Raw genomic sequence first — 57671 nt, 5'->3', positions numbered from 1 at the left:
TTCACCAGGACCTGGCAGACCAGCTGATGCGGGCGTATACGAAGACCTATTGCGCGAATGCAAAGGTGAATTCCCAATCCTCGGCGTATGCCTCGGTCACCAAGCCATCGGCGAAGTATTCGGCGGTACCGTTTCCTACGCTAAGCAAGTTATGCACGGCAAACAAAGCGTAGCCAAACAAGTACACCCGTCCAAAATCCTTAAAGATGTACCTGAACAATTCGAAGTAGCACGCTACCACTCCTTGGCAATCATTGACGAAACCATGCCAAGCGAACTCATCGTTACATCCATTACAGACGACGGCGAAGTAATGAGCGTAGAACACAAAGACTACCCAATCTACGGCGTGCAATTCCATCCGGAATCTATCATGACACCGAACGGGGAACAAATGATTCGCAATTTCTTAGAAAAATAACCACTGTTTAATTTAGGTATTCGAGGGGCCATTCTTAGGCTCTAGAACGATAGGGCAGAAATAAGGTCTCTCGGAACTCCAAGTGGCCACCGCCCCACTACGTGGGGCCGCCAAGTCGTTCCTTAAGACCTTATTTCCTGCCAACTCAACCTTGGCATTACCTACTTAATAGCCCCTCTACAATATATATATCGAACAGTAACTATATTTTCTAAAGAAATATGCGAATCAGAACCCCTAATATAAGAGAAAGTGGTGCGTAGCACCACCATTCCCACTCTCCCTATAAAGGGATGACCTGTGCGTTACTCCATATAATGCGCAGGATCATTTAAGAGATATTGAATTGTTGTTCATTTTATTGTGTGTGTGACAGTGAGTAGGGCATAAAAAAGATTAAGTGTCCTAGTGTTTATGTGAGTTCACGGGGTTCTAGGCCCGACTTTGGCCCTGCGAAGGCCGCAGGCCGTAGTCAGACCCGGCCAGTGGAGGGCATAGGTCCACGTGAATCACATGTAGCATTAAAGTAGGTATATGCCCTATTAACGTTGAACCAAAGAAAATGAACAACAAGTAAGGAGCTATAAAATGATTAAAGACGCATTATATGCAGTAACGCACGGTCAGAATTTATCCTACGACCTTGCTAAAGATACAATGAACAAAATTATGAGCGGCGATGTAGCCGAGGTTCCTATGGCTGGTTTCTTATGCGCCCTTGCAGCGAAAGGCCCAACTGTAGATGAGGTTACGGCGTTTGCTGAGGTTATGCGCGAGAAGGCTGGCTCCGTGCCTCATAATGGCACTGTTGTGGAAATCGTAGGTACTGGTGGTGACGAGGCTAATACATTCAACATTTCTACTACATCTGGTTTCATCATTTCTGCAGCAGGTATTCCTGTAGCAAAGCATGGTAACCGCAGTGTATCTAGTAAATGTGGCGCTGCAGATTTGATCGAAGCGTTGGGTGCTAAATTAGAGCTTAACGGCGAGCAAAACGAAGCGGTTCTTAACAGAGCGAATATGTGCTTCATGTTTGCTCCTGTGTATCACCAAGCTATGAAATATGCAGGCCCTGTACGTAAGGCTTTGGGCGTTCGTACTGTGTTCAACATCCTTGGCCCTTTGGCAAATCCAGCGGGCGCTACGGTAGAGTTGATGGGTGTTTACGATAAATCTTTAGTAGAACCATTGGCTCGCGTATTGGCTAATCTTGGCGTAAAACGCGGAGCCGTGGTACATGGCTTCGACGGTCTTGATGAGATTACAGCTACCAACAAAACGTACGTATGCGAAATTAATAATGGTACTTTCACAAATTACGAATTCGATCCTAAGGAATATGGTTTCGAATACGCTGATAAAACTGAGCTTGAAGGTGGCGACGCAACAGTAAATGCTGAGATTACACGCCGCGTTCTTGGGGGGGAGCAAGGCGGTAAACGTACCGCAGTTCTTCTCAATGCTGGCATGGCGATTTACCTTGCAAAAGATGGCATTACATTAGCAGAGGGCATTGAAGAGGCGAAACATATGATCGACTCTGGCAAGGCGCTTGCTACAATGGAACAGTTTGTGAAAGCAACCCAAGAGGTGTAACCATTGATTTTAGATAAGATTATAGAGGCGACCAAAATTCGGGTAGCCCAAGAAAAACAGGTGGAATCTCCAGAGTCTGTGAAAGCAGCGGCTTTAGCATTACCATCTGATACAGGATTTCCTTTTGAAGCAGCCCTTCGTCAGCAAGATTTTAACTTCATTTGCGAAGTAAAGAAGGCATCTCCATCAAAAGGCATCATAGCAGAGCACTTCCCGTATTTAGAAATCGCCAAAGAATATGAAGTGGCTGGTGCGGCTGCTATTTCTGTTTTGACGGAGCCAGATTTCTTTAAGGGTGATAAAAAATACTTACAAGAGATTGCTAGTACCGTAAAAATCCCCGTGCTTCGCAAGGACTTCATCATCGATGAATACCAAATCTACCAAGCAAAGGTATGGGGTGCTAGTGCCATCCTCTTGATTTGCGCGTGCTTAGATGTGCCTACGTTAACAAAGTTCCGTGAGCTAGCTGACTCGCTTGGCTTATCCTCCTTAGTAGAGGCTCATGATGAGCATGAGGTACAAATGGCTATCGATTGCGGTGCCTGCATTATTGGCGTTAACAATCGTAACCTCAAGGACTTCACTGTAGATGTACAAAATAGTGTGCGCTTGCGCAATCTCGTTGAAGACGATGTAATCTTTGTATCTGAAAGTGGCCTTGAAACGCCGGAGGATATTCAAGTATTGCGGGATAACAATATCGGTGTAGCCTTGATGGGTGAAACCTTCATGCGTTCTCCTAATAAGGTTGAAAAATTAGCCTATCTTTATGGACCGACATACTATACACCTAAGATTAAGATGTGCGGTATCTCTAAGGTGGAGACTATCCCTGCTGTAGTAGAGGCAAAGCCTGATTATATGGGCCTTGTATTTGCACCAAGCAAACGTCAAGTCACTGTTGACCAAGCAAAAACCTTAGTTGAAGAACTACATAAACAGTACGCAAATCGATATAACAGAAACGCAGAACAATACAGTAATGATGTAGTACAAGATGGAACAATAATTAACGCATTGCAAGAAGAAACAGCAACTGGTGATGCGCATGAAGGGACACTGACTAGTACAGAAAATATAAGTCCGACACTTATACATCAAGAATTTATTAAAACAGTAGGCGTTTTCGTCAATGAAACGCTAGATAATCTCGTTAGCATTGCTACAGAAGCCAATCTTGATGTGGTGCAATTGCACGGTGATGAAGATGAAGCTTTCATCCAATCCTTAAAAGGACGTACTAATGTAGAAGTTTGGAAGGCTGTTCAAATCCGTATTGCTGCAGATGCAGAGGCGTGGATTGATAGCAGTGCGGATATGCTATTATTTGATGCGTACCACAAAGACGAGCGCGGCGGTACAGGTGAAGTATTTGATTGGTCTTGCTTAGATGAGTTTGAACGACCGTTTATGCTGGCTGGTGGTATCGATAGCACCAATGTGGCGCGTGCCATTCGTACGGTTCGACCGTATGGCATTGATATTAGTAGCGGTATTGAAACAGATGGCGTGAAGGACGATGAGAAGATTACAGCTTTCACCAACATTGTGAGAACAATAGCAATGCCATAATATGGCGTGCTAGCAGAAATGGTATATAGAAAGGTAAGTTATATGAGTGAACAAAGACATGGCTATTTTGGCTCCTTTGGTGGCCAATTTATGCCAGAAACATTGATGAATGCAGTCATCGAATTGGAAGAGGCGTACAACAAGTACAAAGATGATCCTGATTTCGTACACGAACTTGAGGATTTACATAAAAAATATACAGGTCGCCCATCCCTTTTATACTATGCAGAACGCATGTCAAAGGACCTTGGAGGTGCCAAAATCTATTTAAAACGTGAGGACTTAAATCATACGGGTTCTCACAAGTTGAATAACGTTATCGGCCAAATGCTATTGGCAAAACGGATGGGTAAAACACGCGTTATTGCTGAAACTGGCGCAGGTCAACACGGCGTGGCAACGGCTACTATCGCTGCATTGATGGGCATGGAATGCGAAGTATACATGGGTGCAGAGGACTGTGAACGTCAAGCACTTAACGTATATCGTATGGAATTGCTAGGCGCTAAGGTGCATCCAGTAACAACAGGGACTAGTACATTGAAAGATGCGGTTTCCGAAGCGTTGCGCGAATGGACAAACCGCATGTCTGATACACACTATGTATTGGGCTCCGTTATGGGGGCTCATCCATTCCCTATGATCGTACGCGATTTCCAATCCATTATCAGCCGTGAAGCGCGTGAACAAATCCTTGAAGCAGAAGGCAAATTGCCAACAGCTATTATGGCTTGTGTAGGTGGCGGCTCCAATGCGATGGGAATGTTCTATCACTTCATTCCAGATGAAGGTGTTCGTCTCATCGGTTGTGAAGCAGCAGGTCGCGGCATCGATACAGAGGAACATGCTGCGACAATCGCAAAAGGTTCTGTTGGTATCTTCCATGGCATGAAATCCTACTTCTGCCAAGACGAAGATGGACAAATCGCTCCAGTATACTCTATCTCTGCAGGCCTCGATTACCCTGGTATCGGCCCTGAACATGCGTACTTGCACGATAGCGGTCGTGCTGAATACGTGCCTGTTACAGATGACGAAGCAGTCGATGCCTTTGAATATTTATCTCGTTTGGAAGGTATTATTCCAGCCATTGAAAGTGCTCATGCGGTGGCACATGCACGTAAAATTGCTCCTACTATGAGCAAGGACGACATTATTATTATTTGTTTATCCGGTCGTGGCGACAAAGACGTGGCGGCTATGGCGAAATACAGAGGGGTGGATCTTCATGAGTAAAATTAAAGACGCTTTCATAAAGGGCAAGGCATTCATCCCATTCATTAGTGCTGGTGACCACGGTATTGAGAATACAGAACGTTATATTCGTATTATGGTGAAAGCCGGTGCGGACATGGTAGAAATTGGTATTCCTTTCTCTGACCCAACCGCGGAAGGCCCAGTTATTCAAGAGGCGAGCACGCGTGCTCTCTCCACAGGCGTAAAAATCAATGATATCTTTGATATGATGCGTCGTTTACGTACTGGTGATGATGCAGTGACTATACCGCTCGTATTCATGACTTATTTGAATCCTATTTACGTATTCGGTCGTGAAAAATTCTTTACCCTCTGTGAAGAGGTGGGAATCTCTGGTGTTATCGTGCCAGATATGCCGTTTGAAGAAAAAGGCGAGCTCGCTAGTGTGGCTCATAAGCATGATGTTGAAGTGGTATCCTTAATTGCGCCAACATCTGAAAACCGCATTGAAATGATCGCCAAAGACGCTGAAGGCTTTGTGTACTGTGTATCTTCCCTTGGCGTTACAGGCATGCGCAGTGAAATTAAGACGGATATTAAATCCATCGTTGAAACGATTCGCAAATATACAGATATCCCTGTCGCTGTTGGTTTCGGTATTTCCAAGCCAGAACAAGCAGAAGCTATGGCGCGCGTATCCGATGGAGCCATCGTAGGCTCTGCTATCGTTAAAATCGTGGCAGAACACGGTGAGCATGCGGATCAAGCGTTGTTTGATTACGTACAATCCATGAAACAAGCTGTTCTAAAGGCTGGCGCATAACATAATAACTCATATAGTCTTGGGAAAAAGTATATAGGGGATAACACAAAAGGACGTTATACAATGTATAACGTCCTTTTCATTGGTTGGTTAATTTAGTTTTGTGTTTTTAGGGCCAGTAATATGTATTATGCGCAAGGCTTAGTCATTAGAGGATTCAGAACGTTGATGGCGTTCACTGCGTTTTGCTGTTGCATTTTTATCATGCTTTTCACGTTCAGATATTCTATGCTTTCTGTGCTTTTTCTTTTTATCATTTACTTTGTACCATGGATGAGCGCTACTATCTACCGTGCCATCATCATTTTTTACCATGCGATGATTTTCACCAATTTTGAAGTGGTAATCTTTGGCTTGGGCTACATTGGCACCAATACCAACTGTTAAGAAGGCACCTAAGCTGGCCAAGGCTATTGCTTTCATTAATTTAGCTTTCATAATTATCTCCTGTATAATTGATTGTACGAATTTTAGTTGTAAGAAATATATCTGTAGTATAGGAAAATTTCATGAACAAAAAATGAATCAACTAAGTTGATAAATCATAGTATAATAGGAATATCTATATATGTTTATTATTTAATATTATCTAAGATTATAGTAGGAGCTTTATGAAACAGAGAGTATACGAAATCCTCTATCGTGAGTTAGTGGAAAACTATGCGAACAGTAAGGGACGTACAAATACAGCCGATTTTTGGCTCACCATAAGCGCTATATCCTTTGTATATGGCTTAATTATATGTATTACAGGTCTTGCAACCTATATACCGTACGGATTTCTTTATGTTGTCTCTATCGGTGGCGGCGTATTATTTGTACTGTCCATCCTGTTATGCTTGCCGAAGATTATGTTAATGGCAAGACGGTTACGAGACTCTAATAATGATCCAATGTTGATGATTTTACTATTGGTTCCTTTTTTAGGCTGGCTTGCATTATTGTATCTGTTCTGTAAGCGCACATCGCCTATATCTAATGAATCAGAGGAAAAACGTTCCGTATCGGGCCTCTTTATTGTGGCCATATTAGTATTAGGATGCCTAGCCACTAGTGTAGGTAGTACAATGATTAATCATAATTTTATGGTAGAAGAGACTGCTTATGGCAATTTGGAACCTAGTTCGTTAACGAAACAAGCTAATCGTCTTTTACAAAGTGAAACGGCTACAACAGAGGGGCGTACTGTGGTAAGTAATTATTATGAAGCCCTCAACAAAAAGGATTATCATGGTGCATATCGTTATTTGAGTGCTCGCGCTATGGAACGATATGGTACCTTTGAACTATGGGAACAAGCCATGGCTAAGGAAGAGGTTCCTAAGGTAAAAGCGATACAGCTTGACTATGTTTCTCAAGACCAAGATGATGATATTGTTGTAAATTATATGGGCTTTACCGTTACCTTTGAAGATAATCTAGAGCCTCTATTAGTTCGTTTGCATAATGAAGGCAAAGGCTGGGGCATTGTTGCTATTGAAGCTGCGGAGGAGGATTAGGTTATGTCAACCATAAATATATATGATTTGAATTATACCGATGCCTTCAAATTAGGTATTAAGAATTATGCTAATTTTAACGGTCGTGCTAGCCGTAGTGAATATTGGCGATTCGTGGCAGGCGTTACGCTGATTCAAGGGGTACTTGGGATTTTGGCTTTACTATGTAGTAACTTGGGCTTCCCTAATTATGAAACGCTTATCGATAATGTTGCTGTAGGGGTATCCCTTTTCTTTATAGTTCCCAATATAGCTATCACAGCGCGGCGTATGCATGATATTGGCCGGAGTGGTTGGACGCAGCTAATCTCATTTATTCCTGTTATAGGATTCTTTATATTTCTCATTTACGAATTGCGTCGTGGCGATCAAAGAGAGAATTCATATGGTGAAAGAACCGGATATACACCTATTACTCCTGAGGTTAGCAAAGCTACTGGTCTAGAAGAAACTCCATCCCGTCGCCAAGATTGGGCGATGGGGATTGCTATCTTTATTATCCAATCTATTATTATTGCCGATATCATTAGAGAGATATTATGGTATGGTATTAATGGGAATGGATATATGTAATAAAGATCTGCATTTATTAACAATCTCATTATTTTATTTTATAAAAGTTTAACATCTCCTTTATAGACAATATAACACTTTGTAGTAAAATGAATTTCAGATGAATTCAAAAATATAGATATTAATAAATAAAAAATATCTAAGTTGTTATATGTGTTAAGTACAGCAGGACTTCGTAATCTTTGCTGATTCCTGTTTGTAACTAGAAGGAGTTTATTATGAAATCTTGTCCCTACTGTGGACATGAAGTGTTAAAAACAGATTGTTACTGTCCAGAATGTGGGCATGTTAGTAGGCCACAAATCTCGTTAGATAAATACAATCTAGGCTTGATTGAAAACTTTAAACAATGTTTGGTTTATAAATATGCTGACTTTGATGGTCGTGCAAGTCGTAGTGAATATTGGCATTTCTTTTTAGTCTATCAATTGTTGTTTGTGGCCATTCTGTTTACCTGTGCTTTTTTGAGCTATATTAGCCCACTGTCTAGTGTAGTAGGCGTAGGTTTTGGCTTGGTCATTCTTGTTCTTTTGTCCGTGATTATGGTTATTCCTGGCGTGGCCGTTTCAGTACGACGCTTACACGATCAAGGCCGATCAGGCGGACTCGTATTTATTGGATTCATTCCGGTGGTAGGGACCATTATCCTGTTGATCCTTATGGCTCTGCCTGGTGAAAGCCAATCAAATCGCTTTGGCTCCCCTACAGGTCAAGTAGTTGTAACAAAACAAATGGCCCGTGAATTAGGTCTTATTGATACTACACCATCTATGGGACTAACTGCAGGACTATTCTGCGCTATCTTTGTACTCTGGTTCTTGGTAGATAAACTACTTATGACCAGTGCGATGTAGTTTATGATGTATCCTATAATGAAATATAAAGCATAAGTTATTCCCAAAACATATAGACATTCATTTTCAAAATCGTCAACAGTAATGATATAATATTTTCAAGAAGAATTTATTTGTTATTTCTAGAGGAGAGAAGATTATGACTGATTTGTCTATCAAAAATCTTTCGTATGTAGATAATTTTAAACATACGATTATGGGTAATTATGCTAATTTCAAAGGTCGTGCAAGCCGCAGTGAATATTGGCGTTTCTATGGTATCACAATTGTTATTGCTGGTATCTTCAATGTATTAAGTGCCCTTGTAATGGATACTGCGCTAGCAAGTGTTGTAGGGCTTATTTCTGTAGTATATAATCTAGCAATTTTATTACCTTCCATTGGTCTTGCTGCTCGTCGTCTACATGACATTGGTAAAAGTGGTTGGATGCTTTTGATTAGCCTGATTCCATTTGGTATTATCTATGTTATTTATCTACTTGCTCAAAAGGGTGATGAAGGTGATAATCAATACGGATCTCCAATGAGCTATGAAGTTGTCACTGCTGAAGAAGCTGCTCGCACTGGTCTTAAAGAAACTCCAACTGATGACATGGATCGTAAATTCATGTACGTGTGCATTGCAATTATTATTCTTGAATTAATTCTCATGAGTGCAATCTAATAATTGTATCTACAATAAAGCCTACATAAGTAGGCTTTTTCTTTTGCTTAATGGGGAAAAAAGTTTTGTTAAACTTAGAAATAAAGTATTTGACAATTCTCCCTCGTGAGTCCTATAATTATCTATTATATGAATATTGCGTTGAAAAAGACGGCATGTCTCAGACGGATTTAGTAGAGACCAAACTCATGGGCTGAAAGGTTTGGAAATCTAGAGATGTGCGGATCACTTTGGAGCAAGCGGCAACGCCGCCGGTGAACACCGTTATATGTCTAAGTGGCTTTCACAATATGAGAGATGAGTTGCGTCTTATGTGTTACAATCATGTGCTAGCATGGTGTGACAATCGCAGTTGCGATGGCGTTAGCTTTCACAAGTAACGAGAGTCAGTAGGGTGGTACCACGGATATGACGTCCGTCCCTTCGGGGGGCGGGCGATTTTTTTTATGTAAAAGGAGCACATCATGGATTACGGTAAGACGTTACATTTGCCTGAAACAGAATTCCCAATGCGCGGCAATTTGCCTAAGCGCGAACCAGAAATCTTAAAATTTTGGGAAGATAACAAGATTTATCAAAAACGTTTGGAATTGCGTAAAGACGCAAAGCCATTCATTTTGCATGATGGCCCTCCATATGCGAACGGTAAATTGCACATTGGTCATGCCCTCAACAAAACGTTGAAGGACATCATCATGAAATACAAGACTATGACCGGTCACTATACGCGTTATATCCCAGGTTGGGATACGCATGGTTTGCCAATCGAGCATGCGGTTATCAAAAACACAGGTCTTAACCGTCATGAAATGGCTCCATTGGACTTGCGCAATAAATGTAAGGAATATGCATTGGAGTGTGTAGAAACACAAAAACAAGACTTCATTCGTTTTGGTGTATTAGGCGAATGGGATCGTCCGTATTTGACATTGCGCCCTGAGTTCGAAGTAAAACAACTTGGTATCTTCGGCGAAATGGCAAAACGCGGCCACATCTATAAAGGCCTTAAAACTGTATACTGGTGTACACACTGCGAAACTGCATTGGCAGAAGCAGAAATCGAATACGCTGAGAAAAAATCCTTCTCCATTTACGTAAAATTCCCTTACGTATCCGAGAAAAAGGTAACATTGCCAGCTGGCGTAGATCCAAAACAAGCATACTCCGTTATCTGGACAACTACTCCTTGGACAATGCCTGCCAACGTAGCAATCTCCGTTAACCCTGAGCTTGAATATGGCTGGGTAAAAGTAGGCGAAGAATACTACTTGATGGCTACTGAACTCGTTGATGCAGCTATGAAAGATATCGGCATCGAAGATTATGAAATCGTAAATCGCTTCTCTGGGGCAGACTTAGAATTGGCTGAATTTAAACATCCATTCGTAGAACGTAAATCTACTGTTTTATGTGGCGACCATGTAACGCTTGAAGCAGGTACTGGTTGCGTACATACAGCTCCTGCACACGGTGAAGATGACTTTAACATCGTTATGCGTTATAACAAGGAAGGCAAAACTGAACTTCCTATCGTATCTCTTGTTAATGAAACTGGTAACTACACAAAACAAGTAGACGACAACCGTTATGGCGATACCGAATTCCCATTGGCTGGTGTAGAAATCCACGATGCAGAGGTGCCTGTAATCAAAATCTTGGCGCACAATAATGCATTGCTTCACAAATCTAGCTTGCGTCACCAATACGCTCACTGCTGGCGTTGTAAAAATCCTGTAATCTACCGTGCTACAGAACAATGGTTCTCCTCTGTAGATGGATATCGTCAACAAGCACTTGATGCAATCGACAATCAAGTGCAATGGATTCCTAAATGGGGCCACGACCGAATTTTCAACATGGTTCGCGACCGCGGTGACTGGGTAATTTCCCGTCAACGTATTTGGGGCGTACCAATTCCTATTTACTATTGTGAAAGCTGTGGCGAGCACATCATCAACGATGATACTATCAAAGCATTACAAGAAAAAGTAGCCCTAGAAGGCTCCGATGCATGGTGGGCTCACAGTGCAAAAGAATTGTTACCAGAGGGTTTCAAATGTCCTCATTGCGGTCATGATGAGTTCAAAAAAGAAACTGACATCATGGACGTATGGTTTGACTCTGGTTCCTCTTGGGCTGGTGTACTTGAAGTTAACGATCTTGAAGTACCATGCGCTATGTACCTTGAAGGTTCCGACCAACATCGCGGCTGGTTCAACTCTTCCTTGTTAACTGCAGTGGCAACAACTGGTAAAGCACCATACAATTCCGTATTGACTCACGGCTTCGTTGTGGACGGCGAAGGTCGCAAGATGTCCAAATCTGTAGGTAATACAGTGGCACCTAGCGACATCATCGACGTATACGGCGCTGATGTTATGCGTTTGTGGGTATCCTCTGCGGATTACCAAGCAGACGTACGTTTGTCCAAAGACATCGTAAAACAATTATCTGAAGTATATCGTAAGATCCGTAATACATTCCGCTTCTTGCTCGGCAACTTGGATGACTTCAATCCAAATACTGATAAAGTGGCTTACGCAGCTATGTCCGAATTCGATAAATGGGCATTGTTGCGCTTAGAAGAAGTGCGTCAAAAGGTTACTGATGCGTACGAAAATTATGAATTCCACATGTTATACCATGCAATTCATAACTTCTGCACCGTAGACTTGAGCTCCATCTATCTTGATGTAATGAAAGATACTATGTATGCTGAAAGCAAAAACAACGTAGCTCGTCGTTCTGCTCAAACAGCGATGTATGAAATCTTGAAAACATTGGTAGCTATGGTATCTCCAGTGCTTTCCTTTACAGCAGAAGAAGTTTGGAAATACATGCCTAAAGAAGAGGGTATGCGCGAATCCGTTATGCTTCAAGATTGGCCACAAGGTCATCCAGAACACTTCAATCAAGAATTGGCTGACAAATGGAACCAATTGTTAGACTTGCGTACATCCGTACAAAAAGCTTTGGAACTTGCGCGTCAAGACAAAACAATTGGTCACCCATTGGATGCATCCGTTACGGTATACGCTGAAGGCGCTGCATTTGATGCATTGAATGCTCTTGGTGAAGAAGGCTTGGCTAAACTCGTTATCGTATCCGAAGCTCACATCGTGAACGGCGCTGCACCGGCAGAGGCTGTAAAAGACGAAGAAACAGGCGTAGCGACAGTTGTTGTTGCATCTAATCTCGAAAAATGTGAACGCTGCTGGATCCACCGCGATACAGTAGGCCAAAATAGCGAACATCCTACACTTTGTGCACGCTGTGCCGATGTTGTAAAAACACTATAATAAAAAAAGACCATCCTCCTGAGCTTTACTTCCAAAAATTGTGTCCAATTTTTGGGGTGCAGTTCACTGGGGATGGTCTTTTTATGTTTGTAAATCCTTTGGCACCGTTAATTGTTTCCAATTATCTAGCTCAGGTATTTCCAAGGTATTTATTGTTTTTTGAATCCAATAGTTTAAGGACACTTCATTTCCTACATATTGTTCGAATAAGTAGGTCTTACCAGGCGTGTCTCGTTGGTTTCCATCGTCATCGATGGTGTGACGGGCCGACTCTTTCAGATAGAGCTGCACTCTAAATGGGGTCGACTGATTGCCTTTAAAAATAAAATAGGATGGGCCCACAAAGTCATGGGTGCGAATATTAATTTGTTCGTATTTTTTCTCTTTCAACCCTTGCAAGGCAGTCTGAATCATAGCGTTCGCATCGTCGTATTCCTCTAACAAGAATGGCTGTTGATCAACATCGAGCACATAGTGCCAGGTCGGCTTTTCTTCATTCTTTTCGATGGACCAGTTCTCTTCGAGGCTAGGCAAGTGACGATTATGGTAAAGCTCTTTTAATAGGCTTAAGGTATTTTCTTTGTTGAATAGGGCCTTATAGACGATTTCCTGTCCTTCTGTTGGATCATAACCGTGCAGTCTTACTTGATAATGATTTCGTAGCATCCGCGTTACATCGAGCTTAAAGATATTGCGCAATACATCTGGAATGGATAGGAAACGATTGTAAAAGCTGAGCTTCATTTCTTCCTGTGACTCTAAGGCGGTTTCAATGGTTTGCCAGTCGTACAAAGTCGTATCCCACAGGAAGTCGTCCATGGTCACAGATAAACGGGCCGCATCTTGAGGCCAGGCGGCAGGTGCAGGGCGCACCGTAGTAGTGGATTCGGCAATGCCTTCTTTGTATTGCCAGTGACCATCAACCTCTTCAAAGGCCGCTAATCGTTCTTCTGCTTCGTCATCGATGGGAATATCTTTTATCTCTGGATCCAAATTGGCTTTGTGAGACAAGATATATTGATGGGATTGCTCGTAATAGGATACGGCTTGATCTAAATCTGGTTTGCCTGTTACATAGCCTTTTTCGTAGGCATAGCCCAAGGCAACACGTGTTAAAGCGCGCGTAATATCGTAGAAAAGAACGCGATTCTCCTCTTCAAAGGCTCGTTGCTCCTCATCTAAGACACGCAGTAACGATTGTACACCGAAGCGAATGTTTTTCGTCACCCCTAAACCGTGGATTCGCATGTAACCGATATAGGGCAAGGCGAACATAAAGCGATCTTTTGTGGCCGCCATATGCGTTAAGTCTGCAATGAGACCCCAGTCGAGAGGGAGGTGGCCTATGTGAAAGATATATCCAAAGGCCGCTTGCAAGGCGGTGTACCCCGCATCACTAAACTCTTTCGTTGCAGCGCGGCGGTAGAGACCAATAGCCTTTACCGGATCGTAAGGGATAGTACAACGTAAATTTTTGGCATCATAGAAATGATAGTAATAATCCGCTAATTCTGCGATGCTTTCAGATTGACCTAAGGCGGCACCTTTAGTGAACCACGTGAAAGCATCCTCGAATTTACCGTTTTCATGGCAGTCGAGGCCTGTATATAGCATCATGGCCGGGTTGCCAAGCTCGGCCGCAGTCTTGGCGACGCGGCGCGCATTGGAAAAGTCAGCTTCGTCGATATAGATATTGCGCAAGTTTCCTTGGAACATGGCAAGATCGTTGTCGAGAGCCTTATTAAACCATTCTTTCGCCAGGTTAGATGCATTTTTTTGCAATTTTTCGTCTGGCACGGTGCCTTGTAAGGCGGCGATACGATCCTGTACAGAGTTTGCTGTAAGGCTTCTTTGAATGCGTTTAGTCCAGCTCATGGGCGGAGGTGTTAGCATAGCTTCAGCGGAGTCGATGCGATTATCATCGCGCCAGAAAAAGATATTGCCTATAACATATTGGCAATAGGCATCGCCTCGATTCGCATGGTCATAGACAATGCGGAAAGCATCGTCGAAGGAGATTTGCATATCCTTTTCAACGGTAGGCGTGATGGAGCCTTTGATACGCAAGGCTTGTAATGTACCGATAGGGCTACAACGGCGAATGCTATCGTGTAAGCACTGATAAGTACGCATATTGTCCTCTGGGAAGTTAGACTCTTCCCAGGTAAAGCGAGGCCCTGCATAGACACGTGCCAAGAGGGCATAGGCATCACCTAGCTCTCTAGCCTCTGGATCGTTGGCTATTTTGAGAGCATCTTCTTTAGTATCTATATCACTTTCAAGAAGGGTGGTCATATCGTTTCGCAAGGCACGATGATCAGTTTGTACTGTCCCTTGCTGATTATTGATGATGAGTTCTAACTGACGCAAGCCTTCTTGAGCCATTTTTTGATTATAGGATGTAAAAATCATGTGGAAAACCTTTTGCAGGCGTTCCGTAAAGTACTGTGCCATTAGGCCTCCTTTTATACGATAGAATACATATTTATTATATAACGAACGCTAGGTACCGTAAAAGAGGCAATGCTAGTATAACTGTATATCATCTATTGATATTATATTGATATTGTTTAACTATTCTCACAATATACTAGTTTATTTCTAATATGCCCGTATGTAATACAATTTAATACGGAAGCTTTAGTATGTGTTGTATTAAAGCGCAAAAAATCCCCTCTGAAGAAGATCTGTTGTCACAAATTTTATGTGATGGTGAAATCTTTCAGAGGGGTTATATGTATCCTAGTTCGTAGGAATACATATTATTTTTTGTTGTAATCGCCAAACCATTTGTTGTAGATTTTTTGGTAAGTGCCGTCTTCTTTAAGTTCTTTAAGAGCTTTGTTAACAGCTTCTTGTAAAGCTTTGTTGCCTTTTTTCACGCCAAGCACTGTGCCAGGAGATTGTGTAGGTTCGCCTACGAGTTTAAGGTCTTGATCAGCACCTTGTTTGAGGTAGTACATAGCTACAGCGTTATCGATGATAGCGCCATCAATTGTACCGGCTTTCAATTCCATGAAGATATTAGCGTTGGAATCGATTTGTTTTACTGTTGTGCCAGGGATTTTTTGAGCCATTTCAACAGGGATTGTGCCGATTTGAACACCTACAGTTTTACCTGCTAACTCGTCCATGTTGTGGATGGTAGTGTTGTCTTTACGCACAACTGTGATGAAACCGCCTTGATCAAAGTACACATCGGAGAAGTCCAATACTTTTTCACGTTCTGGAGTAGCGTTGATGCCTGCAGCAATCATATCGATATCGCCAGATTGAACAGCTGGAATCAAAGCGTCGAAGCCCATGGATTTGAATTCCATTTTTAGGCCGATTTTTTTAGAAATTGCTTCAGACAAATCAACGTCGAAGCCAACGTATTTGTCGCCTTCAGTGAATTCGAACGGTGGGAATGTAGTTTCAGAACCTACACGCAATACGCCTTCTTGTTGTGTCATTTTAGGTTTGTCGTTGCCACAACCAGCCAATAAACCCATTGCTGCTACCGCTACGAGGGCGATGGCTGTCAATTTTTTGAACTTAAACATAGTATCCTCCTCAAACATCCATATACATGGTTTATACATTTCTGTTTATATTGTACGGAATTTTACACCAATAGGCAATAACATTGTATAATTAAGAGTACATGAGTTTCATATTTAAAAATGGATTTCATTTAACATTGTTTAAATCCATCGATTTGCACACATTTTTGATTATATCTATTGGAGGCGCTATGAACCTTATGCATACATTTTCCGATCTTTGTAAAAGCTTCGCACCAGATGCTTTTGCGGTGAATTATACATTAGCTAAAAACCCTGAGATTTCCAGTCAAGAATTCGAGTCTGTCAAAACTATTGGTGCTGTTCTCGAAAAACACGGCATGGATGTAACCTATGAATTCTGTAATTTGCCAACTGCCTTCAAGGCATCTGTCGTGAAAGTAGACAATCCAAAGGGCCGATTAGCCATACTTTGTGAATATGATGCACTGCCAGAGGTAGGCCATGCGTGCGGTCACTCCGCCAGTGGTTCTATAAGCGTGTTGGCTGCATTGACACTGCATAAAATGCAAGAAGAGGGCGTAGCTTTCAACATGGATATAGATATTATCGGCACACCAGACGAAGAAGCGATGGGGTGTAAGGTAGATATGTGTAATGCAGGGGTGTTTAAAGAATACGATTTTGCCATCATGGTTCATCTCGACGGCGAGGAGACACGGCCTAATTCACAATTTTTGGCACTCGATTGCTTCCGCGCTAAGTATCACGGTAAGCCAGCTCATGCAGCCGGCGAGCCTTGGAATGGTGTCAATGCGGTAAACGGCGTACAACTCGCTATCCATGCTATGGATATGATGCGTCAACAAGTACGCCCTGAAACGCGCATCGGCACATGGATCATTGCTGGAGGTACCGCATCCAATGTAATTCCTGCCTTCGGTGAATTAGAAGTTACCGTGCGTCACACAGAGCGGGATTACTTAAATGGCTTATCTGAGCAGATTAAAAACATCTTTGAAGGGGCGGCCCTTTGTACAGGTACAACTGTGGATGTAGCGTTTTATGGCAATCCGTATGATGATATGAACCAAAACCACCGTGGCACAAAGCTTATCGAAGAGGTAATGGCCGACATGGGCCTCAATTTTGAACCTGGTCCGGCAGCTCTCGGAGGTAGTTCAGATATTGGCAATGTAAGCTATCAATGTGCAGCACTCCATCCTAAATTGCGCCTCGCTGGCGATCCGAAGGTGTGCCATTCTAAAGAATTTGCCGGTGCCATGTTAGAGCCTACCATTGAACAAACTATCATCGACGGTGCTAATATTATTGGTGGCGCTTTACTACGACTCGTAGAAAACCCAACAACCTTAGAAGAAATCGTTGCTGAATTTAATAGTACTAAATAGCTCATTTTTGTATCTACCTGAGTAACTGTAATATCAACATACGATTCATTAGTTAAAAGGAGTGTATATGTCCTTAACTGAAAGATTAGAAATAAAAAATTATATAGGCCTCACGGGGGATAAGCCGATTCGATTCATCGCATCTGATGTAGATGGCACCTTGGTAAACGATGCAAAGGCGATTCCTGAGGATGCCATTGAGGCGATTCGTGCAGCTCGTGAAAGCGGCATTCGCGTAGCCATTGCTTCTGGCCGCGCTTGGAATGAGATGAATGATGTCATCGAAAAACTTCCATGCTTACGTTATTTCATGTGCACCAATGGTGCCTATGTGATGGACAAGGATGAAAACCGCAGTCTATTCCACGTAAATTTTGATAAGGAACAAGCTCTACACTTGTTACGCAAACTATTAACCTATGGCGTATATGTAGAGGCCTATGTGAAAGACCAAATCTTTGGCATGTATCCGCCATCTAGATGTATTACACCTGAACGCTTAGGAGTATGCGCTAGCGAGCGCAATGAAGGAGATAAAAAGGGTTCGCATGGCATAATGGATAATCATCTGCCCAATACTAAAAATCAGATTTCTGGTATAGGAGACACTCGTCTACCAGGGGCAACTTATGCTCACTATGCATTAGCGGAAGGCAACGAAGCAGTAAAAATAAACATGTCTGAATGTGAAATAGAGCAGTCTAATTTCTTCTTTAGACCTAATATTCGTCCATTTATCTTGGCTACGCGGACAATGGTATGTGATTTGTTAGCTCATATGGAAGCCTTAAATGAAGGTCCAGAGAAAATTCAAATCTTCTACGGTGATGAGCCGATGCGTCAGCGTATCTTGCAAGACTTACGAGATGAATACCAAGGTCTGTCCCACGATGGCACAGGTCGTGAACGTTTTTATGATGTATTGCTCTCTAGTGAAGGCAATCTAGAATTCGTGTTGCCCCACACTACAAAGGGCACTGCTGTAGAAGCCTTGGCAAAACATTGGGGCTTAAGTCCCGATGAGGTGATGACACTGGGGGATAGCGAAAATGATCTATCTATGTTACGCTTTGCGGGTGCAGGCGTAGCGATGGGCAATAGTAAACCGAACATTAAAGAAGCGGCACGATACGAAACGACAGATAATAACCACCAAGGCGTGGCAAAGGCTATTTACTCGGCTATTGCGTATAATAGTGAAGTAAATAAGAAAAAATAATTATAATAGCTGTTGTTGTATTGAAATATTATGAATATATTTTTGAGCTAGCGTGATGTTTGTGATCTTATATATTTAAAATATGAATCCTACTACTTAAAAATAGATAATATTAAGTTTGGCACAGATAAACAGTACATAGGAGGTGATGTATAATGGGAAATCTAAAGTTTAATATTGACGATACTTGCGTTAAATGTGGCGCTTGTGCTGAGGATTGTCCTGTTCAATGCATCACCGAAGGTAAGACTCGATTTATCATCGGGAAAGGCTGTATCGGTTGCGGCGACTGCTATTCCATCTGTCCTGTGGGGGCCGTAAAAATGTATAAACGAGAGGCTCCTAAAAAGTGATAGCCAGATATCTTTCGGTATTGTTAGCAAATTGACTTATATACGGAAAGCTCCTAAAGCGTGATAGATAGAAATCCGAACATTATAAAGTTATTTATAATTTACATACGGAATATATGGAGTCGTTATACTTCCTATGGTATAATAAAATGTAATGAAAAATTAGCGTTTAGCTCGGAAAAACGCGCCCCAGTACAGAAATGTATGGGCATAAAAAATAGTGAATATACTTTCACAAATAGATGCATATGGAGGAAGGCATGGAAAACAAGGAATTTGTAATTGTTGTTGACTTTGGTGGTCAATATAATCAATTGATCGCGCGCCGTGTTCGTGAAAATCACGTATACTGCGAAGTATATCCATACAACAAAGCGCTGGAAAAAATTAAGGAATTAAAACCGCAAGGTATTATCTTCACAGGCGGTCCTAACAGCGTGTATGAAGAAAACTCTCCAAAAATTGAGAAAGAGATTTTTGAACTTGGTATTCCTATTCTTGGCATGTGCTATGGTATGCAATTTATGGCGCATACATTGGGTGGCGCAGTTAAATCTGCGGACAACCGTGAATTCGGTAAAACACCTACTAAAGTGAACACTACATCTCCATTGTTCAAAGGCTTGGAAGAAGACCAAGTTGTTTGGATGTCTCACGTTGACTATGTAGCAAAGGTTCCTGAAGGTTTTGAAATCGTAGCACATACGAAGGATTGTCCTGTTGCATCCATGCAAAATAAAGAACGTAAACTATATGCTATGCAATACCATGCAGAAGTGTTGCACACTGAACATGGCAAAGAAATGCTTCACAACTTCTTGTACGAAGTATGTGGTTTCACAGGTACATGGACAATGGCAAACTATGCAAAAACTGCTATTGAAGACATCCGTAAAACCGTTGGTGACGGCAAAGTATTGTTAGCATTGTCTGGCGGTGTAGATAGCTCCGTTGCAGCAGCTCTTATTTCTAAAGCTGTAGGTGACCAATTGACTTGTATCTTCGTTGACCACGGTTTGATGCGTAAAAACGAAGGTGACGAAGTTGAAGCAGCTTTCAATGATTCCGGTATGCATTTCATCCGCGTCGATGCGGAAAAACGTTTCTTAGATAAATTGGCTGGTCTTGAAGATCCTGAAGCGAAACGTAAAGCTATCGGTGAAGAATTCATCCGCGTATTCGAAGACGAAGGCCGTAAAATCGGTTCCGTTGACTACTTAGCGCAAGGTACAATCTACCCTGACGTTATCGAGTCCGGTACCGGTGAAGCAGAAGTTATCAAATCTCACCACAACGTAGGCGGCTTGCCTGCAGTAGTAGACTTCAAAGGTCTTATCGAACCATTGCGCAACCTCTTCAAAGACGAAGTACGTGAACTTGGTTCCGAATTAGGTTTGGCTGATTACCTCGTATGGCGTCAACCATTCCCAGGTCCTGGTCTTGCTATTCGCGTAATGGGCGAAATCACTAAAGAGAAACTCGACATCTTGCGTGATGCGGACTACATCTTCCGTGACGAAATTGCAAAAGCTGGCCTTGATCGTAGCATCAACCAATACTTTGCAGTATTAACATCTACACGTACTGTAGGCGTTATGGGTGACTTCCGTACATACGATTACACATTGGCATTGCGTGGCGTAACAACAACAGACTTCATGACTGCTGACTGGGCCCGCATCCCTTACGACGTATTGGACACAATCTCCCGTCGTATCGTAAACGAAGTACAACACATCAACCGTATCGTGTACGATATTACATCTAAACCACCTGCTACAATTGAGTGGGAATAATAAGAACAAATAATTCAGGCTATAAATTTGCTAAAATATGGCCTCCCATCATACCCCCTTTACTGGACAACCACTAAAGGGGGTATTTTCATTAGAGATAGTTATGAATATAAAAGGAAAGCAATTGAACTATTATAAAAGTAACAAAGAGGGCTTATACTCGTTTGGTTTCAATTTTAGTCTCAGATAGATTTTGTAGGTTATAAATAGAGTAGGAGTAACAATATCCTATAATAATTAATAGACGATTTAATTTGCTCATATATTGAGTTCATAGGACAGATAGCTAAATATTTTTAAAGAATATACAATAGTAATAATATAATATATTATAATATATAAAATAACTTCATAAACTTATAAAAAAGGAGTGAGAATGTGAAAGCTAATTACAATGGATTGTGGAAAATTTTAATAGATAAGAATATGAATAAAAAAGAGCTAACCGAAGTTTGTGAATTATCTCCTGCAACAGTAGCTAAAATGGGCAGAGGCGAGTTTGTTAGTATGGAGGTTTTATATCGTATTGGAACGAAACTAGATGTCGATTTTGGAGATATGGTTTCGATTTTAAAGCAGGACAAATAAATAAATCCTGAGGTGAAGTAAAGATGCTTCGAAAATAATTGTGAATTATATATTTACACTTCAAAATGATTGAACTTTATGCAAGGTGAATAAAAATCAACTTGTTGTACAGTATAACTAGAATAAGGAAAAAATAGAAAGTTTTATACCAGAAGATAGAGGATAAAACTTTACTTATGCGTCTATTAAATAAAGTGAGGTAGAAAGGGATGTCAGACTTAACTAAGGGTAATAATGAAATAATACAAAGATCAGAGTTGCATAGAAAAATTTGGGCTATTGCTGATGATGTTCGTGGTGCAGTAGATGGTTGGGATTTTAAACAATATATTTTAGGAATTTTGTTTTATAGATTTATTTCTGAAAATATTACTGAATTTTTTAATTCTGCCGAGCATGAAGCTGGTGATTTAGAATTTGATTACGCTGAAATTTCTGATGAAGAAGCAGAGCAGGATTTTAGACCAAATACAGTTGAGGATAAAGGCTTTTTTATATTACCAAGCCAACTATTTAAAAATGTTGTTAAAACAGCTAAGAATAATGAAAATTTAAATACAGATTTAGCTAATATATTTAAAGCAATTGAAGAAAGTGCAGTAGGATTTGCATCGGAAGATGATATTAAAGGTCTATTTGAAGATGTGGATACAACTAGTAACCGTTTAGGAGGAACGGTAGCAGAAAAAAATAAAAGATTGGCAGATATACTAACAGGTATAGCTGGAATTAATTTTGGGAATTTTCAGGATAATGAGATAGATGCCTTTGGCGATGCGTATGAGTATTTGATTTCAAAGTATGCGAGTAATGCAGGAAAATCCGGTGGAGAGTTTTTTACCCCACAAACAGTTTCGAAACTTTTGTCAAGACTTGTTATGGATGGAAAAACTAATATTAATAAGGTATATGACCCTACATGTGGCAGTGGAAGTTTATTGCTTCAGATGAAAAAGCAATTTGATGAACATATTATTGAGGAAGGATTCTTTGGACAGGAAATTAATATGACTAACTTTAACTTAGCTCGTATGAATATGTTTCTTCACAATGTGAATTATAATAATTTTTCAATTAAAAGGGGCGATACTCTAATCAATCCTTTACATAAAGAAGAAAAACCGTTTGATGCTATTGTTTCAAATCCTCCTTATTCAATTAAATGGGTGGGAGATACTGATCCAACTTTAATAAATGATGAAAGGTTTGCACCAGCAGGGAAACTAGCGCCAAAGTCGTATGCTGACTATGCTTTTATCATGCATTCATTATCGTATCTTTCGAGTAAAGGTAGGGCGGCAATTGTTTGTTTTCCAGGGATTTTTTATAGAAAAGGTGCTGAAAAAACTATTAGGCAATATCTTGTAGATAATAATTTTATTGATTGTATTATCCAACTCCCAGAAAATCTTTTCTTTGGAACAACAATAGCTACTTGCATTTTAATTATGGCAAAGAACAAGATAGAAAATAAAATATTGTTTATTGATGCGAGCAAAGAATTTAAAAAGGAAGCCAATAATAATATTTTAGATGAAACAAATATTGAGGTAATCATTGATGCGTTCAAAAATAGAACAGAGAAAGAATACTTTTCTAGATATGTTGATAAGGAGGATATTCAAGAGCGTGATTATAATCTTTCTGTTTCAACCTACGTGGAAAAAGAAGATACCAAAGAAGTTATCGATATAAAAGTACTAAATAAAGAAATTGAAGAAACCGTTAAGAAAATAGATAAACTAAGAAGCTCAATAGACGAAATTGTAAAGGAGCTTGAAAATGAGTAAAATAGATGAGCTATTAAAAAATGAAAAGGTTGAATGGAAAAAAATAGGGGAGATAAAAGAAGTAAAAGTAATCTCACCAAAAAGGAAAATTAAAAAAAATGAGTATTTAGAAGAAGGTCTTTATCCAATAATAGATCAAGGTCAAAAATTTATTGTTGGATATACCAATGATATTAATGCTATTTTTGAAAGGTATTCGTATGTGATATTTGGAGATCACACAGAGACTTTAAAATATGTTGATTTTCAATTTGCCCAAGGGGCAGATGGGATTAAAGTATTAAAAACAGATGAAACTTATTTATATTCTAGATATTTATATTATGCAATTTTAAATTTTTATGAAAAGATGGGGGAATATAAAAGACACTTTTCTTTTTTGAAAGAAACCCTAATACCGATTCCATCTATAGAAACACAGAAAAAAATTGTAAAAATACTTGACAAATTTACGAATTGTGTTTCTGAATTACAGGCTGAATTACAGGCTGAATTACAGGCTAGAACTAAACAATATGAGTACTATAGAGATATGCTTTTAAGTGAAGAGTATCTTAATAAACTTTCGGAAGAGTTGGAGTGTTTATCCCAAAAAGAATATGTATTTAAAACCGTTTTCATTGAGGAAGTTGCAAAAATTAAGAATGGGAAAGACTGGAAATCTTTAGGAGAAGGAAATATTCCTGTATACGGTAGTGGTGGTAAAATGGGTGTTTATGTAGATCAACATGCATATGATAAACCTTCTGTTTTGATACCCAGAAAAGGCTCAATAGAAAATGTGTTTTACGTAGATGAACCATTTTGGAATGTAGATACTATTTTCTATACAGAAATAAACGATAAAAAAATTATACCTAAGTATTTTTATTACTTTATAGAAAATTACGATATTAGTAAATTAAGTACAGACTCTACAAGACCAAGTCTTACACAATCCATTTTAAATAAGGTAAAAATAGATTTACCACCATTGGAAATACAAAATAAAGTGATCCAGATTCTTGATAGTTTTCAATCCTTACTTTCTGATACAAAAGGTTTGTTGCCACAGGAAATTGAACAAAGACAAAAACAATATGAATATTATCGTGAAAACCTCTTGACATTTGATATTGTAGGCGGAACAATTTCTAGACAGACAGACAGACAGACAGACAGACAGATAATTTCTAATAGTTATTTTGTATTATTAAAAGAAGCGGCAGATATAGTTGGTATTAAGCTATTTGACGTTGAATGGAAGGCATTGGGGCGGTTAGGAGTATTTGAAAATGGAACAGGAATGCCTAAAAGCTTATTCACTGATAATGGAACTGTTGGAGCAATTCATTATGGACATATTTATACAAAATATAATCTGTTTGTAGAAAATCCAATCGTACGTATTGATAAAAATGATATGAAAAAACTTAAAAAAGTTAATTATGGTGATTTGGTTATTGCAAAAACTTCTGAAAATATAGAAGATGTAATGAAAACTGTGGCATACTTAGGTAATGAAACTGTCGTCACTGGTGGTCATGCAGCAATATTTAGACATAATGAAAATCCCAAATATCTTTCATATGTTTTTAATGGAGCAAATTATTTATTAAGTCAAAAGAATAAGTTAGCAAAAGGTGTCAAAGTTATTGAAATATCAATAATGGATATGGAAAAGATAAAAGTACCACTACCTTCTCTACAAGTTCAAGAATATATCGTTTCAATTCTTGATAAGTTTAATGATTTAATAAATGATGTTTCTATAGGTATACCAAAAGAAATAGAATTACGGCAAAAACAGTATGAATACTATAGAGATAAGTTGTTAGACTTTAAGAGCAGTAATTAAGAGGTGAGAGGAAAGTATGGAAGAGTATAGTTCTTTAGCAGAAATAGCTCAAAAAATTAAAGATTCTAATAAGAAAGTTACTTTATTGTACGCTTTCAATGCAACTGGAAAGACAAGATTATCAATGGAATTTAAAAGTTTAGTTAATAATCTGGAGGATGATGAAGATATAAAGCATATAGTTTATTATAATGCTTTTACGGAAGATTTATTTTCTTGGGATAATGATTTAGAAAATGACAATGAGAGGAAGCTTAAAATCAATAAAAACTCCAGTTTTATTGATTTGGTAGAACGACAAGGAAAAGAAAAAGAGATCGCAGAGAGATTCAAAGAATTCACTTCTTCAAAGATTGAACCTAACATCGATACAAGTATAGGAGAAATTACCTTTAGTTTACCTACCGGAGACGAGGAAGCAGTTGAAAATATTAAAATATCTAAAGGTGAGGAAAGTATCTTTATTTGGACTGTATTTTTTGTTCTAATGGAAACAATTATAGCAGAGTTAAATATTGATGAAATCAGTGATAGAAGTACAGATGAATTTAATGCTATACAATATATTTTTATAGATGATCCAGTTACCTCTTTAGATGATAATCACCTTATTCAGTTGGCTATTTCTTTGAGGGAACTAATAGCTAATTCAAAGTCTGCTGATTTAAGATTCATAATTACAACTCACCATGCGTTATTCTATAATGTTTTATTCAATGAATTTAAAAGTGAGAGACGTATAAACGATAATAAAAAAGAGTATCGTTTATTACAAAGAAATGAAAATAGTTACTCAATGGATAAACAAAATGATACACCATTTGGATATCATTTATTTATTAAAAGAATAATTCAGAAGGCAATAGATGATAATGTTGTTGAGAGATATCATTTCATGTTATTTAGAAATTTGCTGGATAAAACGGCATCTTTTCTTGGCTATAATAATTGGGGAGATCTACTTTTAGTAGAGGGTATGTCTGATGAGGATAGAAAAGGATATATTCGATTTATTAACTCGGCATCGCATAATAAAGTTTCAGACTTGGAGGCAAAAGAATTAAAACCTAACGAGAAAAATCTATTAAAGTTGCTCTTTGAAATTTTTAAGAGAGAATATAAATGGAAGGAGTAAATTAGATGTCAGAAGAAAAAGTAAAGTATAGTACATCTACAATTGCCGAAATGACAGGCGGAATTATTTTAGCTAATTTTGAAAAAGACCTTCAAGTTAGAGAAACTGCATATCAAAGTGAAGCTGAACTCGAAAGACAAATGATTGAAAATCTAGTTTCGCAGGGGTATGAGAGGCTTATAGTAAAATCGAATGATGAATTATATATAAATTTAAAAATCCAAATTGAAAAGCTAAATGGAGTTTCTTTTACAAATGAAGAGTGGGCCAGGTTTTTACTTGAATATTTAGATGTTCCAAATGATGGGATGATTGAGAAAACACGAACAATACAAGAGAATTACATCCATGATTTTATTTTTGATGATGGCCATTTGAAAAATATTAAGATTATTGATAAGAAAAATATCCACAATAATTTTCTACAAGTCGCAAATCAGATTGTTGGAGAAGGAAAAAATCGAAATCGCTATGATGTAACAATTTTAGTAAATGGGTTACCGCTTGTCCATGTGGAACTAAAAAAAAGAGGCGTGAATTTACATGAAGCCTTTAACCAAATTCATAGATACAGTAAAGAAAGTTTTAATAGTGAAAACTCATTATATAAGTATGTTCAGATATTTGTTATCTCTAATGGAACTTATACTAGATATTTTGCCAATACAACAGCACAGGATAAAAATAATTATGAGTTTACCTGTGAATGGGCAGATGCTAAAAATAAGGTAATTTGTGATCTAGAGGATTTTACTAAGACCTTTTTTGAAAAGCGTGTTATTCTAGAAGTGCTTACAAAATATTGCGTATTTGACGTTAATAACACACTCCTTATTATGCGACCATATCAAATTGCGGCTACTGAACGAATTTTGTGGAAGATAAAATCAAGTTATGAGGCGAAAAAAGCCGGGAGACCCGAAGCGGGCGGCTTTATTTGGCATACGACAGGTTCTGGTAAGACGCTCACTTCTTTTAAAGCTGCAAGGCTTGCTACAACATTGGATTATATTGATAAGGTATTTTTTGTGGTAGATAGAAAAGATTTAGACTACCAAACACTGAAAGAATATCAAAGATTTCAGCCGGATAGTGTAAATGGGAGTAAAGATACAAAAGAACTGAAAAGATGCATTGAAAGAGATGATAATCGTATTGTAGTTACCACGATTCAAAAATTAAATGAATTTGTAAAAAGAAATCCTACTCATGATATTTATGAAAAAAATTGTGTTCTTATATTTGATGAATGTCATCGTTCTCAATTTGGAGATGCACAGAAAAATATAAGGACATTATTTAAGAAACATTACCAGTTCGGATTTACGGGCACGCCAATTTTTCCAGAAAATTCGCTTGGCGGAGATACAACATCAGGTATATTTGGGGCACAGCTTCACAGTTACGTTATTACCGATGCTATTCGTGACGGCAAAGTTTTAAAATTCAAAGTGGATTATAATAATATTACACCGAAATTTAAAACTGCAGAGAAAGAGGAAGATGAAAAGAAATTAGCCAAACTGGAAAATAAAATGCTGCTTCATCCTGAAAGAATTACTGAGATTACAAAGCACATTCTTAATGTTTTTGATATGAAAACACATCGTAATGAGTTTTATGATTTGAAACATAGAAGACTTAACGGGTTTAATGCAATGTTTGCTGTACAAAGTGTTGAAGCAGCCAAATTATATTATGAAGAATTTGAAAGACAACAAAGCAATTTACCTGAAGAAAAAAGACTGAAAATAGCCACAATATACAGTTTTGCAGCCAATGAGGAGCAAAGAGCAATCGGAGAAATATCAGAAGAGGACTTTGATGTTTCTGCTATGGAATCAACGGCAAAAGAATTTTTAGATAAGGTAATCACTGACTATAATAGTTACTTTAAAACCAATTTTTCTACCAATGGTAATGAATTTCAAAATTATTACAAGGATTTGTCACTTAAAGTGAAAGATAAACAAGTTGATTTGCTTATTGTAGTAGGAATGTTTTTAACAGGCTTTGATGCACCTACATTAAATACTTTATTTGTTGATAAAAATCTTAGATATCATGGGCTTATTCAGGCGTTTTCAAGAACAAACCGAATTCTGAATAAAGTAAAGACATTTGGTAATATTGTTTGCTTTAGGGATTTGGAAAAAGCTACAAAAGATGCAATAAAGACATTTGGCGACGAAAACAGTGTAAACATCATTTTGGAAAAGAGCTATGAAGAATATATTCATGGATTCAAAGATGAAGAGACAGGCAAGGTTGTTAAGGGGTACACCGATATATGTAATGAAATAATATCTAAATTCCCAGAGCCGACCGAAATTATATTAGAAGCGGATAAAAAAGAATTTGCAGAGCTTTTTGGGGAGCTATTGAAAGCCGAGAATATCCTGAAAAACTTTGATGAGTTTGAAGAGTTTGAAAAAATTATTTCAGACAGGCAGATGCAGGATATGAAAAGTGTCTATGTTGATATCAGGGAAAACATTATAAATTTAAAGAACTATGAAAATTCTGAAGGAGAACAAATTGATTTTTCTGATATTGAGTTTCAAATTGATTTGCTTAAAACAGATGAAATAAATTTGGACTATATTTTGGCCTTGATACTGGAAAAATCTAAAGAAAATGATGATGTGGAAAGCTTAAAAGTAGAAGTTCGAAGGGTAATAAGATCAAGTCTTGGCACAAGGGCAAAAGAAGAATTGATTATGGGCTTTATCAACAGTACAAGATTGTCTGAGCTGAAAAATACTGATGATATTCTTGAGTCATTCTATAGTTTTGCAAAGAAGGAGAAGGAGAATAATATAATATCTTTAGTTGAAGAAGAGAACTTGAAAGAAGACTCAAAACGATTTATAGAAAAGGCTATAAGTAAAGGATATGTCGAATATGCAGGGGATGAGCTAGACCGTATTATTCCACCGACTTCACGTAGATTAGGAGCAAGGGAAAAGAAAAAAGAATCGGTATTAGAAAAGATTAGAAAAATTGTGGAAGTTTTTGTTGGGATTTAAACCTTACATTAGTGTTGTATTTTCATTTAAATGTATTGTTTTGATAGGTACGTGATATAAACTGAAGTTAAAAGATCAGAATGAGTTGATATTAGAGTGCTCTGAAATTATGAGTAATATGATTTTTATAAATGGTTATCTGAAGAATTAAGTATTAGAATACTGAGCAATAATATACGCTTGGCATGACGGCTATAAATAAAAATATCCTTATTGCTTTTTACCATTTTAATTTAGAATGGTAAAGAAGCAAGATTAAATATCAATGTATATTAGAGGAATTAAAGTACAAGACTACAAAAGATATCTCAATTTTTCTAGTGGAAATTGGTATTTATAAGAAGGGTGATTCTTTTCTCTTAACTAAATTTGAGATCATAGAGATGTCTACCAATTTTAAGCTAAAAAGATTTTATCTATCTGATGTTAGTTTGTAAAATCGAGGATCTATGAAAATAACAAAGTCTTTTGGCAACCATTCCAAATATTCTCTCCACGATGCAAGGGTACAGAAAATAGAATACGTAGACGATAATTTGATCCTTACTTTTGAGTATATTTTCTCTTATGAGAATGGTGTTGAGCAAACTCATAAGGCTCAAGTCGTATTTGAGACGTGCGATATAGATTTTTTTGAAATTCTCGTGTTTAATAATACAATACTAGATACTTTCACAGGTAAAAGAATTGAGTTACCTCAGTATCAGCAGGATTATAGTGAAAGTGAATTTGAGGTTATTACGGAGACCTATAATTGGGGACACGCTGTATTCCAGGGTTGGTTATGGACCGAAGGGAACCCCGTACACTGTATAATGAACATATACTTTAAAGGTGATATGGTATATGTAGTTGAATGAGGCCCGAAATGAGTAATTTAAATTTTACTATTTGCTGTACAGTTACTTTCTTCAGCAAGAAAAGAAGAACTCCACCTAATTTAAATAATGGAATGTACTATCCTCATTTTGTTATAAAAGGTACTGAGTCTTGGTATAAATCTTATGGTAGTAAAGATGTCATCTTTGATAAACAAATATGAGGTAATATGTTGTTAGTTTTTGAAATTGTAAATTATTTTGTTCTAAAAGCAGGTACGGAGTTCTTTATTATGGAAGGTGTTAATTCTGTAAGGACGTAAGAATATGAAAACTTTAAAAGAATTTTTAGATAGCCCTATATATTTAGATATTATAGAGGAATTCGGACCTGATAACTTTAATAAAGAACTACAAAGTATAGAAATTCAAGAACTAAGAAATCGATTGAATCAAAGGCAATTCTTATTAGAAGGGTTTAATTGCAAGTTATATTCTGAGAAAGAGTTAGTGCAGTTTTTCGAGCAATTAATAGAATACAATCGTAAAGAACTGATTCTTTGGAGTAAAGCCTTTTGGCAATACAGTGATGAAACTTGGGAAGAATATTCTGATGGTGAATTTCCAAAAGGCGAGGAATTAGATATAGAAGATAAATCAACTATACTTGAGATAGGAAAATATTCTATAACGAGTATTGCTATGTATATGATTGAATTTGATATTTTGAAAAATCATACAGAAATATTAGGAGATTACTATAAACGAATGCATCTTCCTGATGCAGTGAAATACGCACGAGAAATTAAAGGGCTTTATAAAAGTCTTTTTTGTTAAAATATATAATATAGTTTTAGAAGATAAGGAAATTTTTAAAAAGGTTCTAGATTGATTAGATAATCTTAACATAGAGCAATTTAGTTTTTCCTCGGATATACTTTAAAGGTGATATGGTATATGTAGTTGAATGAGGCCCGAAATGAGTACTTTAGATTTTACTATTGGCTGTACAGTTACTTTCTTCAGCAAAAAGAGAAGAACTCCACCAAATTTAAATAATGGAATGTACTATCCTCATTTTGTTATAAAAGGTACTGAGGAATATCTTGGTATCAACTTTATTGATGGTGAAGATGTCATCTTTGATAAACCAATTCAAGCTAACGCTTTACCAGTATATGAAACCGTAGATTATTCTGCTATACAAGCAGGTGCAGAGTTCCTCATCATGGAAGGTGGAAATATTGTTGGTGAAGGGATTGTAAAAGAAATCTTTCAACATAAACCATATGGGAGTAAATAACTATGGGCTATAAAAATGTATGTGTAAACTGCCGGATCTCTTTGTCGGAGGGTACAAACTACGAGTTGTTTAATACCAATAAAACCTGTCCCACATGCAAAGGTAAGATGTATTTTGTGAACGAGAAGTTCAAAGCCCCTAAAAAATCTAATGACAAAGAATGGAAGATTATCGAGTATTTGTTGTTGAGCGGCTATGACTTCCGAAATCCTTATTGTGGACATGAGCATTGTATTTATTTTGAATTCCCTAAGAATCTACAAGAGGCAGAAGAGTTTAAACGTAAAATGAGGAATTTAGACTAAGTCAGGAGGTTTCGTATGGCACCGCAAGTTACAGATTTTTCATTCTGGAATGAAATGTGGAAACAAAGTTATTATGATCGTGAGAAAGGGATTCGGGCGAATCCATTATTAGAGTATTGGGACAAGCGATCCAATGATTTTTCTCTTATGCGTAAAAGCAATGACTACGACTTTGGTCGTAAGGTGTACGCTGCTTTGAGTAGTGTGTTAAATCCTGATTCTACCATTCTAGATATAGGTGCAGGCCCTGGGTCTTTTACTATTCCATTTGCACAGCACATACAGTCTGTTACTGCTATTGAGCCGTCAAAGGGCATGGTGGCAGTCCTTAAAGAAAATGCCAAAGAATTAAACGTTGAGAATATTAACATCATTGAAGAAATGGTACAGGACTTACCTCAAGATGGATCTCTTGACTCCCAATTTGATGTAGTGGCTATTTCTTTAGTACTTTGGATGTTTCCTGATGTGTGGCCTCGAATTTTACAAATGGAGCAATACTCAAAAGGCTATTGTGCAATCGTAGCTGGCATTCCTGATTGGAAGAATCCTCGGGAAGCTAGCAAATCTGATGTACAGGAGTTTCAAATTCTGTATAATATGTTACTTTCACAAGGGCGCTCACCTAATGTAAGTATCATTGATTATAGATGTGAACGCACTGTAGAAGATGAAATCGAGTGCCGAAAGATCATATACGAACAGTACTATGGAGATTTAACGCTAGCAGCAGAGGAACAAATCAAGAAAGAAATCATAGCCAAATCTAAGGACAATAAATGCTTGATTTCCTCTCGGTCTGCTATAATTTGGTGGAATCCTAAGGAAGTTGTGTCACACACCTAAGATATAGTTGATAAATGGATTAGAAAAGGCAGTAGCATGATTAATATCGTTAAGGGCGATAGGGCGATTACCTATACCGAAGAAAAAAGCTTTACCCCTCAGCAGGTAGCAGAACTGTTTTTATCTGTTCGTTGGGTGGTGGGAAAATATCCGGACCGATTATACAAGGCTTTGATGAACTCCTCGCGCGTGATTTCTGCTTGGGATGGAAATCGTTTAATAGGTCTTATTCGCATCATGGATGATAGCGAGCTGGTGTGCTTCATAAACTATGTGCTAGTTCATCCTGATTATCGGGGCCAAGGTATTGCAGGGCACTTGCTTGAAATGGTGAAAGACGCTTACAAATCGTATTTGTACATCAATGTTATGATTGGTGAAAGCAAGAATGCGACCTTTTACGAGAAACATGGTTTTAAAGTAAAAGAAAATTTCTTACCGATGCAATATCGCAATGTACCTAAATATACGAAAAAGTAAATAGAGACAAAGGCTACACAAGATCAAGGTGCCGATTTAATGATATAGTTTATAAATTAAATGGGGACATTACTAATCAATGTGTAGCCTTTGTTGTTTAAACAGTATATACTTAAATGAGTAAATTAATACATCGTGTGTTTATTGTATAGAGTGGGAGGTATTATAAGTATGTTTTCTTGGTTAAAAAATCTTTTTTCTTCTAATAAAGAATCTCTTGATTCTCATACGAGCGTAGATGCTACAAAGTCTGTCGAGCTAAATTCTGATTTATCGGATGATGAACTGGATCCTTGTACAATTGGGTGGGATGCGATTACTGCAGAATGTGAACGTGTATATCCTGGTCAAACAGATCCTATGCATTTTGGAACATTGATTAGCTGGCGGCTTGGTGGCGATAGTCCTCTTGATGGTATCAGTGTGTATGATGATGGAGATAATTGGCACTTTGTAACATATGGTTTGTCCGAGCTGTATGAAAAGGATAGCGAAGATCCTACAATCAGTGGTTACGGCATGGAGTTTACTTATCGTTTAGATAAAGCAAGTGCCAACGATGATGAGATCAGAAGTGTTTGTGGTGTATTACAACAAATTGCAAAACTTACTTTTACTGCTGGAGAAATTTTTAAACCTTATGAATATCTTTATAGTGGGCAAACAGAGGGCATAGACTCAAATAATAGTTCCAATATTGTTGGCTTTATTACTATTCCTGATGCTAAATTGCAAACTCTTGATACTCCTAATGGCAAATTAGAATTTGTAGAGTTCATCGGTGTGACTAACGAAGAATTACTTGCTGTAAAAGATAAGAAGATGACAGTACAAGAATTATATGAGTTGTTGGGGACTGATGCAACATCTTATAATAGAAATCCGGTTCTTGAGTATAATGGTGCTGAGTAATAACTATTAGTAATATTAAAGAAATTAATTGGTAAAAAGAGATTCAAGAACATTTAATCTTGATTGGATTTTGATAAAATAAGCTGAAAGCCTTGCATAATAGCAGGCTTTCTTTTTTTCATTAATAGTGATATAGCGAATATTAATTATAGACTTACCCCTATGGGTTTATTGACACTGTATATCCCGCATGCTACGATGAGGAAAATCACATATGATTGGGTTAGGTGTCTATTGACTTAATAGAGAATTTGGTACAAGCCAAAGCGGTCACGCCACTGTAACAGCGAGGTACTTTGCATAGAGGGTGAAATGCTCTCGGTCACTGAAGTTTTTGGGAAGGCGCAAAGTAACGTTGAACTGGAGCCAGGAGAACTGCCTAATTAACAATTGCCAATTGACCTGCGAGAGACAGGGATGGGGATTAATATAGATGGATTTATACTAGCTATGCATAGTTGAAAGCTCATACTATATGCTAGCTTATTAGGCGTGGTAGTTAGTCTAACTGAGATGACAGCCCGTTTCCTCTTCGTGGGGAAACGGGCTTTTTATGTGCACTTATAGTGATAGTTTTAGTTTGAGAGAAGAGAGGTATTTCATGGTTAAACAGAAAAGAAAATGTATGGCTTACATAGCCACGGTTTTCCTCCTAATTGTTAGTATGCTCATCGCTGCATGTGGAGGTCCTAGTGAGACAAAGAAAGATACGGCGCAAAATAACAAGCCAATCGAAATCACAGACGTAACAGGACGTACGGTAACGCTTAAAAAGCCAGCAGAGAGAGTTGTCTTACAGTGGAGTGGTGCTGGTGGTCCATTCTTTACGATTTCCGCACTTATGGGCAAGGATACGCCAAAGGTTATCGCCGGTATGGATACATCTTTGCAGGATTACAGGGCGGATATGTGGAAACACTTCACTACGGAAATGCCTGAGCTAGCTAAGATTCCAGTAGTGGGTACAGTCGGTGATAAAACATTTAATGCTGAGCAAGTTGTGGCATTAAATCCAGATGTTATTTTTATCCCTGTTGATTTGAAAGATCAGTACGAGTCTGATGCAAAAGCAAAAATGGATGCTGCTGGTATTCAGACTATTTACATAGATTACCATGCAGAAAAACTGGAAAGTCATCAAAAATCCATTGAAGCTATTGGTAAAGCTTTAGGTAAAGAAGAACGTGCTGCAGAGATTAACAAGTTCTATACAGAGCGTGTGACAAGAGTTCTCGATCGTGTTAGTAAAATTAACAAACCAAAACCAACAGTTTATCTTGAAGTTGGTATGAATGGTCCGGAAGAATTTGGTAATTCCTTTAGTAGTAATTACTCTTGGGGGGCATTAGCTACTATGGCTGGTGCTGATGTCATCACCAAGGATGTTATTAAGAAAACGTCTCCTATTAATCCAGAGTTTATACTTGAGAAAAATCCAGATATCATAATGATCATGGGTTCTTACTGGCCTAAGAAACCAACCTCTATGCGTTTAGGTTTTGAAGCAACCGAAGCATCGTCTCAAGAGTTGTTGAAAGCTTTCACCATAGAACGTCAAGGTTGGAGCGAATTAAAAGCTGTTGAAAATAAACAAGTTTACTCTGCGCACCACGGTCTTCCACGTGAAGTCTTTGATGCAGCCGTATTCGAATATTTAGCAAAAACCTTCTATCCTGAAGAGTTTGCGGATGTAGATCCTGAAGCTACGCTTAAAGAGTTCTATGACAAATTCTTGCCATTCTCTTATAGTGGCATCTGGTTTATGCATATGAATTAGGGTTGTGTTGTGTGTGAAGGAGCTGATGATGTAAAACCCAAATAAATGCTGTTATATATTGTGTTTATTAGAACTTATTAAGTTTGGAATCGAGGTATTCTATGGTTAAGAAAAAGAAATTTATGGCTTATTTAGCCACAGTTTTTCTACTGATTGTTAGCATGCTCCTGACTGCATGTGGTGGCCCTGGGGATGCAAAAAAGGATGCAGCTCAGACTGGTAAATCTATTGAGATTACAGACGTAACAGGTCAAAAGGTTACGTTGAAAAAGCCAGCAGAACGCGTAGTAGTTCAATTGAGTGCTTCTGGTGGTGCGTTCTTGACTATGGCTGCGTTGCAAGGCAAAGATGTGGCTAAGACTATTGTTGGTATTGACCCTTATTTGAGTAAATTGCGTACAGATATGTGGGATCGCTACAAATCTGAAGTGCCAGAGTTGGAAAAAATTCCTCTCATTGGTAACGTAAATGACAAAACATTTGATGTGGAAAAAGTAATTTCCTTAAACCCAGATGTTATTTTCATGCCTTTATATTTCAAAGATCAATATGAAGCTGATTACAAACCTAAAATCGATGCAGCTGGCATTCCTACTATCTATATCGATTACCATGCGGAAAAGCTTGAAAATCATCAAAAATCTATCGAAGCTATCGGTAAAGCATTGGGTAAAGAAGAGCGTGCAGCAGAAATCAACAAGTTCTATACTGACCGTTTAACAAGAGTTATGGATCGCATTAGCAAAATCAATAAACCAAAACCAACTGTTTACATTGAAACAGGTAACGAAGGTCCAGAAGGTTTAGGTTTTGCATATAGTGCAAACGTAGCCTGGGGCGCATTAGCAACGCAAGTTGGTGGCGATCTTATTACCAAAGATGTAGTTCAAAAAGCAGGCCCTGTTAACCCAGAATTTATTTTAGAAAGAAACCCAGATATCATCATGATCATCGGTTCCTACTGGCCTAAGAAACCGACTTCTATGCGTTTAGGTTTTGATACAACTGAAGCTAAATCTCAAGAATTGTTGAAAGCTTTCACCACAGAACGTCAAGGCTGGCCTGAATTGAAAGCCGTTCAATCTAAAAACGTATTCTCTACTCACCATGGTTTACCTCGTGAAGTATATGACGTTGCAGTATTCGAATACTTAGCTAAAACATTCTATCCTGAGGAATTCAAGGATGTAGATCCTGAAGGCACACTTAAGGAATTCTATGATAAATTCCTTCCATTCTCTTACGGTGGCGTTTGGTTTATGCATTTGAACTAAAAAGGGGTTTTGTATAGTGACAGAAACTAACAACCAGTACGATTATAAGAAACAGAGTTATAAAAAACTATTGTTCATTATTATCGGATTGATCATTTGTGCGGTAAGTTTTGTTACCGATATTATTGTAGGTCCTGCATCACTTACGTTAAGTGATGTATGGCTCGCATTAACAGACCCAGTAGAGGTTTCCAAAAACGCATATGTTATCATTTGGTCGATTCGTATTCCGACGGCCATTATGGCGTTGCTCGTAGGTGCTTCTTTGGGCATTGCTGGTGCTGGCATGCAGACTATCCTTGATAACCCGTTATCTAGCCCGTATACACTTGGTATATCAGCAGGGGCTGGTTTCGGTGCATCTCTCATGGTCGTTGTAGGCGCTAGTGCATTAGAGTTTTTAGGCGTCTTTATGGTTCCATTCGGCGCCTTCGTATTTGCTAGTTTGACGAGCTTCTTTATCTATTCCATCAATAAGATTAAGAATTTCTCCTCTGAAACGATGATTCTCGCTGGTATCGGCATGATGTTCTTGTTCCAAGCGCTTCAATCCTTGATGCAATATATGGCATCTCCTGAGGCCCTTCAAAACATCGTATTCTGGACGATGGGGAGTTTAGCTAAGGCAAATTGGGTGAACATCTCTATTGTTCTTATCGTGCTAGCAATCATGCTTCCGCTTATGATGCGTGAATCTTGGCGTTTAACAGCATTAAAATTAGGCGATGAAAAGGCTTCCGGTCTTGGTGTTAATGTTGAAAGCTTACGAGTAAAAGTGTTTGTTTTCATCTCCATCATTACAGCCGTTGCTGTTTCTTTCGTTGGAACCATTGGTTTTATCGGTATTGTAGGACCACATATTGCACGTATGCTTGTGGGTGAGGATCAACGGTATTTCTTACCTCTCTCTGCAGTGTGTGGTATGGCGATTTTGTCTCTCGCATCTATTGCGAGTAAGATGCTCGTTCCTGGGGCGATGTTCCCAATCGGTATTGTGACGGCAATCATCGGTGTACCTTTCTTCTTCTCGTTGGTATTGACTAGGAAAAGGAGCTATTTCAAATGATTGAAGTTCATAATCTAACCTTTGGTTATTCCGCTACGGAAGACGGACAAATCTTAAAGGGCGTTGATTTTGCTGCTAAAACAGGTAAATTGACTGCGCTCATTGGTACTAACGGTGCTGGTAAATCTACACTTTTAAAAACAATTATGGGTATCTTGAAAGGCAAGGGCGAGATTTCCGTTAATGGTAAACCTGTATCTCAATATTCTACAAAGGATTTTAGTAGTACAGTGAGCTATTTGTCTCAAGATAATGACTGTAAAGTCAATCTATCTGTTTTTGAAGTCGTTATGCTAGGGCGCATGGGATCCATGTCCTTCCGCGTAAGTGATGAGGATATTGCAGCCACACAAGAGGTATTGGAACGGTTGAACTTACAGCGCTTTGCATCGCGCAGCATCATGGAGCTCAGCGGTGGTCAACGCCAACTTGTGTTCATGGCACAAGCCCTTGTAAAAGAACCTAAAATCTTAATTCTTGATGAACCGACAAGTGCTTTAGATTTGCACAAGCAATTTGATTTGTTAACATTGCTAAAAAATCTGACTCAAGAAAATGATTTTACAACACTCGTAACATTGCATCATCTTGATCTGGCGGCTATGTTCGCAGATGAAATCATCGTGCTCAAAGAGGGTAGAGTATACGCTCAGGGCGCACCGAAAGACATCTTTACAGAAGCCATGATGGAAGATGTATATCGTGTTAAAACAAAAATTTATATCGATGACAATGGGCTACCTCATGTTATTCCATTAGAAGCTATTATTAATTAATAGGATTCTTTGTGATTGCGTTGAGCTTATTATAGTGTTGGTACTATCTGTTATAGATAGTCATTGACGTGAATCCAGTTATTAATAGGATGTAAGACTATTAGTTAAAAATAAAAGAGGCTGAAATCTTTGCAGAGCAGCATTGATTTCAGCTTCTTTTTGTTGGGAAAAGTATTGGTATTGTATTTAAATAATCTCTTTAACCTGTGCTATACCCTTATCAGTAAGCACGTAGTGTCCATTTGTCACATATAATAGACCTTGTTTCTTTAGCTGTGAAGCAGCTTGATGCGTATAGTCAGGTCTCCAGTTCAAATGCTCGTGAATGGTACCGATGCCGTTTTCAATGTGCGCAATAGGTGTATCCATATGCGTATAAATGTGGCACAGCATCATCGTTTCTCGATAGTGACGACGCAAATGACGTTGACGGCGGTATGTGGCGATATAGCCTGTCTTTGGTGTTGCAATAACAGCGATAATCAGTGCGATACCGATGGTGGTTGCAATAGAACCCGCGATGGATACGTCCATGGTGAAAGATACTTCCGTACCGACGACAGCACAGATAATACCGATGATGATACTGCTAGTAAGCATGGCTTTCACAGAGTCCGTCCATAAATAAGCGATGACCGCAGGCCCAATCATGAGGCCGATGACGAGAATGGCACCTACCGCTTGGAATGAGGCTACAACGGTGAGGGATACCATGGTCATCAGCACGTAGTGGATGAGGGCAGGCATAAAGCCGAAGAGCCCTGCTAGTAGCGGATCAAAAGTAGATAATTGCAATTCCTTGTAGAATAGCATGACTAAAATTAAATTGATGAGCGCCACGCCTAGAGAAATCCATAGTGATACAGGCCCCAGGTCGGTGCCGTTCACAATCCATCGATCAAAGGGTGCAAAGGCTATTTCGCCGAGCAATGCGGTATCTACATCGAGATGAGCGTTACCGCTGTATAGGCTGACTAGAATGATGGCGATAGAGAATAGAAGAGGGAAGATGATGCCGATAGACGCATCTTCGTTGACAAGTCCCGTATTGTGTATCATTTCTGTAAGCCATACGGTGCCTACACCAACTAAGGTAGCCCCGACGAGTAGAAATGGAGAGTTTAAATCTTCCGTCATAAAGAAAGCGAGCACGATGCCGAGAAATACGGTATGCGTAATGGCATCGGCCATCATGGACATGCGGCGCAATACGAGGAAGACCCCAGGGATGGCACATGCGATGGATACCGCAATGGCAATGAGCAATATCTCTGTATGAACTGTCATGGGGCACCTCCTATGTGAGGTTGTGCGTCCTCTGCTACGTAAATACTTTGCTGTGCATTGGATTTGGGAGCCCTTGTGGTTTCTAACAATAATGCGTGCTTTGACTGTCTATTTTTACGGAACTGCCAGAGCATACCTCTGTTAGGAGCAAAGATGAGACTCAATAATACGAGAATCGATAAAATGACGATGATAGCTGGACCTGTCGGTAATTTTGGGATCGATGTACTCCAGATAGTACCGCCGATGGCGGATATCATGCCGAAAAATCCTGCTAATATACACATGGTGCCCAGTTTATTCGTCCACTGTCTTGCCCCAACGGCGGGTGCAATGAGGAGAGAGCTAATCAAGATAGCCCCTACCGATTGAATACCGATGATGATGGTCATGATCAATAATGAACGATATAAAATAAGGGTGAAAGTGACGGGAATTTGTAGTGTTTTGGCGTATTCCACATCGAAGGAGATGAGCTTTAACTCCTTCCAGAATAATGCGGTTAATACGATGATGATGAGCGCCGCTGCAGATGTGATGTACACATCGCGCGCTAATATGGTGGCTGCCTGTCCAAATATAAATTTTGAAAGCCCTGCTTGACCAGCATTGTTTAAGCTTTGTACATAGGTGAGCAATACCATACCAAGCCCAAAGAAAGCGGAGAGTATGGTCGCTAAAGCGCCATCAAATTTGATTTTGCTGTTTTCTACGGTGATGGTAATGAGCCAAGCCGCAGTGATAGAGGATAGGGCAGCACCTGCGATGAGAACTTCGATGTCCTTGATGCCCGTCAGCAAGAAGGCAATGACCACACCGGGTAGTGCCGCATGAGATAGGCCGTCACCGATGAGGCTTTCCTTGCGAAGTACCGCAAAGGTACCAGCGATACCGCTAGCGAGGCCTAATAACGCCGTGCCGAGCAGTACCATTTGCGTCGTATAGGATTGGAGTATGGTCATACAATCCTCCCCTTGCCATAGGTGCGCTCAATAGCTTCGTCTGTAAACGTATCTGCTACAGGGCCATAGGCGACAGTTTGTTTGTTTACCATCGTTACCCAATCGAAATATTGGGGCACCGTATTTAAATCGTGGTGGACGACGATAACCGTTTTGCCGCGAGCTTTCATTTCTTGTAAAAGCGAAATAATAGCATGCTCTGTGGTTTTATCGACGCCCTTGAAGGGTTCGTCCATGAGGTAAATATCTGCCTCTTGGACGAGGGCTCTTGCGAGGAAGACGCGTTGTTGTTGTCCCCCTGAAAGCTGGCGAATTTGTCTGTTCACATAGTCGCTCATACCCATTTTTTCAATCATAGAGAGGGCGAGTTCCTTATCCTTTTTGTTAGGTCGCTTGAACCAACCTAGATGACCATAACGACCCATGAGTACTACATCTAGTACGGTAGTGGGAAAGTCCCAGTCTACGCTACCACTTTGAGGAACGTAGGCGATTTTCTTGTAATCATTTTTGTCCATTGCTAAGTGGTGATCGATATAAAATTTTACACTTCCTGAGATAACTGTTAGTAGGCCGAGCATGGCCTTTAATAATGTGGACTTACCGGCACCATTAGGGCCGACAATGGCCGCTAAGGAACCGATGGGTACCTTCATATCTACGTCCCATAATACGGGTTTTGTTGTATATGCTACGGTCATATCTTCAACTTCAACGGCCCATTCCATGGAAACCTCCTTGTATTAATGAGTGCCACTAGCAGAAAGTTGCTAGTAGCACTTGTACTTACAATAATAAAGTAAACTTAAGTCAATCTAATTTAGTATAAGTAAATTTACTTTGTTGTATTCAATTAAGAAATTCTAATAAATGATTATTTAAGTGCTTTGGTAATTGTATCAATATTAGCTTTCACCATACCGATATATGTGCCACCCTCAGTACCTTCGGAGCCGAGAGAGTCAGAGTATAATTCGCCGCCGATGGATACGTTCCAACCTTTAGCTTTGGATGCCTCTTGAACGGCTTCAATTGTTTTGTGTGGTACAGAAGACTCTACGAAGATGGCTTTAATCTTGTGGTCTACGATGAATTGAACGAGGTTATTCATATCTTGTGTACCTGCTTCTGTGGCAGTGCTTACACCTTGCAAACCTTTTACTTCAAAACCGTACGCACGAGCAAAGTATTGGAATGCATCGTGAGCTGTTACAAGTACGCGAGATTCTTTTGGAATAGATTCTGCTTGAGCTTTAACGTACGCATCAGTTTCATCTAATTTAGTAAGGTATGCGTCATAGCGTTTTTGGTAATCTTCTTTATGAGCCGGATCGGCTTTAGCAAGACCTTCGTATACTGCTTTTGCTGCCAGCTTCCAGTTAGCAACGTCAAACCAAATATGAGGGTCTTTTGTTTTTACACCATCTTCTTCGTCAAAGTCGAGCAATGTAGCTGGATCAATGGCATCAGATACGCGGATGGTCGCTTTATTTTGCTTTGTTAGATTATCAAAAATGGAGCCCATTTTACCTTCCAAGTGAATGCCGTTGTATACTACAACATCCGCCTTAGACATAGCTGTTACATCGCCTGCGCTAGCTTGATATAAGTGAGGGTCTACACCAGGTCCCATGAGACCTTGAACGGTTACATGGTCACCGCCGATTTCTTTTACTAAATCCGTTAACATCGTCGTTGTAGCTACGACATTAAGTTTTTTCTGACTATCTTGGGCTGTGTCCTTTCCGCAGCCTGCAAGGGCAAATACTATAAGTGCTAATGATACGACGACTAATAAAATTCGATTAAATTTCATAATAAGCCTCCTTTTTTATAGATACTAAATTTAAAAACATTAATGACTTTGTTTGAGAGAAATATTTTGTTCTAATAATGAAATAATTTGAAGAAGGAGAATATCTCTCTGAATTTAAACGGAAAAATAGCCGCTACTAACGTAGCGGCTAGTGGCAGTTATACAGTCTTCTGCTAAGGTCAAAATAATCTAGGGAATAAGTGCTTGTAGATGGCTAGGCCCAACGAGGGCAACGATACCAAGTACCATCATGACCTTCATTTGAATACGCTTTCTACGTCTCATGATGAACCTCCTTTGTGTAGTTTTTTGTCATATCAACTAGATATGTGAGTCCGGACAGTTATCTTGAATTCAATATATCATAAATGAGAAATTTTATCAATAATAATTTATTCTTTTAATATTCATCTTTATTTAGTATGATATTATGCATAGGTAAAAGGTTAATAAGGAGGCTTCTTATGAATAAATTATTCCGATACGCTGCTGCAGCAGTACTCGTTGCATCTTTTGGCATGTTAAGTGATTATACAGCTGATGCAGCGAAGTTTTTAGAATCTCCAAGAGAGGTTACTATTGTAAAACCTGAGTTGCCTGAGATTCCTCAAACCGCTATGGTAGCGCCTGATATGCGCGTACGCTTCTTGATTGATAAAAAAGGTAATGTTAAAAATGTTTTCGTAGAGCGCTCTTCTGGATATGCTCCCGTTGATGAAGCAGTAAAAAAAGCAATTTTGCAGTGGAAGTTTACCCCTGCTATTGGCACAGATCAAAAGGCACACGAATCCATTATTGGGATGACAATTACTCTGCCTAAGCAAGCTGTGAAAGCTAAATAAGGAGAAAACGATGAATAAAGTGTTGCGTTGTATTATATTAAGCTCATTGTTTGTAATGAGTATGGTAGCTTCTGTGTTGGCAGCTCCATATGATCCACCAGTAGCTATAGCTACACCACCTATTGACCGAGCATTGCTCGCGGCCTATGGTGAAGCTGCTCATGGTGCAGATATACGTTTTACCATCAAGGAAGATGGTTCTGTAGGGGACGTTGAAGTTGTCTCATCTAGTGGCTCTAGTGCTCTTGATGCAGCCATTGTTGATACTATTTCTAAATGGAGATTTAGTCCTGCCACAGATTCTAATGGTAAACCTGTAGCATCTTCTAAAACTGAATATATTGATTTTAAAAACTAATTAAAGACACTTATAGAGAACTGCACCCTAAAACTTGGACACAACTTTTGAGGTGCAGTTTTTGTATGCTAAAATATTCTTAAAAATAAAGTAAAGTTATTTATTTTCATAATATTTGATTCGTAAATTTTAAAAATAAATCAAAATTGTATCTGTAGCAACTGAAAATTACTTTCAAAATGATATAATGAAAATATAATTATAGATTAGCCCGTGGAGGTATAAGCATATGAATCCATTAAAACAAAAACTAGATATTAACAATGAACGTTACAGAATTATTGTGTCCATTAAAGAAGATTATTTAGATGGTAAATTGTCCTTAGAAGAGGGCAACCGCATTTTAAAAGAGAAACTAGGTACTTGTACACCTGATGAGTTTGCTTATGCAGAGCAAAGCTTGAAAGGTGTTTACAAGGACGAAGAAATCCTAGAGAAAATGGATGATCTTTTAGATTTATTTGACGGCGTTTTAGTACGTGCCGAAAATGAATACCCTGAAAACCATCCGTTGTGGGCATACTTGGAAGAAATCAACGCTGTTGAAAAGGTAGCCCTTGAAGCAGACAAATTGTTAAAACAAGAGAAGTTTATAAAAAATCCGTGGCTTGGCGTTTTTGATTCCTTAGCAGAGTGGAGAACGCATCTGTCTCGTAAGCAAAATCAACTGTATCCAATGCTTGAGGACCACGGTTTTGACCGCCCAACGCGCATTATGTGGACCTTTGATGATGCTGTGCGCGATGCTATCTCTGCATCCTATGCATTGCTTCGGGAAGATAAGTATGAAGAATTCCTAGCGTCTGTGCCAGAAACTTTGGCGAAATTACGGGATTTGAATTCTAAAGAACTAGAAGTCTTATTGCCAACGTCTTATAAATTGTTGAGTGACGAAGAGTTTGTTCGGATGAGTAAAAATGACCATGAAATTGGTTATGCTATTATCAATGCGCCAGGTTTATATGTAGTGCCAGGTATTAATGATTCTGCGGCGCAATTGAATGGTAATAATTCAGCTCAAGGTGGTGCTGTATCTAACGAATTCTTAAATGATTTAGCCGGCTTGCTATCTAAATATGTAGGCCCTGTTGGTGGCGCACCCGTTGGTAAGGATGCAGTTCTCGATGTAGCCACAGGTAAATTGACATTAGAGCAAATTAATTTGTTGTTCCGTCATTTACCGGTAGATTTATCCTATGTAGATGAAAATGAACTAGTTAAGTTTTATAGCGATACGGCACATCGTATTTTCCCTCGCAGTGCGAACGTTATCGGTCGTGAGGTGAAGAATTGTCACCCCGCAAAATCTGTTCATATAGTAGAGGAAATCGTAGAGAAGTTCCGTTCTGGCGAACAAAGCCAAGCGGAATTCTGGATTAATAAACCAGGCTTGTTCATCTACGTTATCTACACCGCAGTACGCGATGAAAATGGTAAATTCCGTGGCGTATTGGAAATGATGCAAGATTGTACTCATATCCGTGAACTTGAGGGTTCCCGTACATTGTTGACTTGGGATAAAACTGATTTTGTAGGCGATGGTGGTAAAGAAAAATCCTTGGCTCAAGAGGCAGCAGAAGAGGTAGAAGAAGAACCATTAACAACTGATGCAAATGGTCGATTCCATATCGATGCAAAAACAACATTATCTAATCTAATTAAACAATGCCCAGATATTGTAGATCATTTGATTTCTTTAAATCCTAAATTCGAGAAATTAAAAACACCTATGGTAAAAGTAATGGCTAAGGTAGCAACAATCAAGATGATTGCAGAGCGCGGTGATTTTGAGGTAGATGATCTAATTAGTAAAATCGATGCATTTATCAATAAAGATAAGAAATAATTGTATTTTTTAAACGTGAAAGAGGCAAGTGCTTAGGACCTTGCCTCTTTTTCGTTTTGCTATTTGACTAGTTGATTTGTAAATAAAACTAGTTACTTTGTAACTATGTTTATTTTTTTAAGGTGTTCTATTGAATACTAATGGTTTTATGCAGCTAGGTATTAATTTATTACATTACAAATGTGTTGCACTAATTCAAAATAAACATACATTAATTTTCTATAAATAATCTGTTTTATGTATACAAATTTGATTGAAAAGGGTAAAATAGAAAATAATGAAAGTATTTGCCTAAGCAGTGTTTTCATATACAAAATTACTTCTACAAGAGAAATTACTAATATATTTAAAGGTGAGGATCTAGATACTATGTCTACAAGACGCGTTTGGAAGCAAAGTGAAATCAAAACAAACCCATTATTTTCTATGATGCGCAGTACAATTGAAACTGCATTCTATGGGAACAATGTAACTCCTGTAACATCTGTGGCACAAGCGTATCAATTAGCCTCTGAAGAGCCAGGTGTTATCATCCTCGATATGCCAGTATTTAAACCATTAGAGCAAGGCTTGCCAGCTGATGCAAAGGTTCTTGTTACAAATGATGGTAAAACTACTGGCCGTTATGCTAAAGCTCGCCGTATTATTGGCGATGAAGGCATAGATGAAGTTGAACTCGCTAACATTGCACGCGATGCAGTATATGATAGCCGCAATAAAGAGTGGATTTCTGCGGAATCTATCGTTGGTCTTGATAAAAAATTCACAGCTCGTGCTCATTTGATGATTCCAAAAGATCACGCGTCTATTTTGTATTCTTGGCTTATGAACTTTAAGTTCTTTGATGCGGCTGTAAAAGAGTTCTACAACGATAGTGTGGACATTCCGGAAGGCGATATCTATATTTACTCTGATCCTGATTATGTTGTGCCAGGTCATCCAGGTGGTCTTGCTATTTTTGACCCTGCTCATAACTGTGCCATGATTCTTGGTATGCGCTACTTCGGCGAGCATAAAAAAGGTACGCTTACACTTGCGTGGTCCTTGGCGAACCGCTTCGACTATGTTGCATGCCACGGCGGTATGAAACGTTACAACCTTGAAGGTGGTAAAACATATACTATCGGTGTGTTCGGTTTGTCCGGCTCCGGTAAATCTACGTTAACTCATGAAAAACATGATGGTCGTTATGATATTTCTATCTTGCATGACGACGCGTATGTTATCAATACAAACGATTTGAGTTCTATTGCTCTTGAACCTACATACTTCGATAAAATGCAAGATTATCCTGTGGAACATCCTGCTAATGAATTCTTGTTAACACTACAAAACGTAGGCGTAACAATGGATGAAGATGGTCGCAAGGTTGTATTGGCAGAAGATGTGCGTAATAGCAATGGTCGTGCTATCAAATCTCAATTCTGGACAGACAATCGCGTAAACTACGTTGGTGAACCGGTTAATGCCATAGTATGGCTTATGAAAGATAAAACTTTGCCACCTATTCTTAAAATTGATGATCCAGTATTGGCATCTACTATGGGTGCTACACTCGCTACACGCCGTTCTACAGCGGAAAAACTTGATGCTCACGTCGATCCAAATGCACTTGTTATCGAACCTTACGCAAATCCATTCCGTACATATCCATTGGTTCGTGACTATGAAAGCTATAAAAAACTGTTCTGCGAATGTGGCGTTGAATGCTACATCATGAATACAGGCTTCTTCTTGGAAAATAAAATTCCTAAAGAAGTTACTCTCGATTTGTTAGAGCGTTTAGTAGAAGGTACATTAGAATTTAAACCGTTCTGTGAATACGAAAATCTTTCTTATGTAGAGGTTCCTGGTTTTGAACCTCCATTCGAAGTACGCGAGTATCATCACCAATTGCACCAAGCTTTTGAGTTCCGCTATGATTATGTAGAAAAACTTAAAGGTCATAAAAACGAATTACCTCAAGAAGTATTGGATGTACTTAAATCTTTAATGTAATCTAAAAATTAAAAAGGGCTGTAATAGAATGCGGTTTTACCGCATACTATATGTAGTTCGTTTAACTTATAAGACATACCAAGAAATTTAGGTTTGTAAGGCACTAAATTTCTTGGTATTTTTTTATTTTCCCCATGTATATGTAACGTATATTTTAGTAATATATAGTTATAATAGAAATAATGTTTTATTATAAGACTTGTATATGTACATAGTTATAAGGACTCGTATATGGACATAAAAGACATTAAATATATTAGTACCATCGTTGAGATGGCATCATTTTCTAAGGCATCTAAAAAGTTATATATTTCTCAGCCGGCGTTGAGTCAGGGAATTCGTCGCATTGAAGCAGAGCTAGGAGTTACGTTGTTTGTTCGTGATCGTACAAAAGTCGTGCCAACGGCTGCGGCGTTACAAATTGCAAAAGAGGGCATGCCGTTAGTTTTAAAGGCGGAGGCTTTAACGCAATCTATCATTAATCAAGGCACAGATGTAGCCTATCATGTGCGTATCGGCTTGTCTCAATTTTATGGACATCATATGCTCGGGAAAACATTGAAAAGCTTTCAACAGATTGAACCGTCTTGGGAGTTCCATGTTGTAGAGGGTGAATCTCACTTCTTGGAACAGCAAATTTGTGATGGTTTAGTAGATGTAGGGTTATTCCCAACGCCGATTTATTCTCAGGATCTTGAAAGTTATCCCGTTTTAGATGAGCAGATTTTATTGGCCATTAGTGTGGAAAATAAGAAGGCTATAGCCATTGCAGATTCTCTCATGACTGGTGATGGAATTCGAGAAATTGCACCCTTTGGAGCATTTCCGTTTATTTTGCTAAGAGAAGGACTCAAATTACGGACGTTGGTAAACCGTTTATGCCAAGCGGAATGCTTTGTGCCCAAAGCCGTCATTGGCTCTGAAACTCTAGATTCATGCCGGTCCTTGGTAGAAGATGATTATGGTATTACATTCTTGCCGAGCACGCTCAATAGCAAGGGGGATGACGATAAGGTTAAATTCTATCCTCTTGCATCGAAACTTTGTTTCCGCCAATTAGTTCTTGTGGCAAGGTCTGATCGGGCAAAACGTTTCCATTTATCTGAAGTAGCACATATCATGCAGCAATTTTTGTAGTGCATAGGTATAAAGATATTTAGGTGGCATATCCTGAGGGGAGGATCATATTAATAAATTAATAATTAATACATAAATTAATACGTAAATCAATCAATTAATCAATAAAATAAAGAGACTAATTCCTGTAAAGTTTAGGAATTAGTCTCTTTTTATTTATGAAAAGAAACTGAAAAAATCGAATTTAATAAATATAGTAATTATCATATTCTTAGATATAGATGCGTCAAAAATTTCTCAAATTTTAATTGACAAATGTCTTTTCAGAAAATATACTTAAAGTGATTTAAAACATATTTAGGAGATAGGACTTAAAACCCATCATTGTAGTGGATTTAAAGTGAATTAAAAGTAGAATATGTTTTTTGTTTTTATTGGTTGGCCTATGTAGGCCCCTAGGAGGTTTCAAATGAGTAAAGATGTGGAAAATAAAAATACCCATGAACACAATCATGGTGAACAACATGGTCACGACCATAATCATGAACATCATTGCCACTGTGGCGGTCATGATGATCATGGTCACGACCATAGTCATGCAAAGGCTCTTCCGACGGATAAATGGGTGCCACACACTCATGAACCAGGGGTACCTCATGAACATGGTGTAAATGACTACATGAAAGCTGTTGCTGAGTATCGTAAAACATGGCCTACAAAACAAGATGTAATTGAACAAACACCAGATCCTGCTGTGCGTGAAATGATTCTTCGTATGGAGCAAATCGGTTGTGATACGGTATTTGACCGCTTTGATAAACAACAACCACAATGTACATTTGGTATTGCTGGTATATGTTGTCGTATCTGTTTCATGGGCCCTTGTAAAATTACACCTAAGAGTCCTCGTGGTGTCTGCGGTGCGGATGCTGACCTCATCGTAGCTCGTAATATGACACGTGCTGCTGCAGGTGGTTTGACTCAACATGGTGCACATGCTCGTGAAATCTTGATTTCTTTGAAAGCTGCTGCTAATGACCAATTGGACATTCCAATTTTAGGGGAAGAAAAAATCCGTACTGTATGTAAGGCTTTCAACATCCCTGAAGAAGGTCGTTCCTTGAAAGAAGTGGCTAATGATTTAGCAGATGTATTGCTCGAAGATTTGAGCCGTGCATTGCCAGGTGAATATAAAACAATTACAGCTATGGCTCCTGCAGAGCGTCGCGAAGTTTGGAAAAACTTGGATATCTTGCCTGTTTCCGCATACAATGAAGCCTTTGATGCATATCATCGTACAACCGTAGGTACAGATGGCGATTGGGAAAGCAATATGAAACAATTCTTGCGTTGTGGTCTTGCTTTCACATTCACAGGCGTAGTAGCGGCAGACATTGCTACAGATGCATTGTTCGGACAAGGTGGTCGTCGTACTTCCAAAGTTAACATCGGTGCCTTGAAAAAAGGGTATGTTAACATCGCTGTTCATGGTCATTTACCAACATTGGTATCCCAAATTTGTAAAATTGGCGCCTCTGAAGAATATTTAGAAAAAGCAAAAGCTATCGGCGCTAAAGGTATCCAATTCTACGGTATCTGCTGCTCTGGTTTGTCCAGTATGTACCGTTATGAAAATGTTATTCCATTGTGTAATGCTATCGGTGCTGAGCTTGTACTTGGTACAGGCGCTCTTGATTGCTGGGTAGCTGACGTTCAAGACGTGTATCCTGCTATCATGGACGTAGCACGTTGCTTCAACACAAAGGTTATCACTACGTCTGATGCAGCTCGTTTACCAGGTGCTGAACACATCGGCTACGATCATCATCACACTAACTTGGCTGAAACAAAAGATTTGGCTCGCAAAATTTTGGATCGTGCTCTTGAAGCGCATGAATTGCGTAAAGGTATGCCTGTATTCATTCCGCCATACGAAATCACAGCAGAAGTTGGCTTCTCTCCAGAATCCACTGTTAAACATTATGGTTCCTTCAAACCATTGGCAGAGGCTTTAAAATCTGGTAAAGTTCGCGGTATCGTTAATGTAGTAGGTTGTTCTAACCCTCGCGTTATCTACGAAAAAGCTACTGTAGATATTGTTGATACACTTATTAAAAATGGCTGTATCATCCTTACAAACGGTTGTGCATCTTTCCCATTGATGAAACTTGGCTATTGTAATACAGATGCTAACAAGAAATGTAGCCCTGCATTGCAAGAGTTCTTGGGCGATGATCAACCACCAGTATGGCATGTGGGTGAATGTGTAGATAATGCGCGTTCCTCTGGTATCTTCGGCGGTATTGCTGCAGAACTTGGCCTTAACTTACCTCAATTGCCATTTGCTATGTCTAGCCCTGAATGGTCTAACGAAAAAGGTATCGATGCATCCCTTGGTTTCCGCTTGATGGGGATTAACTCTTATCACTGTGTTGAGCCACCTACACAAGGCTCTGATGCCGTTACAAAATGGCTCAAAGAAGACACTAAAGATATCTTAGGCTCTGTTATGTATGTAAATACGGATCCTGCTAAAGTAGCTGAGAAAATTTTGGCAGATATCGATGAAAAACGCGCTGCTTTAGGTTGGGCTGAAGTAAAATAGTAAGATAGAAATTAGTAAATTGTAGTTTATAATAAAAAACGCTCAAAAGCGTAATGGTTATTGTATTTCCTTAAGCTTTTGAGTGTTTTTCTTTTTAAGAGAATATAGTATTACTTGTTAATTCGTGAGTCCTTATAAACCCTTTACTATTAACCCTTATGGTAATATGTATGTAGACTTAACAATATGTATAAGTTTATGAAGTAACGAAAAAAGGACTCTGTATAGAGTCCTTTTTCATGTAAGGGGAGTGTTAGTATTAATATCAAATGAAACATGTATTTAAACAAGTAGTAGGTTTGGGGTTAGTATTACTTGTCGGGAGATAAATACACGTACGGTAACCAGGGAATTGTTACCTCTATCTATCATTTGACATTATCATTATAGGAAGGGTAAATGAGTTAAAAATGAAGAAATTTAATAAATTTCTTTAAGTTTCTTATATTTGTAAAAAACATGGTAATTAATTTTAATTATTGTTGATAAATATGGGACAATTTTGGTATTATATAAAGGAGAAGTTGTATATTTTATAAAGGTTTATCCACATTAAGCTTTTATAAAATATACAGCTCAATAGCATGAGAGGGGCAGTCATATGAGTAAAATATTCACCATATTAACACTTTTGTGGCTACTCAGTATAGGGGGGACTACTAACGCAACGGACTGGTACTATGTTGGACCAGATGCATCAGGAAACCAATTATTTATTGACAATGACAGTGTACAGAAGAGTGATTACGATGCGCTTTTGTGGCTGCGAGTTAATGAACTGGGTGGCGACGAATTGCGATATAAAGTTTATATCAGTAGATATAATCGAACCATGGAAACATTGAAGGTAGATGCGTACATGTCAGACGGGACGCCGTATGAGAATGTAGAATTTAATGAGAATCCTGAGCCCATTGCAGGGAACACAAATGGTCAAGCCATTTATATTTTATTATGGAAATAAAAGAACCATCTAGTACAGCAAACTAGATGGTTCTTTTTATGTGTAAAATATTTATAAAGCATTAGGGAATATTTTATATACTACATCCTCTAGATGTAGAGAATGGTATATATGAGGTTTTTAGACTTGAGCTGTATTGCGAGTCAACTCCAAGTCTTGAATCATTTGGAGATCGTCTTGAGGTGAACGACCGCCAGTAGTTAAGTAGCCACCAACCATGATACCGTTTAGGCCACCTTTTAGAGCATAAGCTTGTAAGTCTCGTAGATTTACTTCGCGGCCACCTGCAGTCCGTATCAATGCGTTTGGCAAGATGAAACGGAATACAGCGAAGGTACGTAAGATATCCAATGGACGTAAAGCTTCGTTGCTTTCAAATGGAGTCCCTTTAACAGGATTCAAAATGTTTAATGGTACGGAGTCAATATGTAAACGTTTAAGTTCGAACGCCATTTCTACGCGTTGTTCTAATGTTTCGTTAAGACCAAGAATGCCGCCAGAGCAAACACGGATGCCTGCTTTTTGTGCATTATCTATGGTAAACATTTTGTCTTCGTAGGAATGTGTAGTACAAATATCTGGGAAGTGACTAGGTGCCGTTTCGATATTGGAGTGGTATCGAGTAACACCAACTTCTTTTAATTTGAGTGCTTGTTCGTAAGTTAACAACCCAAGAGAACAGCAGATTTCAAGGCCAATTTCGTTTTTGATACGGCCTAATACGTGGATGATTTGATCAAATTCATCAGGGTTATTAGTATTACGACCACTTGTTACGATGGAAAAACGAATGGCACCAGCCTCTTTAGCTTTACGTGCTGCTTGGAGAATGCTTTCTTCATCCATGAAAGGATACTCCTGAACGCCTGTGTTGTGGTGTGCGGATTGAGCACAGAATTTACAGTTTTCAGGACATTTGCCGGATCGAGCATTAACAATGGCGCATACATCCACAGAATTATCATTGAAATGTTGGCGAATTTTATCAGCCATAGCGAGTAGAATCATAGTATCATCATCTGAAGTATGAATTAGCTCGATTGCTTCTTCTTTTGTAATTTCGCCACCGTTCATGATGCGGTTTGCAATGGTAAGTATTTTTTCGTATGTACCCACTTGGGATGGTTGTTGATCTATTGGCAAAGCCATAATAGCCTCCAGGAAATTGTTAACTTAATAAAAACATAATATATTGACAATTTGATTGTAAACGTTCGCGCATAAATTGTCAACTTAATGCATGAATTGGTTAACAAAAAATATATTATGATTTATATCTTATGATGAAAGAATATGTGCTTATCTTATAATTTATATTTATTAATAGTTAAGAGAAGTTTAGTTTAACTATATCTTTTTGATGCTAAATGATAGTTATTTTTAACTTATCTTTAAGGTTTTGTAGTATAATAAACTATTGTAATTACTATATATAACTATAATAGGAATATTAATGGAGGAGTGGATATAGATGCAGCCGTTTCGATTTATACACTGTGGTGATCTGCATTTAGGGGCACCCTTTCAATATGCTACAGGTATTAGCAATGCCGTTGATCGCGCCGTAAGTGAAGCCACTTATGTAGCCTTAGATAAAATTATTGATACTGCTATTACAGAACATGTTCATGCTGTTGTAATAGCTGGTGATATTTATAATAGCGAAGACCATAATTTAGAGGCTCAAGTCCGTTTTGTGCGCGCCATGTATCGCTTGGCGGAGCATCGTATTGATGTCTATATGGTACAAGGTAACCATGATCCTGCTGAAAGCTGGAAAGCACAATTACAGATGCCAGATAATGTACATGTATTTTCTAGCGAACAGGTACAGCGTTTCCCGCTCATCGTTAACAATATAGAAATTGGTGGCGTATATGGTATTAGTTGTGGTCATGGTAATGAAAGCGACAACTATGCTCGTCAATACAGAGCTTTTGAACGGGATGAGTTTTCTCTTGCTGTTATGCATGGTACTGTAGGTTCTAGCGTAGGCTCTGAAAATCATAATGTAATAGGACCTTGTAACTTAACTGATTTAACAGAGGCTGCTATGGATTATTGGGCATTGGGCCATATTCATAAATCTCAAGTTCTTAGCGAGGAGCCTCTCGTAGTTTATGCTGGTAATTCGCAAGGATTGCATCGTAAAGAACATGGACCTAAGGGATGTTATCTTGTATCTGTATCTCATAATGGTCATTGTGATTTGCGATTTATCGACACCTGCGCTGTCCGGTTTGAGGAAATCAAAATCGATATTGCTGGCATGCAAAATGAAACAGATTTCTTAGAGATTTTGCGCCGTAAAAAAGAAAACTTGCGAAAGCAGCATAAGAAAAACATCTTGCTATCTATCGTTTTGTCCGGTACAGGACCTCTACATCGCCTATGTACGCAAGAGGGGATTCGAAAACTATGGTTGCAAGAGTCTCAAAATGAAGAGAAAGGTAAATCTATATTTGTTATGCCTTACCGTATCATTTCTAATACAAGACCTAGTATTAATCTAGTCGAACGACGTCTATTAACAGATGTAGTAGGTGATTACTTGCGTGCTTATGATGATATGGTAGATGGGGATGCGATACAGACTGCGCGCCAAATCATGGCGGATCGTCCTGAATTTAAGCGCTTAGGTGCATATGCAGATTTATTAAGTGATGAATTATTGGCACGAGCTTTGAAACGTTGTGAAATTGAAGGTGTTACTGTATTGATGGGGGCTAATGATGAACATTAAACGCATACGATTTGATGAATTTGGCCCGTATCGCGACTGGTCTTTCACTACGGGTGACAATGGGGTTCAACTCATGTATGGCCCTAATGAAAGTGGTAAGACATCCTTGCTCGAAGGGATGCGCACCTTGTTGTTTGGTGGTACTCATAAGGCTTATGGTCCTATGACGGGGGCCCTTGATGTGGACCGTAATGGTGAAAGCTACTATATCGGTCGTAAGGGTAAGCAGTTAGACTTTTACAGTCCTGGTAATCCTGCCATCCATGAAGAGCCGGCTCAACATTGGTGGCATGGTATCGATAAAAAAACATATAACCGCATATTTGCGTTAACATTAGACGACCTACAAGGCCTTGATGTATTACAAGAGGTAGAGGTTCGTTCCCGATTCTTTGGTGCCGAAGGGGGAGAACACTTAGGTGGCGCTGTTAAGGATGTTGAAAAAGGGGCTACAGACCTACTTGTAGCATCCTCGAATGGTAAACGTCGCATCAATGTATTGATGGATGAGCTTAAAGAAAACCGCCAAAAGCTGAGTCAGTTAGCGGAGCATGAAGCGCAATATGTAGAATTACAAACCGTCTTTCACAGTACGGAGCAAACCGAAATGGAATTGCAAAATCAGTTGAAAGAATGGAAGGAATATCGGGATGGTATCGATGTAGTATTGCGTGCGTGGGATACGTATCGTCGCAGTGAAGAGGCACGTATGCACATGCAGCAGTACAATAGTGAGCTCGCCTTGAGTCGTGATGAGTTTCTTCGCCTTGATGAAGAAATTAAACGGGCTCGTGACAATATGCAATTATGGCAGGAAAAGGAAGCGGCATTGATGCCGGCTAACTTTAGTCCTGATAGCCCATTTGGAACTTATGGCCAAGATATTGAAGATCTTATTCAACAAGGTGCTAAATGGGAGCAATTACGCCGTGAGTGCGAAGAAGGCGATGCGTACATCCGTAAGGTTAGAGAACAATTGGAGTTTTCACGCACCCTACATTCTGCGTGGCGTCATGATGAGCCAATGGCAGAAGACATCAATTGGTTTGATGGAGAACGTTTGGCCAGTCGTTTGCGCACCGCAAAAGAACAACTTTTACATTGGCAAGACCGCAAACCTGCAGAGGCTACCGATGAGGTGCCGACGGCGAACCTTGAAGGGGCATCCTTACCTAACTTTAGTGAAGAAGAATTAGCTAAAAAAGAATATTTAGAACGTGAATTAGATCGTATCTTAATGGATATAGATCGAGTAGAGGCTAGACGGAATAGTTCTGGTTCAGATGCACAGCCTACAATTCTGCCAAAATGGCTACAACGCATTAGTGGTATAGGTGCTGTTATTGCTGTATTGGTAGTATTAGCAGGCCTGTTGGTTCTTGAATCTGCATTATATACTATAGGTGGTTTTATTTTCTTGATTCTATCTATGGGGCTATTCTGGTATGCTACCTGGAGGCTTCATAATGGTAACTCTGAAGTGTCTAAATTAAACTATGAGTTACAAATTTTATCCTCCCGTAAATCCGATGTAGAGCATCAGCTAGAGGCTTTGATCAAGGCTGCTACGCCTACAGCGAGTCCTGTACCATCCTTAGAAGGGGTGGCACATCTTGAACGTTGGATTCAAGAAGGTCATACATTACAAGGCATTTACGATGAAGCTCTCGCAGCATGGCAAAACTGGTTACCACAAGGGGCGGCTAAGAGTCTCGATGAAGATGATTTCTTTGGCCTCAAACATGAATATGATCAATATCATGAGCAACTACGTACTATAGAAGGCTATGAAAAGCGTTTAGCGGAGCATAAAGAAGGCCTACGTATTATTGAAGACCAAGCGATGGCTTTGTGGTATAACCTTGGGATAGAGGCGCCAGTATCTCCAACAGAGCTAAAACGCATTTATAACCAATATAAGAACTTCCAACAAAATAAGATTGTATGGGAACAAAAGGAAGCACAACGTAAAAGCTTCCGCAATGAATACGATAATTGGCATCGCAAGGAAAAAGAGCTACTCCTTCGTCAACAAGAACTGCTCCATAAAGCTGGTATGGAAAGTTCCAACGAGTATCGTCAACATCTTATCGATGAGGACCAATATAAACAGTGGCAAACCATCTATAAGCAAAGTCAGGTGCAGCTTGATTTACTTGCTCCTGATGCGGAGAACAAAGACTTGTTCTACCGTCGTTTGCGAGAAGGGAACAAGGATAACTGGTTGGATGAATTGGCTCATTCTGAGCGTGAAATAGCCTCTATCGAAGATAAATTGGCTACCTTGTACGAGCGCCGCGGCCAAATCGTTGAAGCCATGCGTACACTTGGTTCTGACCAGGAACAACACCAAATGTTGCAAGAACGAGAGGCTTTACAAAGTGAATTAGAGTCTGCTCTTGAAGATTGGGCTACTCAAGTATTGATAAGCCATTGTATGGATAAGG

The 57671-nt window shown here is 38.9% G+C and carries 47 protein-coding genes and 1 riboswitch (1 of these 48 running past the window's edge); of the genes, 39 read left to right on the top strand and 8 right to left on the bottom strand.

Annotation, left to right across the window (positions count from 1 at the left end; genetic code table 11):
• The 5 genes from KHY58_RS07775 to trpA all read left to right on the top strand — a co-directional run.
• Positions 1-421 carry the 3' portion of an anthranilate synthase component II gene (locus KHY58_RS07775; protein WP_005387556.1) on the top strand. Its footprint begins 146 nt before the window's first position, so the window shows 421 of its 567 coding nt (coding positions 147-567); its start codon lies off the left edge, out of view; its stop codon occupies positions 419-421.
• Positions 422-1009: 588 nt separating this feature from the next.
• Positions 1010-2020, top strand: a complete 1011-nt coding sequence (gene trpD / locus KHY58_RS07770; RefSeq protein WP_278472853.1) for an anthranilate phosphoribosyltransferase — start codon at positions 1010-1012, stop codon at positions 2018-2020.
• A gap of 3 nt (positions 2021-2023) precedes the next feature.
• Entirely contained in the window at positions 2024-3595 is a 1572-nt protein-coding gene (gene trpC / locus KHY58_RS07765) for an indole-3-glycerol phosphate synthase TrpC (protein WP_278472851.1), read from the top strand.
• Positions 3596-3637: 42 nt separating this feature from the next.
• Positions 3638-4831: a tryptophan synthase subunit beta gene (trpB, locus tag KHY58_RS07760; RefSeq protein WP_278472848.1), complete on the top strand. Its 1194-nt coding sequence runs from the start codon at positions 3638-3640 to the stop codon at positions 4829-4831.
• Complete coding sequence (gene trpA / locus KHY58_RS07755; RefSeq protein ID WP_278472846.1) at positions 4824-5615, top strand: tryptophan synthase subunit alpha; 792 nt, start codon at positions 4824-4826, stop codon at positions 5613-5615. Before trpB ends, trpA begins: the two co-directional genes overlap by 8 nt.
• Positions 5616-5756: 141 nt before the next feature.
• Here trpA and KHY58_RS07750 read toward each other — a convergent pair whose 3' ends face one another.
• Positions 5757-6053 (bottom strand): hypothetical protein, encoded by a 297-nt coding sequence (locus KHY58_RS07750; protein WP_004694119.1) that lies wholly within the window; start codon positions 6051-6053, stop codon positions 5757-5759.
• Positions 6054-6226: 173 nt separating this feature from the next.
• On the opposite strand from KHY58_RS07750, the gene KHY58_RS07745 reads away from it, so the two are divergent.
• The 5 genes from KHY58_RS07745 to ileS all read left to right on the top strand — a co-directional run bounded on the left by KHY58_RS07745 (position 6227) and on the right by ileS (position 12504).
• A complete protein-coding gene (locus KHY58_RS07745) occupies positions 6227-7114 on the top strand; it encodes a DUF805 domain-containing protein (RefSeq protein WP_278472843.1) in 888 nt (295 codons plus the stop codon).
• Between the two features lie 3 nt (positions 7115-7117).
• Positions 7118-7687 (top strand): DUF805 domain-containing protein, encoded by a 570-nt coding sequence (locus KHY58_RS07740; RefSeq protein WP_278472840.1) that lies wholly within the window; start codon positions 7118-7120, stop codon positions 7685-7687.
• Positions 7688-7905: 218 nt separating this feature from the next.
• Positions 7906-8541, top strand: a complete 636-nt coding sequence (locus KHY58_RS07735) for a DUF805 domain-containing protein (protein WP_278472838.1) — start codon at positions 7906-7908, stop codon at positions 8539-8541.
• A gap of 139 nt (positions 8542-8680) precedes the next feature.
• Positions 8681-9205, top strand: coding sequence for a DUF805 domain-containing protein (locus KHY58_RS07730; protein WP_278472835.1), 525 nt, complete (start codon positions 8681-8683; stop codon positions 9203-9205).
• Positions 9206-9669: 464 nt separating this feature from the next.
• Complete coding sequence (gene ileS, locus KHY58_RS07725) at positions 9670-12504, top strand: isoleucine--tRNA ligase (protein ID WP_008603150.1); 2835 nt, start codon at positions 9670-9672, stop codon at positions 12502-12504.
• An 81-nt stretch (positions 12505-12585) separates the two neighbouring features.
• Here ileS and KHY58_RS07720 read toward each other — a convergent pair whose 3' ends face one another.
• Complete coding sequence (locus KHY58_RS07720) at positions 12586-14958, bottom strand: tetratricopeptide repeat protein (protein ID WP_278472833.1); 2373 nt, start codon at positions 14956-14958, stop codon at positions 12586-12588.
• Positions 14959-15266: 308 nt separating this feature from the next.
• Positions 15267-16049: a basic amino acid ABC transporter substrate-binding protein gene (locus KHY58_RS07715; protein ID WP_278472830.1), complete on the bottom strand. Its 783-nt coding sequence runs from the start codon at positions 16047-16049 to the stop codon at positions 15267-15269.
• A 191-nt stretch (positions 16050-16240) separates the two neighbouring features.
• Here KHY58_RS07715 and KHY58_RS07710 point away from each other — a divergent pair, with 191 nt between their 5' ends.
• The 20 genes from KHY58_RS07710 to KHY58_RS07615 all read left to right on the top strand — a co-directional run bounded on the left by KHY58_RS07710 (position 16241) and on the right by KHY58_RS07615 (position 38726).
• On the top strand, positions 16241-17422 hold the full coding sequence (locus KHY58_RS07710; protein ID WP_278472827.1) for an amidohydrolase: 1182 nt from the start codon (positions 16241-16243) through the stop codon (positions 17420-17422).
• 67 nt (positions 17423-17489) lie between these two features.
• Positions 17490-18641, top strand: coding sequence for an HAD hydrolase family protein (locus KHY58_RS07705; RefSeq protein WP_278472825.1), 1152 nt, complete (start codon positions 17490-17492; stop codon positions 18639-18641).
• A 155-nt stretch (positions 18642-18796) separates the two neighbouring features.
• Positions 18797-18994 (top strand): DUF362 domain-containing protein, encoded by a 198-nt coding sequence (locus tag KHY58_RS07700; protein ID WP_004697904.1) that lies wholly within the window; start codon positions 18797-18799, stop codon positions 18992-18994.
• 260 nt (positions 18995-19254) lie between these two features.
• Complete coding sequence (gene guaA / locus KHY58_RS07695) at positions 19255-20790, top strand: glutamine-hydrolyzing GMP synthase (RefSeq protein WP_278472824.1); 1536 nt, start codon at positions 19255-19257, stop codon at positions 20788-20790.
• Between the two features lie 378 nt (positions 20791-21168).
• On the top strand, positions 21169-21378 hold the full coding sequence (locus KHY58_RS07690; protein ID WP_278472822.1) for a helix-turn-helix domain-containing protein: 210 nt from the start codon (positions 21169-21171) through the stop codon (positions 21376-21378).
• Positions 21379-21587: 209 nt separating this feature from the next.
• On the top strand, positions 21588-23168 hold the full coding sequence (locus KHY58_RS07685) for a type I restriction-modification system subunit M (RefSeq protein ID WP_278472819.1): 1581 nt from the start codon (positions 21588-21590) through the stop codon (positions 23166-23168).
• The gene (locus tag KHY58_RS07680) at positions 23161-25005 is read left to right on the top strand and encodes a restriction endonuclease subunit S (RefSeq protein ID WP_278472817.1); all 1845 of its coding nucleotides are present in this window, start codon (positions 23161-23163) and stop codon (positions 25003-25005) included. Before KHY58_RS07685 ends, KHY58_RS07680 begins: the two co-directional genes overlap by 8 nt.
• 16 nt (positions 25006-25021) lie before the next feature.
• Positions 25022-26140, top strand: a complete 1119-nt coding sequence (locus tag KHY58_RS07675) for an AAA family ATPase (protein ID WP_278472814.1) — start codon at positions 25022-25024, stop codon at positions 26138-26140.
• 5 nt (positions 26141-26145) lie between these two features.
• Positions 26146-29169, top strand: coding sequence for a type I restriction endonuclease subunit R (locus tag KHY58_RS07670; protein WP_278472812.1), 3024 nt, complete (start codon positions 26146-26148; stop codon positions 29167-29169).
• Positions 29170-29618: 449 nt separating this feature from the next.
• Positions 29619-30029, top strand: coding sequence for a hypothetical protein (locus KHY58_RS07665; RefSeq protein ID WP_278472809.1), 411 nt, complete (start codon positions 29619-29621; stop codon positions 30027-30029).
• Positions 30030-30314: 285 nt separating this feature from the next.
• Entirely contained in the window at positions 30315-30824 is a 510-nt protein-coding gene (locus KHY58_RS07660) for a hypothetical protein (RefSeq protein ID WP_278472806.1), read from the top strand.
• Between the two features lie 142 nt (positions 30825-30966).
• Positions 30967-31290 (top strand): hypothetical protein, encoded by a 324-nt coding sequence (locus KHY58_RS07655; RefSeq protein WP_278472804.1) that lies wholly within the window; start codon positions 30967-30969, stop codon positions 31288-31290.
• Positions 31291-31292: 2 nt separating this feature from the next.
• Positions 31293-31595, top strand: coding sequence for a hypothetical protein (locus KHY58_RS07650; RefSeq protein ID WP_278472802.1), 303 nt, complete (start codon positions 31293-31295; stop codon positions 31593-31595).
• A gap of 15 nt (positions 31596-31610) precedes the next feature.
• Positions 31611-32441: a class I SAM-dependent methyltransferase gene (locus tag KHY58_RS07645; protein ID WP_278472800.1), complete on the top strand. Its 831-nt coding sequence runs from the start codon at positions 31611-31613 to the stop codon at positions 32439-32441.
• A gap of 36 nt (positions 32442-32477) precedes the next feature.
• Positions 32478-32921: a GNAT family N-acetyltransferase gene (locus KHY58_RS07640; RefSeq protein ID WP_278472798.1), complete on the top strand. Its 444-nt coding sequence runs from the start codon at positions 32478-32480 to the stop codon at positions 32919-32921.
• A 171-nt stretch (positions 32922-33092) separates the two neighbouring features.
• Positions 33093-33833 carry a suppressor of fused domain protein gene (locus KHY58_RS07635; RefSeq protein ID WP_278472796.1) on the top strand — a complete coding sequence of 247 codons (741 nt, stop codon included), beginning with the start codon at positions 33093-33095 and terminating at the stop codon, positions 33831-33833.
• A gap of 208 nt (positions 33834-34041) precedes the next feature.
• Positions 34042-34230: riboswitch (cobalamin riboswitch) on the top strand.
• A 204-nt stretch (positions 34231-34434) separates the two neighbouring features.
• Positions 34435-35610 carry an ABC transporter substrate-binding protein gene (locus KHY58_RS07630; RefSeq protein ID WP_278472794.1) on the top strand — a complete coding sequence of 392 codons (1176 nt, stop codon included), beginning with the start codon at positions 34435-34437 and terminating at the stop codon, positions 35608-35610.
• 101 nt (positions 35611-35711) lie between these two features.
• Positions 35712-36884, top strand: a complete 1173-nt coding sequence (locus KHY58_RS07625) for an ABC transporter substrate-binding protein (RefSeq protein WP_278472792.1) — start codon at positions 35712-35714, stop codon at positions 36882-36884.
• Positions 36885-36900: 16 nt separating this feature from the next.
• A complete protein-coding gene (locus KHY58_RS07620) occupies positions 36901-37950 on the top strand; it encodes a FecCD family ABC transporter permease (RefSeq protein WP_278472790.1) in 1050 nt (349 codons plus the stop codon).
• Positions 37947-38726 (top strand): ABC transporter ATP-binding protein, encoded by a 780-nt coding sequence (locus tag KHY58_RS07615; RefSeq protein ID WP_077708003.1) that lies wholly within the window; start codon positions 37947-37949, stop codon positions 38724-38726. The genes KHY58_RS07620 and KHY58_RS07615 overlap by 4 nt, the downstream gene beginning before the upstream one ends.
• A 186-nt stretch (positions 38727-38912) precedes the next feature.
• Here the strand turns inward: KHY58_RS07615 and KHY58_RS07610 are convergent, their stop codons facing one another.
• The 4 genes from KHY58_RS07610 to KHY58_RS07595 all read right to left on the bottom strand — a co-directional run bounded on the left by KHY58_RS07610 (position 38913) and on the right by KHY58_RS07595 (position 42791).
• Complete coding sequence (locus KHY58_RS07610) at positions 38913-40013, bottom strand: metal ABC transporter permease (protein WP_278472788.1); 1101 nt, start codon at positions 40011-40013, stop codon at positions 38913-38915.
• Positions 40010-40975, bottom strand: coding sequence for a metal ABC transporter permease (locus KHY58_RS07605; protein WP_278472786.1), 966 nt, complete (start codon positions 40973-40975; stop codon positions 40010-40012). Before KHY58_RS07605 ends, KHY58_RS07610 begins: the two co-directional genes overlap by 4 nt.
• Positions 40972-41703: a metal ABC transporter ATP-binding protein gene (locus tag KHY58_RS07600; protein WP_278472784.1), complete on the bottom strand. Its 732-nt coding sequence runs from the start codon at positions 41701-41703 to the stop codon at positions 40972-40974. Before KHY58_RS07600 ends, KHY58_RS07605 begins: the two co-directional genes overlap by 4 nt.
• Before the next feature lie 146 nt (positions 41704-41849).
• Complete coding sequence (locus tag KHY58_RS07595) at positions 41850-42791, bottom strand: metal ABC transporter solute-binding protein, Zn/Mn family (RefSeq protein WP_008603086.1); 942 nt, start codon at positions 42789-42791, stop codon at positions 41850-41852.
• 464 nt (positions 42792-43255) lie between these two features.
• On the opposite strand from KHY58_RS07595, the gene KHY58_RS07590 reads away from it, so the two are divergent.
• The 7 genes from KHY58_RS07590 (at position 43256) to KHY58_RS07560 (ending at position 52481) form a co-directional block, all read left to right on the top strand.
• Entirely contained in the window at positions 43256-43633 is a 378-nt protein-coding gene (locus KHY58_RS07590) for an energy transducer TonB (protein WP_024061071.1), read from the top strand.
• 10 nt (positions 43634-43643) lie between these two features.
• Positions 43644-43991 (top strand): energy transducer TonB, encoded by a 348-nt coding sequence (locus tag KHY58_RS07585; protein WP_004697914.1) that lies wholly within the window; start codon positions 43644-43646, stop codon positions 43989-43991.
• Between the two features lie 229 nt (positions 43992-44220).
• Positions 44221-45837 (top strand): PAS domain-containing protein, encoded by a 1617-nt coding sequence (locus KHY58_RS07580; RefSeq protein ID WP_278472781.1) that lies wholly within the window; start codon positions 44221-44223, stop codon positions 45835-45837.
• A 369-nt stretch (positions 45838-46206) separates the two neighbouring features.
• The gene (locus KHY58_RS07575; protein ID WP_278472780.1) at positions 46207-47835 is read left to right on the top strand and encodes a phosphoenolpyruvate carboxykinase (ATP); all 1629 of its coding nucleotides are present in this window, start codon (positions 46207-46209) and stop codon (positions 47833-47835) included.
• 231 nt (positions 47836-48066) lie between these two features.
• Entirely contained in the window at positions 48067-48972 is a 906-nt protein-coding gene (locus KHY58_RS07570) for a LysR family transcriptional regulator (RefSeq protein WP_004697697.1), read from the top strand.
• 409 nt (positions 48973-49381) lie between these two features.
• Positions 49382-51517, top strand: a complete 2136-nt coding sequence (gene cooS, locus KHY58_RS07565; RefSeq protein WP_278467046.1) for an anaerobic carbon-monoxide dehydrogenase catalytic subunit — start codon at positions 49382-49384, stop codon at positions 51515-51517.
• A gap of 601 nt (positions 51518-52118) precedes the next feature.
• Complete coding sequence (locus KHY58_RS07560) at positions 52119-52481, top strand: hypothetical protein (RefSeq protein ID WP_008603073.1); 363 nt, start codon at positions 52119-52121, stop codon at positions 52479-52481.
• A gap of 120 nt (positions 52482-52601) precedes the next feature.
• Here KHY58_RS07560 and bioB read toward each other — a convergent pair whose 3' ends face one another.
• Positions 52602-53630, bottom strand: coding sequence for a biotin synthase BioB (gene bioB / locus KHY58_RS07555; protein WP_004694042.1), 1029 nt, complete (start codon positions 53628-53630; stop codon positions 52602-52604).
• Positions 53631-53952: 322 nt separating this feature from the next.
• Here bioB and KHY58_RS07550 point away from each other — a divergent pair, with 322 nt between their 5' ends.
• Positions 53953-55224 carry a metallophosphoesterase family protein gene (locus KHY58_RS07550; protein ID WP_221741401.1) on the top strand — a complete coding sequence of 424 codons (1272 nt, stop codon included), beginning with the start codon at positions 53953-53955 and terminating at the stop codon, positions 55222-55224.
• Positions 55214-57671, top strand: a 2458-nt coding sequence (locus tag KHY58_RS07545) for an ATP-binding protein (protein ID WP_278472778.1), incomplete at its 3' end; no start/stop codon positions are given. The genes KHY58_RS07550 and KHY58_RS07545, both read left to right, overlap by 11 nt.

Origin of the sequence: Veillonella parvula, assembly GCF_018366295.1 — a bacterium.
Taxonomy (GTDB): domain Bacteria; phylum Bacillota; class Negativicutes; order Veillonellales; family Veillonellaceae; genus Veillonella; species Veillonella parvula_P.
This window is presented reverse-complemented; position numbering and strand designations above follow the sequence as displayed.

What these genes read in the sequence shown, in the direction of transcription:
- KHY58_RS07560 (WP_008603073.1), top strand. Translation starts at nt 52,119, where the DNA reads ATGAGTAAAATATTCACCATATTAACACTTTTGTGGCTACTCAGTATA.
- KHY58_RS07740 (WP_278472840.1), top strand. Translation starts at nt 7,118, where the DNA reads ATGTCAACCATAAATATATATGATTTGAATTATACCGATGCCTTCAAA.
- KHY58_RS07610 (WP_278472788.1), bottom strand. Translation starts at nt 40,013, where the DNA reads ATGACAGTTCATACAGAGATATTGCTCATTGCCATTGCGGTATCCATC.
- KHY58_RS07590 (WP_024061071.1), top strand. Translation starts at nt 43,256, where the DNA reads ATGAATAAATTATTCCGATACGCTGCTGCAGCAGTACTCGTTGCATCT.
- trpB (WP_278472848.1), top strand. Translation starts at nt 3,638, where the DNA reads ATGAGTGAACAAAGACATGGCTATTTTGGCTCCTTTGGTGGCCAATTT.
- KHY58_RS07660 (WP_278472806.1), top strand. Translation starts at nt 30,315, where the DNA reads ATGAAAACTTTAAAAGAATTTTTAGATAGCCCTATATATTTAGATATT.
- trpD (WP_278472853.1), top strand. Translation starts at nt 1,010, where the DNA reads ATGATTAAAGACGCATTATATGCAGTAACGCACGGTCAGAATTTATCC.
- KHY58_RS07645 (WP_278472800.1), top strand. Translation starts at nt 31,611, where the DNA reads ATGGCACCGCAAGTTACAGATTTTTCATTCTGGAATGAAATGTGGAAA.
- guaA (WP_278472824.1), top strand. Translation starts at nt 19,255, where the DNA reads ATGGAAAACAAGGAATTTGTAATTGTTGTTGACTTTGGTGGTCAATAT.
- ileS (WP_008603150.1), top strand. Translation starts at nt 9,670, where the DNA reads ATGGATTACGGTAAGACGTTACATTTGCCTGAAACAGAATTCCCAATG.
- KHY58_RS07735 (WP_278472838.1), top strand. Translation starts at nt 7,906, where the DNA reads ATGAAATCTTGTCCCTACTGTGGACATGAAGTGTTAAAAACAGATTGT.
- cooS (WP_278467046.1), top strand. Translation starts at nt 49,382, where the DNA reads ATGAGTAAAGATGTGGAAAATAAAAATACCCATGAACACAATCATGGT.
- KHY58_RS07655 (WP_278472804.1), top strand. Translation starts at nt 30,967, where the DNA reads ATGAGTACTTTAGATTTTACTATTGGCTGTACAGTTACTTTCTTCAGC.
- KHY58_RS07680 (WP_278472817.1), top strand. Translation starts at nt 23,161, where the DNA reads ATGAGTAAAATAGATGAGCTATTAAAAAATGAAAAGGTTGAATGGAAA.
- KHY58_RS07665 (WP_278472809.1), top strand. Translation starts at nt 29,619, where the DNA reads ATGAAAATAACAAAGTCTTTTGGCAACCATTCCAAATATTCTCTCCAC.
- KHY58_RS07640 (WP_278472798.1), top strand. Translation starts at nt 32,478, where the DNA reads ATGATTAATATCGTTAAGGGCGATAGGGCGATTACCTATACCGAAGAA.
- KHY58_RS07730 (WP_278472835.1), top strand. Translation starts at nt 8,681, where the DNA reads ATGACTGATTTGTCTATCAAAAATCTTTCGTATGTAGATAATTTTAAA.
- KHY58_RS07710 (WP_278472827.1), top strand. Translation starts at nt 16,241, where the DNA reads ATGAACCTTATGCATACATTTTCCGATCTTTGTAAAAGCTTCGCACCA.
- KHY58_RS07605 (WP_278472786.1), bottom strand. Translation starts at nt 40,975, where the DNA reads ATGACCATACTCCAATCCTATACGACGCAAATGGTACTGCTCGGCACG.
- KHY58_RS07715 (WP_278472830.1), bottom strand. Translation starts at nt 16,049, where the DNA reads ATGTTTAAGTTCAAAAAATTGACAGCCATCGCCCTCGTAGCGGTAGCA.
- KHY58_RS07700 (WP_004697904.1), top strand. Translation starts at nt 18,797, where the DNA reads ATGGGAAATCTAAAGTTTAATATTGACGATACTTGCGTTAAATGTGGC.
- KHY58_RS07580 (WP_278472781.1), top strand. Translation starts at nt 44,221, where the DNA reads ATGAATCCATTAAAACAAAAACTAGATATTAACAATGAACGTTACAGA.
- KHY58_RS07630 (WP_278472794.1), top strand. Translation starts at nt 34,435, where the DNA reads ATGGTTAAACAGAAAAGAAAATGTATGGCTTACATAGCCACGGTTTTC.
- KHY58_RS07750 (WP_004694119.1), bottom strand. Translation starts at nt 6,053, where the DNA reads ATGAAAGCTAAATTAATGAAAGCAATAGCCTTGGCCAGCTTAGGTGCC.
- KHY58_RS07685 (WP_278472819.1), top strand. Translation starts at nt 21,588, where the DNA reads ATGTCAGACTTAACTAAGGGTAATAATGAAATAATACAAAGATCAGAG.
- KHY58_RS07625 (WP_278472792.1), top strand. Translation starts at nt 35,712, where the DNA reads ATGGTTAAGAAAAAGAAATTTATGGCTTATTTAGCCACAGTTTTTCTA.
- KHY58_RS07600 (WP_278472784.1), bottom strand. Translation starts at nt 41,703, where the DNA reads ATGGAATGGGCCGTTGAAGTTGAAGATATGACCGTAGCATATACAACA.
- KHY58_RS07595 (WP_008603086.1), bottom strand. Translation starts at nt 42,791, where the DNA reads ATGAAATTTAATCGAATTTTATTAGTCGTCGTATCATTAGCACTTATA.
- KHY58_RS07705 (WP_278472825.1), top strand. Translation starts at nt 17,490, where the DNA reads ATGTCCTTAACTGAAAGATTAGAAATAAAAAATTATATAGGCCTCACG.
- KHY58_RS07635 (WP_278472796.1), top strand. Translation starts at nt 33,093, where the DNA reads ATGTTTTCTTGGTTAAAAAATCTTTTTTCTTCTAATAAAGAATCTCTT.
- KHY58_RS07720 (WP_278472833.1), bottom strand. Translation starts at nt 14,958, where the DNA reads ATGGCACAGTACTTTACGGAACGCCTGCAAAAGGTTTTCCACATGATT.
- bioB (WP_004694042.1), bottom strand. Translation starts at nt 53,630, where the DNA reads ATGGCTTTGCCAATAGATCAACAACCATCCCAAGTGGGTACATACGAA.
- KHY58_RS07570 (WP_004697697.1), top strand. Translation starts at nt 48,067, where the DNA reads ATGGACATAAAAGACATTAAATATATTAGTACCATCGTTGAGATGGCA.
- KHY58_RS07675 (WP_278472814.1), top strand. Translation starts at nt 25,022, where the DNA reads ATGGAAGAGTATAGTTCTTTAGCAGAAATAGCTCAAAAAATTAAAGAT.
- KHY58_RS07575 (WP_278472780.1), top strand. Translation starts at nt 46,207, where the DNA reads ATGTCTACAAGACGCGTTTGGAAGCAAAGTGAAATCAAAACAAACCCA.
- KHY58_RS07615 (WP_077708003.1), top strand. Translation starts at nt 37,947, where the DNA reads ATGATTGAAGTTCATAATCTAACCTTTGGTTATTCCGCTACGGAAGAC.
- KHY58_RS07550 (WP_221741401.1), top strand. Translation starts at nt 53,953, where the DNA reads ATGCAGCCGTTTCGATTTATACACTGTGGTGATCTGCATTTAGGGGCA.
- KHY58_RS07585 (WP_004697914.1), top strand. Translation starts at nt 43,644, where the DNA reads ATGAATAAAGTGTTGCGTTGTATTATATTAAGCTCATTGTTTGTAATG.
- KHY58_RS07745 (WP_278472843.1), top strand. Translation starts at nt 6,227, where the DNA reads ATGAAACAGAGAGTATACGAAATCCTCTATCGTGAGTTAGTGGAAAAC.
- KHY58_RS07650 (WP_278472802.1), top strand. Translation starts at nt 31,293, where the DNA reads ATGGGCTATAAAAATGTATGTGTAAACTGCCGGATCTCTTTGTCGGAG.
- trpA (WP_278472846.1), top strand. Translation starts at nt 4,824, where the DNA reads ATGAGTAAAATTAAAGACGCTTTCATAAAGGGCAAGGCATTCATCCCA.
- KHY58_RS07670 (WP_278472812.1), top strand. Translation starts at nt 26,146, where the DNA reads ATGTCAGAAGAAAAAGTAAAGTATAGTACATCTACAATTGCCGAAATG.